The 57,671-nt window shown below is 42.8% G+C and carries 49 protein-coding genes and 1 tRNA gene (2 of these 50 running past the window's edge); 19 read left to right on the forward strand and 31 right to left on the reverse strand.

The window, feature by feature from the left end:
* Positions 1-407 carry the 5' end (the start) of a ribonucleoside-diphosphate reductase subunit alpha gene (locus tag ACMH5P_RS10795; protein WP_459494381.1) on the reverse strand. 2,047 nt of this gene lie to the left of the window's left edge, so only the first 407 of its 2,454 coding nucleotides appear in the window; the start codon lies at positions 405-407; its stop codon lies beyond the left edge, outside the window.
* 523 nt (positions 408-930) lie between these two features.
* On the opposite strand from ACMH5P_RS10795, the gene ACMH5P_RS10800 reads away from it, so the two are divergent.
* The 5 genes from ACMH5P_RS10800 to ACMH5P_RS10820 all read left to right on the forward strand — a co-directional run bounded on the left by ACMH5P_RS10800 (position 931) and on the right by ACMH5P_RS10820 (position 5,326).
* Entirely contained in the window at positions 931-1,173 is a 243-nt protein-coding gene (locus ACMH5P_RS10800; RefSeq protein ID WP_315576023.1) for a type B 50S ribosomal protein L31, read from the forward strand.
* A gap of 69 nt (positions 1,174-1,242) precedes the next feature.
* Positions 1,243-2,355 (forward strand): putative sugar nucleotidyl transferase, encoded by a 1,113-nt coding sequence (locus tag ACMH5P_RS10805; RefSeq protein ID WP_459494382.1) that lies wholly within the window; start codon positions 1,243-1,245, stop codon positions 2,353-2,355.
* A 25-nt stretch (positions 2,356-2,380) separates the two neighbouring features.
* Positions 2,381-3,508: a DNA polymerase III subunit gene (locus ACMH5P_RS10810; RefSeq protein ID WP_459494383.1), complete on the forward strand. Its 1,128-nt coding sequence runs from the start codon at positions 2,381-2,383 to the stop codon at positions 3,506-3,508.
* Positions 3,495-4,427, forward strand: coding sequence for a hydroxymethylbilane synthase (hemC, locus tag ACMH5P_RS10815; RefSeq protein ID WP_459494384.1), 933 nt, complete (start codon positions 3,495-3,497; stop codon positions 4,425-4,427). Before ACMH5P_RS10810 ends, hemC begins: the two co-directional genes overlap by 14 nt.
* Positions 4,424-5,326 (forward strand): SDR family oxidoreductase, encoded by a 903-nt coding sequence (locus ACMH5P_RS10820; RefSeq protein ID WP_459494385.1) that lies wholly within the window; start codon positions 4,424-4,426, stop codon positions 5,324-5,326. Before hemC ends, ACMH5P_RS10820 begins: the two co-directional genes overlap by 4 nt.
* 31 nt (positions 5,327-5,357) lie before the next feature.
* Here ACMH5P_RS10820 and obgE read toward each other — a convergent pair whose 3' ends face one another.
* Positions 5,358-6,440: a GTPase ObgE gene (gene obgE / locus ACMH5P_RS10825; RefSeq protein ID WP_459494594.1), complete on the reverse strand. Its 1,083-nt coding sequence runs from the start codon at positions 6,438-6,440 to the stop codon at positions 5,358-5,360.
* Positions 6,441-6,629: 189 nt separating this feature from the next.
* Positions 6,630-7,202, reverse strand: a complete 573-nt coding sequence (locus ACMH5P_RS10830) for an adenylate kinase (RefSeq protein ID WP_459494386.1) — start codon at positions 7,200-7,202, stop codon at positions 6,630-6,632.
* Positions 7,203-7,485: 283 nt separating this feature from the next.
* Between ACMH5P_RS10830 and ACMH5P_RS10835 the strand changes: the two genes are divergently transcribed.
* From ACMH5P_RS10835 to ACMH5P_RS10845, 3 genes are all read left to right on the forward strand, one after another.
* The gene (locus tag ACMH5P_RS10835; protein WP_459494387.1) at positions 7,486-10,695 is read left to right on the forward strand and encodes a SusC/RagA family TonB-linked outer membrane protein; all 3,210 of its coding nucleotides are present in this window, start codon (positions 7,486-7,488) and stop codon (positions 10,693-10,695) included.
* Positions 10,696-10,731: 36 nt separating this feature from the next.
* Positions 10,732-12,510: a RagB/SusD family nutrient uptake outer membrane protein gene (locus ACMH5P_RS10840; RefSeq protein WP_459494388.1), complete on the forward strand. Its 1,779-nt coding sequence runs from the start codon at positions 10,732-10,734 to the stop codon at positions 12,508-12,510.
* 101 nt (positions 12,511-12,611) lie between these two features.
* Positions 12,612-13,337, forward strand: a complete 726-nt coding sequence (locus tag ACMH5P_RS10845) for a nitroreductase family protein (RefSeq protein WP_459494389.1) — start codon at positions 12,612-12,614, stop codon at positions 13,335-13,337.
* Here ACMH5P_RS10845 and priA read toward each other — a convergent pair.
* The 12 genes from priA to sucD all read right to left on the reverse strand — a co-directional run bounded on the left by priA (position 13,334) and on the right by sucD (position 27,631).
* Positions 13,334-15,835 (reverse strand): replication restart helicase PriA, encoded by a 2,502-nt coding sequence (priA, locus tag ACMH5P_RS10850; RefSeq protein ID WP_459494390.1) that lies wholly within the window; start codon positions 15,833-15,835, stop codon positions 13,334-13,336. The two genes, ACMH5P_RS10845 and priA, sit on opposite strands and share 4 nt — an antisense overlap.
* Positions 15,836-15,880: 45 nt before the next feature.
* Positions 15,881-16,492: a gliding motility lipoprotein GldD gene (gene gldD, locus ACMH5P_RS10855; protein WP_459494391.1), complete on the reverse strand. Its 612-nt coding sequence runs from the start codon at positions 16,490-16,492 to the stop codon at positions 15,881-15,883.
* Between the two features lie 6 nt (positions 16,493-16,498).
* Entirely contained in the window at positions 16,499-17,269 is a 771-nt protein-coding gene (locus ACMH5P_RS10860; protein ID WP_459494392.1) for a lysophospholipid acyltransferase family protein, read from the reverse strand.
* Between the two features lie 16 nt (positions 17,270-17,285).
* On the reverse strand, positions 17,286-18,755 hold the full coding sequence (pyk, locus tag ACMH5P_RS10865; protein ID WP_459494393.1) for a pyruvate kinase: 1,470 nt from the start codon (positions 18,753-18,755) through the stop codon (positions 17,286-17,288).
* A 210-nt stretch (positions 18,756-18,965) separates the two neighbouring features.
* A complete protein-coding gene (gene porN, locus ACMH5P_RS10870) occupies positions 18,966-19,871 on the reverse strand; it encodes a type IX secretion system ring subunit PorN/GldN (RefSeq protein WP_459494394.1) in 906 nt (301 codons plus the stop codon).
* 10 nt (positions 19,872-19,881) lie between these two features.
* Positions 19,882-21,471: a type IX secretion system motor protein PorM/GldM gene (gene porM / locus ACMH5P_RS10875; protein ID WP_459494395.1), complete on the reverse strand. Its 1,590-nt coding sequence runs from the start codon at positions 21,469-21,471 to the stop codon at positions 19,882-19,884.
* A gap of 28 nt (positions 21,472-21,499) precedes the next feature.
* The gene (porL, locus tag ACMH5P_RS10880) at positions 21,500-22,261 is read right to left on the reverse strand and encodes a type IX secretion system motor protein PorL/GldL (protein ID WP_459494396.1); all 762 of its coding nucleotides are present in this window, start codon (positions 22,259-22,261) and stop codon (positions 21,500-21,502) included.
* A gap of 30 nt (positions 22,262-22,291) precedes the next feature.
* Positions 22,292-23,425, reverse strand: a complete 1,134-nt coding sequence (gene porK / locus ACMH5P_RS10885; RefSeq protein WP_459494397.1) for a T9SS ring complex lipoprotein PorK/GldK — start codon at positions 23,423-23,425, stop codon at positions 22,292-22,294.
* Positions 23,426-23,591: 166 nt separating this feature from the next.
* On the reverse strand, positions 23,592-24,572 hold the full coding sequence (locus ACMH5P_RS10890; protein ID WP_459494398.1) for a PorP/SprF family type IX secretion system membrane protein: 981 nt from the start codon (positions 24,570-24,572) through the stop codon (positions 23,592-23,594).
* Positions 24,573-24,667: 95 nt separating this feature from the next.
* Positions 24,668-25,462 (reverse strand): uroporphyrinogen-III synthase, encoded by a 795-nt coding sequence (locus ACMH5P_RS10895; protein WP_459494399.1) that lies wholly within the window; start codon positions 25,460-25,462, stop codon positions 24,668-24,670.
* A gap of 91 nt (positions 25,463-25,553) precedes the next feature.
* A complete protein-coding gene (locus ACMH5P_RS10900; protein ID WP_459494400.1) occupies positions 25,554-26,744 on the reverse strand; it encodes a hypothetical protein in 1,191 nt (396 codons plus the stop codon).
* 8 nt (positions 26,745-26,752) lie between these two features.
* A complete protein-coding gene (gene sucD, locus ACMH5P_RS10905) occupies positions 26,753-27,631 on the reverse strand; it encodes a succinate--CoA ligase subunit alpha (protein WP_459494401.1) in 879 nt (292 codons plus the stop codon).
* Positions 27,632-27,772: 141 nt separating this feature from the next.
* Between sucD and recN the strand changes: the two genes are divergently transcribed.
* Genes recN through ACMH5P_RS10925 form a run of 4 tightly spaced genes read left to right on the forward strand, consistent with a single transcriptional unit; the run spans position 27,773 to position 30,833 of the window.
* Complete coding sequence (gene recN, locus ACMH5P_RS10910) at positions 27,773-29,440, forward strand: DNA repair protein RecN (RefSeq protein WP_459494402.1); 1,668 nt, start codon at positions 27,773-27,775, stop codon at positions 29,438-29,440.
* Positions 29,430-29,825, forward strand: a complete 396-nt coding sequence (locus ACMH5P_RS10915) for a hypothetical protein (RefSeq protein ID WP_459494403.1) — start codon at positions 29,430-29,432, stop codon at positions 29,823-29,825. Before recN ends, ACMH5P_RS10915 begins: the two co-directional genes overlap by 11 nt.
* On the forward strand, positions 29,797-30,429 hold the full coding sequence (locus ACMH5P_RS10920; protein ID WP_459494404.1) for an SCO family protein: 633 nt from the start codon (positions 29,797-29,799) through the stop codon (positions 30,427-30,429). The genes ACMH5P_RS10915 and ACMH5P_RS10920 overlap by 29 nt, the downstream gene beginning before the upstream one ends.
* Entirely contained in the window at positions 30,426-30,833 is a 408-nt protein-coding gene (locus ACMH5P_RS10925; protein ID WP_459494405.1) for a c-type cytochrome, read from the forward strand. Before ACMH5P_RS10920 ends, ACMH5P_RS10925 begins: the two co-directional genes overlap by 4 nt.
* On the opposite strand, the gene lptC is transcribed toward ACMH5P_RS10925, so the two are convergent.
* A complete protein-coding gene (lptC, locus tag ACMH5P_RS10930) occupies positions 30,830-31,375 on the reverse strand; it encodes an LPS export ABC transporter periplasmic protein LptC (RefSeq protein ID WP_459494406.1) in 546 nt (181 codons plus the stop codon). The two genes, ACMH5P_RS10925 and lptC, sit on opposite strands and share 4 nt — an antisense overlap.
* Before the next feature lie 4 nt (positions 31,376-31,379).
* Entirely contained in the window at positions 31,380-32,753 is a 1,374-nt protein-coding gene (locus ACMH5P_RS10935; RefSeq protein WP_459494407.1) for a hypothetical protein, read from the reverse strand.
* Positions 32,754-32,803: 50 nt separating this feature from the next.
* Here ACMH5P_RS10935 and ACMH5P_RS10940 point away from each other — a divergent pair, with 50 nt between their 5' ends.
* On the forward strand, positions 32,804-33,877 hold the full coding sequence (locus ACMH5P_RS10940) for a mechanosensitive ion channel family protein (RefSeq protein ID WP_459494408.1): 1,074 nt from the start codon (positions 32,804-32,806) through the stop codon (positions 33,875-33,877).
* A complete protein-coding gene (locus tag ACMH5P_RS10945) occupies positions 33,874-35,337 on the forward strand; it encodes a hypothetical protein (RefSeq protein WP_459494409.1) in 1,464 nt (487 codons plus the stop codon). The genes ACMH5P_RS10940 and ACMH5P_RS10945 overlap by 4 nt, the downstream gene beginning before the upstream one ends.
* 5 nt (positions 35,338-35,342) lie before the next feature.
* Here the strand turns inward: ACMH5P_RS10945 and ACMH5P_RS10950 are convergent, their stop codons facing one another.
* The 12 genes from ACMH5P_RS10950 to lhgO form a co-directional block, all read right to left on the reverse strand.
* Positions 35,343-36,482, reverse strand: coding sequence for a 2-isopropylmalate synthase (locus ACMH5P_RS10950; protein WP_459494410.1), 1,140 nt, complete (start codon positions 36,480-36,482; stop codon positions 35,343-35,345).
* 220 nt (positions 36,483-36,702) lie between these two features.
* Complete coding sequence (locus ACMH5P_RS10955) at positions 36,703-37,068, reverse strand: SxtJ family membrane protein (RefSeq protein ID WP_459494411.1); 366 nt, start codon at positions 37,066-37,068, stop codon at positions 36,703-36,705.
* A gap of 3 nt (positions 37,069-37,071) precedes the next feature.
* Positions 37,072-37,221: a DUF5989 family protein gene (locus tag ACMH5P_RS10960; protein WP_459494412.1), complete on the reverse strand. Its 150-nt coding sequence runs from the start codon at positions 37,219-37,221 to the stop codon at positions 37,072-37,074.
* A gap of 11 nt (positions 37,222-37,232) precedes the next feature.
* Entirely contained in the window at positions 37,233-39,098 is a 1,866-nt protein-coding gene (locus ACMH5P_RS10965; protein WP_459494413.1) for a carbamoyltransferase family protein, read from the reverse strand.
* Positions 39,099-39,160: 62 nt separating this feature from the next.
* Positions 39,161-40,264: an SGNH/GDSL hydrolase family protein gene (locus ACMH5P_RS10970; RefSeq protein ID WP_459494414.1), complete on the reverse strand. Its 1,104-nt coding sequence runs from the start codon at positions 40,262-40,264 to the stop codon at positions 39,161-39,163.
* Positions 40,265-40,322: 58 nt separating this feature from the next.
* The gene (gene ilvA / locus ACMH5P_RS10975) at positions 40,323-41,321 is read right to left on the reverse strand and encodes a threonine ammonia-lyase IlvA (RefSeq protein ID WP_459494415.1); all 999 of its coding nucleotides are present in this window, start codon (positions 41,319-41,321) and stop codon (positions 40,323-40,325) included.
* Between the two features lie 90 nt (positions 41,322-41,411).
* Positions 41,412-42,455, reverse strand: coding sequence for a ketol-acid reductoisomerase (ilvC, locus tag ACMH5P_RS10980; protein WP_459494416.1), 1,044 nt, complete (start codon positions 42,453-42,455; stop codon positions 41,412-41,414).
* A gap of 37 nt (positions 42,456-42,492) precedes the next feature.
* On the reverse strand, positions 42,493-43,023 hold the full coding sequence (gene ilvN / locus ACMH5P_RS10985; protein WP_459494595.1) for an acetolactate synthase small subunit: 531 nt from the start codon (positions 43,021-43,023) through the stop codon (positions 42,493-42,495).
* A 7-nt stretch (positions 43,024-43,030) separates the two neighbouring features.
* The gene (gene ilvB, locus ACMH5P_RS10990) at positions 43,031-44,773 is read right to left on the reverse strand and encodes a biosynthetic-type acetolactate synthase large subunit (protein ID WP_459494417.1); all 1,743 of its coding nucleotides are present in this window, start codon (positions 44,771-44,773) and stop codon (positions 43,031-43,033) included.
* A gap of 84 nt (positions 44,774-44,857) precedes the next feature.
* Positions 44,858-46,534, reverse strand: a complete 1,677-nt coding sequence (ilvD, locus tag ACMH5P_RS10995; RefSeq protein ID WP_459494418.1) for a dihydroxy-acid dehydratase — start codon at positions 46,532-46,534, stop codon at positions 44,858-44,860.
* A gap of 99 nt (positions 46,535-46,633) precedes the next feature.
* Complete coding sequence (locus tag ACMH5P_RS11000; protein WP_459494419.1) at positions 46,634-48,382, reverse strand: ABC transporter ATP-binding protein; 1,749 nt, start codon at positions 48,380-48,382, stop codon at positions 46,634-46,636.
* Between the two features lie 242 nt (positions 48,383-48,624).
* Positions 48,625-49,827 (reverse strand): L-2-hydroxyglutarate oxidase, encoded by a 1,203-nt coding sequence (gene lhgO, locus ACMH5P_RS11005; protein WP_459494420.1) that lies wholly within the window; start codon positions 49,825-49,827, stop codon positions 48,625-48,627.
* Positions 49,828-49,979: 152 nt separating this feature from the next.
* On the opposite strand from lhgO, the gene ACMH5P_RS11010 reads away from it, so the two are divergent.
* The 5 genes from ACMH5P_RS11010 (at position 49,980) to ACMH5P_RS11030 (ending at position 55,304) form a co-directional block, all read left to right on the forward strand.
* The gene (locus ACMH5P_RS11010; protein WP_459494421.1) at positions 49,980-51,185 is read left to right on the forward strand and encodes an anhydro-N-acetylmuramic acid kinase; all 1,206 of its coding nucleotides are present in this window, start codon (positions 49,980-49,982) and stop codon (positions 51,183-51,185) included.
* Positions 51,186-51,307: 122 nt separating this feature from the next.
* On the forward strand, positions 51,308-52,024 hold the full coding sequence (locus tag ACMH5P_RS11015) for an RluA family pseudouridine synthase (protein ID WP_459494422.1): 717 nt from the start codon (positions 51,308-51,310) through the stop codon (positions 52,022-52,024).
* A gap of 6 nt (positions 52,025-52,030) precedes the next feature.
* A complete protein-coding gene (locus ACMH5P_RS11020) occupies positions 52,031-53,683 on the forward strand; it encodes a hypothetical protein (RefSeq protein WP_459494423.1) in 1,653 nt (550 codons plus the stop codon).
* 52 nt (positions 53,684-53,735) lie between these two features.
* Complete coding sequence (locus ACMH5P_RS11025) at positions 53,736-55,160, forward strand: FAD-dependent oxidoreductase (protein WP_459494424.1); 1,425 nt, start codon at positions 53,736-53,738, stop codon at positions 55,158-55,160.
* Positions 55,161-55,232: 72 nt separating this feature from the next.
* Positions 55,233-55,304, forward strand: a tRNA-Arg gene (locus ACMH5P_RS11030).
* A 198-nt stretch (positions 55,305-55,502) separates the two neighbouring features.
* On the opposite strand, the gene ACMH5P_RS11035 is transcribed toward ACMH5P_RS11030, so the two are convergent.
* Together ACMH5P_RS11035 and ACMH5P_RS11040 are read right to left on the reverse strand one after the other, a co-directional pair.
* Entirely contained in the window at positions 55,503-56,108 is a 606-nt protein-coding gene (locus ACMH5P_RS11035) for a DNA-binding response regulator (RefSeq protein ID WP_459494425.1), read from the reverse strand.
* Positions 56,109-56,113: 5 nt separating this feature from the next.
* A protein-coding gene (locus ACMH5P_RS11040) for a histidine kinase dimerization/phosphoacceptor domain -containing protein (RefSeq protein WP_459494426.1) crosses the window boundary here: on the reverse strand, positions 56,114-57,671 show its 3' portion. 359 nt of this gene lie beyond the right edge of the window; 1,558 of the gene's 1,917 nt are visible here — the last part of the coding sequence; its start codon lies off the right edge, out of view; it ends in the stop codon at positions 56,114-56,116.

Here is a 57,671-nt window from a genome sequence, read left to right on the forward strand (position 1 = left end):
ATAATCGCCTCATCCAACTCAACAGCATTCTTCTTGATGATGTCATAAACCTCCTTCGAAAGAAGGGCCGCATTCTGACCAGTCTTCGGATCGATGTACGTATAAAGACGCTTCATTGTCGCAGAAAACGACTTTAACGTGTTTTTATGCAGATTTGAAATCGCAATACGTGCAGCTAACGTAGCATAATCTGGGTGCTTTGTTGTCAAAGAAGCCGCCGTCTCCGCTGCTAAATTATCCAATTCAGTCGTCTTCACCCCATCATATAAACCCGAAATAACCTTTCTTGCCACCTCTAAAGGCTGAACAAAAAATGGATCCAGGCTGTAGCACAACTTTTCAATTCGAGCTGTGATTTTGTCAAACTTGACAGATTCGCGACGACCGTCTCTTTTAATTACGTACATGTGTTTCTTATAGAATATAAAATTAGAATAATCAATTTGTTGCACCCTGACCTAAAAGCATAAACACTCCCACCTAAGAATTTGTTTTTCTTATTTTTGATCGACCTTTTTATGGCTAAAATCAGTCGGTTGGCGGTTTTGTTTTTTGGCTTTTCGTATACCGGAAATTGAGGCACTTCCAGCGGCTTGGGCACTATGTAAAATTAGAAAAATTTGAGAGCCCGTGCAAACATTTTTCCAAGCTCAAACAGGTGAAAAATATTACATATTTAAAATACACTATGAGATAGCGCCTTAGGAAAATCCAATGGCCGTATACCTCTTGGAAAAGTACCATAAAATATTTTTTAAAAATTTTTTGATGGCTTTTAGGCTTTGATTTTATCAAAAAATATATACGCGTGTGATTTGTATTTATGTAGATAATAATTAATTTTGCAACCCGATTAAATGAAGTCTATTCCCAGAGATTTCTTCTACTATTTAAAACAGACGGCAGGGAATCGTCATTTTACAAAAAGCAATGAAAAAAGATATCCACCCAGAATACAAAGAAGTTGTATTTCATGATTTATCAGCGGATTACAAATTCTTAACTCGTTCTTGCGTTCAAACAACGGAAACGACTGAATTCGAAGGCGCAACTTACCCAGTATACAAGCTAGAGGTTTCATCTCAATCTCACCCTTTCTACACAGGTAAAAATGTATTGTTAGATACAACAGGTCGCGTAGACAAGTTCAACAAGCGTTACGCAAAGAACTAGTATTTGTTCAAGCATACAAAAAAAGCCTTCGCATGAAATCATGTGAAGGCTTTTTCGTTTATTTGTACTATGTGGAAGACGAGCCAACTTCTTAATGACCCCCAAATCGGCCTACAATTAAGGCCTTTGACCTATACCCGGCATCTTCGAGAGCTTTGGGTAGGCTTGTCTACCATCGAAGTAAAATGGACAGCCTACATCGATGAGCTTCCTACAGACATCTATCTATTGGGATCCTTAGTTCCTGACCCAAAGTTGATCAAGGAATTAAAGCAATTAGCATCTAACGAAGCCTTGTTTTGGGAAGACCAATGGATTGCGTATCGCAGCGATAACGAAGTAAGCATCCCAATAAATCGAAAAGTATTAGCAGATCGCCCCACTTATATTGCATACCCGGAAGATCTCATTTCAGTTAATAGCCAAGCGCTAGTGAACGAGATCCAAGCCAATGACGTTGATTTAGGCGATTTGACAAATAGAAGGAACACAATCATCCATCCTGAAAATTGTTACATCGATCCAAGTGCTGAAATTTCAGGTACTATCCTCGATGCGAGCCAAGGTCCTATTTACATCGGAGCAAATACCAAAATCCAGATCGGTACACTCATTCAAGGACCTGCCGCAATCCTCGATGGAGCGATCACGAATTTGGGCGCAAAGATTAGACCCAACACCACCATCGGCAAAGGCTGTAAAGTGGGTGGAGAAATCAGCGCAAGTCTCTTTTTCCCCTATTCAAATAAAGCCCACGAAGGATACCTCGGAAATTCCATCATAGGGTCATTTTGTAATCTTGGTGCGCTCACGACAGGTTCCAATGTTCGAAACGACCTGAAAAATGTTTATCTGTACGATTATCAAACCCAACAAGCTAGGGATACCGGACTTAAGTCTTTCGGTGTCCTCATGGGGGACTTTGTATGTACCGGAATTTTAACGAAGTTCAATACCGGTACGGTGATCGGCAATCATTGTAATATCAGCGGTAGTACTTTTTTACCCAAATTCATTCCATCGCTCACTTGGGGAGAATTCCCAAACGTCTCGGAGTACCTGCCCACCAAGGCCATCGAAAATGCAAAAGCGTGGATTCAAGCAAAAAATCAAGAAATCCCCGAAAATCTATTGAGCAAGCTCGAACAAATTTGGAAAGAGGAGGCAAATGCCCGAAATTAGCCTATTCATTTATTAGGGAAACCCAATGCGCTTTCAAGACATCCCCGGATTAGAGCAAACCAAAAAACAATTGAGCCAATCTGTTCTCAACGAACACATCGCACATGCTCAATTATTTCATGGTCCCACCGGTGGTGCCCAACTCGCCATGGCAATGGCCTTTACCTCCTTTTTGTTTTGTACGAACCGACAAGGCGATGATTCTTGCGGCACCTGCCCAAGTTGTCAAAAAGTTCACAAAGGAATACATCCAGACATCGTTTATTTATTCCCCTCTGTCACGACAAAAAAGGTTAAAGAGGCGGAATCTGATGCATTCCTACCCGAATGGAGATCATTTATCAGTACATCCTTATATAGAACATTACCCGAATGGCTAGGTGCCATGGGAGCTGAGGGAAACAAACAAGGGAATATTCCCGTAGAAGAAACCCGAAAACTTCTCGGAAAAATTAGTCTAAAACCCTTTGAGGCTCCATTTAAGGTTGTCATCATCTGGAACCCTGAATCCCTCAACCTTTCCTCCGGTAATGCGTTGCTAAAAACCTTGGAGGAACCCCCAAGTTCTACCCTATTTTTACTCGTCTGCTCAGATGCACAAAAACTTCTGACGACTATTTTGTCCCGAACTCAACGGATTGCTATTCAGACTGTGGATGAAGCTTCGCTATCCGAATATTTGGTCAAAGAAACAGGAACCAGCTTAGAAAATGCCCAAAATTTAGCCATCAGTTGCGAAGGAAATATCTCCTGGGCACTCGAAAAAGCGAAGTCGGAAAATCTGAGTACGTCGACCTGGTTTGCCGACTGGATGCGCGCCGTTTATCAAAAGAACTTAAGTAAATTAGTCGGCCTCTCAGAGCAATTTGACGGCCTAGCCAAAGAAGACCAAAAAAGCCTCCTGGAGTACGCATTGCATATTTTTCGCCAATGTGTCTACCAGATTTCCGACGCTCCAACCTTAATCAAAGCGCTCGAAAAGGAGAAACCATTTATCGCCAATTTTTCAAAGACATTGAATCGAAATGCGATTGAAAAAATAAGCGAAAAGGTTTCTACGGCACATTATCATCTGGAACGAAATGGCCGAGCTAAAATGATACATCTCGACTTATCTTTACAAATAATTCGCATCGCTAATGCCAACAAATAAATTCATCCGCATCGGTACAAGAAACTCCGCACTAGCCATGTGGCAGGCGCGCCATATTGCGGGTTTATTGGAAGCAGCTGGGTTGCTAACTGAGATCGTGGACATTGTAACGATTGGCGATAAAATACTAGATCGATCGCTCTCAAAAATCGGTTCAAAGGGTGTATTTACGGAAGAATTAGAGTCCATGTTAAGGAATGGGGAGATTGATATCGCCCAACATTCCGCAAAGGATCTCCCTTCAATACTTGCTACAGATTTACCACTGATTGCCTTTACAAAGCGCGAAGCTGCGCATGACGTGGTACTAAGTTTAAATCCGAAATTCCGTCTAGCCAATAAAGCCGCCGTTGTGGGAACATCCAGCACACGGAGACGGGCCATGTTGGCGAAAAACTTTCCTCAACATACCCTTGTGGAAATGCGTGGAAACCTACAAACTCGATTAGAAAAACTTAAAAATGGAGACTGCGAAGCGATGATTTTAGCCTATGCTGGTGTTCATCGCATGGGAATGGAATCCTATATTGTCGAACACTTGGATATCGACCGTTTCACGCCTGCCGTGGGACAAGGTTCGGTGGCTATCCAATGTTCTACGAGCTTGGATTCAGACCTACAACAACAAATTCGCCAAATTTGTAATGACCCTTCCACCGAAGCATGCTTGTTGGCAGAGCGACATCTATTAGCCCAGTTAGATGGCGGATGTAGCGTTCCTGTCTATGGGCATGCAAAACAGGGTGAACATGGGATGGAATTAATCGCCGGCGTGCTCGGATTGCGAGGAGAAATTGAATTAAAATCAAGAGCAATCGGAAATGACTCAATGAATCTCGGCACTCAAGTGGCCAATGAATTAATTGCACAAGGGGCTCAAGAATTATTGAAAGATATAAGGAAACAATTAGCATCATGAAAAAAACCATTCTCATCACGGGATCGAATGGCCTTTTGGGACAAAAGTTAGTGGACCTACTTTCTAAAGAAGAGAACATCCAACTAATCGCCACCGCTAAAGGAGAAAACCGATTACCTAACCTAGAAGGTTATGTTTATCAATCCCTTGATATCACGGACTCCCAACAGGTCAATGAGGTATTTGCTGCTTATAAACCTCAAATTGTTATTCATACGGCAGCGATGACGAATGTAGACACTTGCGAGAGTGATCTGGAAGGTTGCGAAAGTTTGAATGTCAAAGCCGTTGAATATTTAGTGAATGCCTGCGAAAAACAGGGAAGCTTTTTATGTCATTTATCGACCGACTTTATTTTTGATGGTGCAGATGGGCCTTATGATGAAGAGGCAACTCCAAATCCCATTTCCATTTATGGGGAAAGTAAATTAAAGGCAGAAAAAATCATCCAAGCATCTTCTATTCGTTGGGCGATTGCACGTACCGTGCTTGTTTTCGGAATTGTCCCAGATATGAGTCGGACGAATATTATCCTATGGGTAAAAAAATCCCTGGAGGAAGGCAAACAAATCAATGTAGTCACGGATCAATTTAGAACGCCTACCCTCGCAGAAGATCTGGCCATGGGTTGTTGGCTCATTGCACAAAAAAAAGCAGAGGGCATTTTCAACATTTCAGGAGAAGAATTATTAACCCCTTATGAAATGGCGATTCAAACGGCTGAATACTTTCATTTACCCAAAGAATTGATCAAGCCGGCGGATTCATCTACATTTACACAGCCGGCGAAACGTCCACCGAGAACGGGATTTATCTTGGATAAGGCAAAACGTGTTCTGGGGTATCAGCCTCGAAGCTTTAATGAAGGTATTGCCTTGTTAGCTAAACAAATTCAATAAAAAAGGTCGTCCATTCGGGCGACCTTTTTGTTTATTCAATTTCATCAATGAGTTGCTCGAAATCGTCTTGTGTTTGCAGGAGATTAATGGAACTTTCCACCTGCTTGGCGACCTCTTTGTTTTCCTCTTGTAAGGTTTCCCAAAGCAAGTCTTTCAACTCCTGAATGCCGGTATTTGTCACGGAAGAGATAAACACCAAGGGCAAATCTTTTGGTAGGCTTTCGCGCATCTCTTCTTCCATCTCTGGAATGGATAAATCCATTTTTGAAACGACCAATACACGGCGTTTATGCAATAATTCGGGGTTATATTTCTCTAATTCCCCGACTAAAATCTTGTATTCGTCTCCCCAGTTTTCGGCATCCGAAGGAATGAGAAAACACAGGATGGAGTTACGCTCAATGTGACGCAAAAAGCGTAAACCTAAGCCTTTTCCTTCAGCCGCGCCTTCGATAATTCCCGGAATATCAGCAACCACAAAAGATTTGTAATCACGGTAGGCAACTACTCCCAAATTAGGAACCAAAGTTGTAAAAGGATAATCGGCAATTTCGGGCTTAGCTGCAGAAAGAACGGATAAAAGCGTGGATTTACCGGCGTTTGGAAAACCAACTAAACCGACATCCGCTAAGACTTTTAATTCCATAATCACCCAACGTTCTAAGCCGGCTTCACCCGGTTGGGCATGACGCGGGGACTGATTCGTTGATGACTTAAAATGGGTATTTCCTAAACCGCCACGTCCGCCAGGTAACAAAAGGACTTTTTGGCCTTCCTCGGTAACTTCCGCTAGAAATTCGTTCGTCTCGGCATCTTTGACAATGGTACCTAAAGGTACTTCGATGAAGATATCTTCACCTTCCATACCGGACCGACGACCACCCTCTCCACCTTTGCCATTTTCTGCAATGATGTGCTTTTGGAATTTCAAATGCAGCAATGTCCAGTGTTGACTATTGCCGACGATGTACACATGACCTCCCCGACCGCCATCACCGCCATCCGGACCGCCTTTCGGGACGTGCTTTTCTCGTCTGAAGTGAGACGAGCCACTACCCCCACGTCCTGAACGCAAGTTGATTTTAACATAATCGATGAAATTTGAAGTCATAATTTGTTATTCGCTAGCACTAGTCGCTAGTCTGTTATTAAATGTAATTAGTCCGAAGTCCAACGTCCAACGTCCAAAGGCCGAGGTCCAACGTCCGAGGTCCGAGGTCCAACGTCCAAAGGCCGAGGTCCAACGTCCAACGTCCAAAGTCCAAAGGCCGAAGGCCGGAGGCCCCCTCTCACCTCTTACCTCTTAGTTCTTTTCGATGATCGAAACAATCTGTCCAAAAATAGCCTCAATCTCTCCTACCCCATTAATCCCGGTAAACTTCCCTTGATTGGCATAAAAATCAGCCACGGGAGCCGTTTTCTCGGTATATTCCTGAACACGCTTGCGAATTAAATCTTCATTTTGGTCATCGGGTCTGCCGGAAGTTTTTCCACGTTCTAAAAGACGTTGTGTTAATTCTTCTTGCTCAACTTCCAAGGCAATCATTTGAGAAATACCTACTCCGTGTTGGGTCAATAACGCATCCAGCGCAGCTGCTTGCGCAACGGTGCGAGGGAAGCCATCGAAGATAAATCCAGCAGCAGCCTTATTCTCATTTAACTTATTATCGATCATTCCGATAACCACGGCATCCGGAACCAAAATACCTTGATCCATCAATTTTTTAGCTTCCAAGCCCAAGGTAGTTCCTGCAGCAATTTCCGCACGCAATAAATCTCCCGTAGACAAGTGAATTAAGCCATATTTCTCAATCAATTTAGCCGACTGAGTTCCTTTACCGGCACCTGGAGGGCCAAACAAAACCAAGTTTAACATATTCTTTCTGTTATAATAAATGCAAAAGACAAAGGTAAGCAAAGCGAGCTGATTTACCTATGTCTTAAAGTCTAATTACCTGAATATTAAGGCTTCATGAACATTTAGTAAAATTTACAATTTATTCTAAAAATAATCACAAAAAAGTACATCATAGTTGAAAAAAATTTCTACATTGACCTCAATAAATGTTGGCGAATTGTGTTCGTCAGCTATCACTCAAAACTTATTTTTTATGAAAAACAATTTCTACGTAAGCAGAGTGGTCTTTCTAATGATATTCATGTTGTCACTATCATGGGTATCATTTGGACAAGACCGAAAAGTGACGGGTAGTATCTTAGACGCGACAGGCGGAGGTATTCCCGGTGTTTCTGTTGCCATTAAAGGTACCACAACCGGTACGACAACAGATGGAAATGGAGCTTTCTCCATTAATGTTAAATCGGGAAATGCCGAATTGGTCATTTCATCTGTGGGTTATGTTTCTCAAACAATCACGTTAGGTAATCGTTCATCGATTTCAGTTACCTTGAGTGAGGATGTTAGCCAACTGAGCGAGGTTGTCGTAACGGGTTACTCATCTCAACGAAAAAAAGACATCACAGGTGCCGTGGCAGTTGTAGGCGCGAAAGAATTGAATGCAGTTCCTTCAGCGTCGGTAACACAAATGTTACAAGGTCGTGCATCCGGTGTGACGGTTGGTAATGACAACTCACCCGGTGGTGGTACCATGGTTCGTATCCGTGGTTTCGGTTCGATCAACAACAACTCTCCACTTTATGTGATTGATGGTGTGCCAACTCAAGGTACATTGAACCAGATTAACCCGGCAGATATCGAGTCGATGCAGGTATTGAAGGATGCATCAGCGGCCTCTATTTACGGTGCACGTGCAGCGAACGGGGTTGTGATCATCACAACGAAGCGTGGTGGTGAAGGTGAGCCAAAGATTAATTTCGATATGTACACAGGTACTCAGAATGTTGGTAAAACCTTAGATCTATTGAATACCAAAGAATTAGGTCAATATTATTATGAGTCTGAAATTGGTGCAGGAAAACCAGCAGGTACTTCTCCATCCGCGCAGTATCGTTTTGGTGCTGACGGTTCTCAAACCATTGCAGATTATATTTATCCAAACGTATATGGTGCGCTTCCTGCAAACTACACGTACACAAACGATATTACAGATCCAAACTTAGGTAAGACCGCTTTCAACATTACGAAAGCCAACAAAGAAGGTACGGATTGGCAAAATGTTATTTTTGGGCCAGCGAAGATCTCCAACTACCAATTAGGAGCTACCGGTGGATCGAAAAATGGAAAATACGCGATTTCAGCAAGTTATTTTGATCAAGAGGGTATCTTGAAATATACAGGCTACAAGCGTTATTCAGTACGTGCCAATACGGAATTTAAAAAGGGTGCTATTACATTTGGAGAAAACTTCACAGTTTCCTACGATGAAAGAATTGGTGTTCCAGCAGGTAATAACAACGAATCCAACCCAATCATGTTTGCGATTCGTATCCAACCAATCATTCCGGTATTTGATATCACAGGAGGTCCAAAAGCGTTAGGGGGAACAAACTCATCTAATTTAAATGGTTTTGCGGGTTCAAGAGGCTCTAACCTGGGTAATGCACCTAATCCACTAGCCCGCCAATGGCGTGAGCGTGATAACCCTGTAAAGGCAACACATATTTTCGGAAACGTATTTACGGAAATTGAAATCATTAAGGATTTGAAGGCTCGTACAAGCTTAGGTTTTGAGTATAACAACTTTAATCAATCAGCTTATTTCAACCGGGATATCGAGGCGGCAGAAGCACGTAACGCAAACAGCTTAACAGTTTCGAATAGCTTTGACCGTGCGGTGACTTGGTACAATACCTTGAATTACAATAAAAAGATTGGTGACCATACAGTCAATGTATTAGTAGGTACGGAAGCCGTTTCAACCTATGCATTTGGATTTAACGCGGCTCGTTCAAACTTTGCTTTCGATGATTTATCTTACCGTTACTTGAACAATGGTTCCGCGGCAGGTCTATCTAATGCAGGTTCAGGAGCTACGATTACAGCTTTATTTTCACAATTCGGAAAAGTTAACTACTCATACAAGGATTTCTTGTTGGCAGACTTTACTTTACGTCGTGATGGTTCTTCTCGTTTTGCATCGACATACCGTTATGGTATTTTCCCTGCCTTCTCATTGGGAGCTCGTTTGACAGAATTAGCTTTTATGAAGGACTTAACCTTTATCAATGACTTGAAAATTCGTGGAGGTTGGGGTAAGACAGGTAACCAGTTGATTCCTAACGTATACAATGCATATACATTGTTTACACCAGATCCAAACAACAATGCCTATGACATTACGGGTTCTGGTAACTCAATCGCTACTGGTTTTGATATTGCTCAGTTTGGAAATACGTCTGGCCGTTGGGAAACAAATACATCGACCAACATCGGTTTTGATGCTAGCTTCTGGAACAACAAGTTGGATGTTAACTTAGACTGGTACACGCGTACAACTTCTGACATGTTAACTCAAGTACCTATTCCACGTACAGCGGGAACGGCAACAACTCCATTCGTTAACATTGGTGAAGTAAACAACACGGGTATCGACTTAAACGTTACTTATCGTGATCAAATCGGTGATTTCCGTTATGCCATTTCAGGTCAAATTTCTCAATACAAGAATGAGGTCGTGAAGTTGAATGATGATCCAAAGGCAACCGTTTTCGGATTCTCTACGCGTCTTCCAGCGATTTCAGTTACGAAAGCTGGTTTACCTATCGGTAGTTTCAATGGTTATGTGATTGATGGTATTTTCCAAAATCAAGCGGAAGCAGATGCATGGCCTAAATTTGGTTCATACAACAAAGCAGGTCGCTTTAAGTTCAAGGATGTCAATGGAGACGGAATTATCAATGCAAATGATAGAACCATCATTGGTAATCCTCACCCAGACTTCACTTACGGCTTAAATATTAACCTAGGATATAAAAACTGGGATTTAACCGTATTTGCGCAAGGAGTTCAAGGAAATGAAATCTTCAATTACTTGAAATACTGGACAGACTTTAACACCTTCCAAGGTAACCGTTCAAAAGACATGTTATATAATTCTTGGAAAAAAGAAGGAGATACCAAAGCCATTCTTCCAAAACTTGATTCTCAAGATGGAACGAGTCAGCAAATCTCAACTTACTTTGTGGAAGATGGATCATACATGCGTATTAAGAATATCCAGTTGACCTACAATGTACCTACAACATTCTTAAAGCGAATCAAGTTAAGCTCAATGCAGGTATATGTTCAAGGTCAAAACTTATTAACGCTAACAAAGTATAAGGGTCTAGATCCAGATATCAACTTAAGAAACTCAGGAGCAGACAATCAAGATACGCACATGGGTATCGATGAGGGTGCTTTCCCAGTTGCTAAATCATACAATGTTGGTTTAAGAGTAGGATTTTAATTAGTGATATCATTTGAAAATAAATCAGATATAAAAATGAAAAAGTTAATCATAATCGCATCATTAGTCGCGACAGTCGGTGTCAACTTTTCTTGTTCAGATAGTTTCTTCGAAATTGAGCCTCAGGGCGCTGCGTCGTTGACGTCATTAAGTAATAAGAATGGGGTGAATGCCTTATTAATTGGAGCTTACTCCCTATTGGATGGAGTAGGTGCTGGAAATACGGGACGGCAGTCCACGATTTCAAATTACGTATTTGGAGGAATCACATCCGGTGATGCTGTAAAAGGAACGGATATTGGTGATCAGCCAGAACAAGAATACATCGAGCAATTCTTGTGGCTTTCGGACAACACCTATTTCTTAGGAAAATGGCAACATACCTACGATGGTGTTGCTCGTGCCAACGAAGCAATCCTATTGGCGAAAAGTGCGGATGTAAAAGACATGACGGATGCTGAAAAGACACAGGTCGTAGCAGAAGCACGTTTCTTGCGTGGACACTATCATTTCGAGGGTAAGAAGATGTGGAATAATGTTCCTTACATTGACGAAACAGTCTACAAGCGCGATGATCCGAACTCAACCAAAGTTCCAAACGATAAGGATATTTGGTCGAATATTGAGGCTGATTTCAAATTTGCGGCGGATAATCTCCCAGCAACTCAGGCTCAAAAAGGACGTGCGACCAAATGGGCTGCGATGACCTATTTAGCGAAAGCTTATATTTTCCAAAAGAAATGGGCTGCTGCGAAGGCTTTGTTACTGGATGTCTATGCAAACTCAGGCAAGAGATTGGTAACAAATTACCATGACAACTATCGGAACACGACCAATAACAACATTGAGTCTATCTTCGAGGTTAACTTCTCTGTAAACGACGGTTCGACAGGTAATAACGGTAACGTGGGTGACAACTTGAACTGGCCTTACTCAGCTAACTCACCAGGACGTGGATGTTGCGGATTCTATTTACCCTCACAAAACTTAGTAAACTCATTCAAAACAACAGCGGATGGTTTACCAATGATTGGAGATAAAGCAGATGGTACAGCGGATACCTACAACCAAATCGACCTTCCAAATGACCAAGGTCTTAAGTCTGACCAAGCCTTCAATTTGGACAAGTCAATCCCAGTTGACCCTCGTTTGGATTGGACAGTAGGTCGTCGTGGTGTAAACTTCTTAGATTGGGGACAAATGCCAGGATTCTCTTGGATTCGTAACCAAAACTATTCAGGTCCATACATCGGTAAAAAATGGATGTATTACTTAGCAGATGAAGGTAGTTCAACACACTCAACAAGTAGACGTGCAACCAATAATAATTACCGTCTTTTAAAAATGTCATCCGTAATCCTTTGGTTGGCCGAATGTGAAGTTGAATTAGGTAACTTAGCTGAAGCAGAGAAATATGTTAACTTGATTCGTAACCGTGCTAAGACGGGAAGCGTACAAGATGCTTCTGTGAATTATGTGATCAATCCATATCCTGTGGGAACCTTTGCAGCGAAAGGCAAAGATTTTGCTCAAAATGCCGTTCGCATGGAAAGCCGCTTAGAATTCGCGATGGAAGGTCACCGCTTCTTCGATTTAGTTCGTTGGGGTATTGCTGAACCTTACATCAACAAATACTTGAAAGAGGAATCTGTTAATGGCAAGGACTTATCAGGAAGAACCTACAATAAGCGTGGATATTTAGTGGGTAAGTCATACAAGAAGGGATTAAATGAATACTTCCCTTTACCAAATGATGAAATCCTAAATTCACAAAAAGGTGGCGTACCTACCTTGAAGCAAAACCCAGGGTATTAATCTACCTCAGATTTTGTGAAAGAAAAGTCAGGGCTTCGGTCCTGACTTTTTTTATGCCTAGTCATTTTTAAATACCTATATTTGAAAAAAAAATACATCGCATGCTTTCAGAAAACTTTGAACAAATCATTCAAAAAAGAAGATCTAATCGTCGCTTTGATGAGAATACTCCCGTAGAAGATGGAGTCGTTGAACGAAGTCTTAAACGTGCGATTTTATCTCCCAATAGTAGCAATATGCAATTGTGGGAGTTTCATTGGATTCAAAACCCTGAAAAAAGAGCTGAATTTCATACACTCTGCTTAGGACAATCCGCCGCTAAAAATCCCCCCCACTTGGTCGTTTTTGTTACACGTCAAGACCTTTGGAAACAACGTGCTCAATGGAACCTCGATCGAATCAAAGAGGGGTTAAACGGGAAAGAACCCGGAAAATTAGAAAAACGTGGTTTACAATATTACGGCCAGTTGATGCCGCTATTGTACCGACAAGATATCTTTGGCATATTCACCCTTATTCGCAAAGGAATGTGTTTCTTTATGGGACTACGCAAACCCTTTATGCGATTTGGTGGTATGGCAGACCAACGTGTGATGGTTCACAAATCCTGTGCACTAGCCGCTCAAACGTTTATGCTATCGATTGCCGCTGAAGGATTCGATTCATGCCCCATGGAAGGCTTTGATGCAGTCCGTGTCAAGAAGGCGCTAAATCTCCCATCCGGTGCAGAAATTAATATGATCATTGCGGTAGGTAAAGGGACCGAAGAAGGAGTTTGGGGCCAACGATTCCGCGTGCCTTATGAAGACGTGGTCGTTAAATACTAAAGACAATCCACATCAGGTATTATCTGTACGCCTTTGAAAACAGGCTTACTGGGTAATTCGTCTAATAACAAGCGTAAATCTACTTTAAACTGAGCGAGCGATACTCCTTTCTCAAGTTTAATCAGAATTTCCATGACAAATTGATTTCGGATGCGCTCAATCAAAGGGCGCTCCGGACCCAATATACGTCCATGGCCATACTTGGATTTTAAAATAGTTCCCAGTTCCATAGCTGCCTTCTCCACTTGCTGGGATTCCATGTGACGAAGCGTCAATTTAATCAAGCGAACAAAGGGAGGATAATGATATCCTTCCCGCTCAACAATCTCATCGGCATACAAGGCTGCATAATCGGCTTCTTGAATAAACTGAAAGAGACGATGCGACGGTTGGTTCGTCTGAATATAAACCTGGCCTTGTTCATCTCGCCGACCGGCTCTTCCGGCTACCTGGGTGATCAACTGGAAAGCCCGCTCATGCGCACGAAAATCCGGAAAATTAATGATACGATCAGCATCAAAAATGGCTACCGTCGATAAACCTTCGAAGTCCAAGCCTTTGGCCACCATTTGAGTTCCTACTAAAATATCGATGTTACCAGATTGTATCTCCGCTAGTAAGCTATTGAAGGCCGTTTTGGAACGTGTGGTATCCAAATCCATCCGACCAATACGCGCATCAGGAATGAGCAATTGTAATTCCTCCTCAAGCTTTTCGGTCCCATAGCCCATCGTTTTCAAGTTGGTCCCCCCACATGCCCCACAACGTCGCAATAAAGCCTCCCGATAACCACAATAATGGCAACGCAGCTCCTGATCCTTCGCATGATAAGTTAGACTCACATCACATTGATTGCATTCCGCAATCCAATCACAATCCTGGCATTGAATATAAGGCGAATAGCCCCGACGGTTTTGAAACAATAAACTTTGCTTACCTTTTTGGAAATTCTCGTCCAACATGCTGATGAGATCGACCGAAAAACCACCTTTCATTTGTTTCATCTTGGTGGCATACTTCGTATCAATCAAATGCAATTGAGGCAGTTGGGCCTTACCGAAGCGCTCCATCAAACTCACTAAACCATACTTACCCTGTTTAGCTTGGTAATAGGATTCGATGGATGGTGTTGCTGAACCCAATAAGACCTTTGCTTTTTGTTGGCCCGCTAACACCATCGCCACATCTCTCGCATGATACCTCGGCGCCGGATCGACCTGTTTAAAGGACGATTCATGCTCCTCATCCACAATGATTAAGCCAAGGCGAGAAAAGGGCAGAAAAACCGAAGAACGTACCCCTACGACAAAAGGATACTTCCCTTCCACGATGGATTTCCAAACCTCCACCCGCTCGTTATCTGAAAACTTCGAATGATAGATTCCCACCTGCTCCCCAAAGATCTTCTTCAAGCGGGCTACAATCTGGGTCGTTAACGCAATTTCCGGCAATAAATACAATACCTGATCCCCATTAGCCAAAGCCTCTTGAATCAAACGGATGTAAATTTCCGTTTTCCCGCTGCCCGTAATTCCATGCAATAGAACGGTATCCTTCTCTTGAAACTGCTCTAAAATGGATTGATAGGCCTTTTCCTGTGCTTGATTTAGATCAAAGGAAGCAGGTATAAAATCGTCGGCATCTGAACCAAACCGAGACACGATCGTCTCGAAGGACTCGAAAACCCCATTTTTAATAAGCGTCTGTAATGCACTGTCAGAGAGTCCAGCCTGCGTAAAACTTGATTTCTCTAATCCGCGCGCATTCGAACCGGCATCCCGCATGACAGGGATAAACTGTAAATAATGGAGCAAGATGCTGATTTGTTTGGTTTTGGATTCCAATTGACCAATCAAATGAGTCAATGCTTCTTTAGTCGTATGGTCCGAAACTAAACGTATCCGGCGCTGAACTTTCGGGGTATATCGATCCTTTAATTCATCAAAAATCAAAATGGAACCCTTCCCTACCATGGACTTGATATGGTGATACGGGCTTTTCACCTCCGCAACGCGCGCAACCTCATCATAGGTTAATGCGCCTTTTTCTTCAATCGCTTGAAAGATTATGCTTTCCTTTTCCGACAATTCATCGAATGCCTGAAATTCGGGATGAATCTGCACCTTGGACTGACTCGAAATTTTCAATCCAGCCGGCAAGGCGACTTGAAAGACCTCCCCAGGATAACACATGTAATAATTAGCCACCCACTGAAATAAGGCTATCTGAGAGGCCGTTACTAAAGGGCTTTCATCGAGAATTTCGAGGATATATTTGGCTTGGTATTGCTTTGGGGGTTGGTGATGTACGCTTACAATCACCGCGGTGAGAACCTTGGTTGAGCCAAAAGGCACCACAATCCGTAAACCAGATTCAACAAGCGTCGCCCATTGACGCGGAACGCGGTAGGTAAAATAACGGGGTATGGGCAAAGGCAATAAGGCATCAACAAACACGGTTGATTCCTCAGATTCAAAAAGTACGGTTGATTGCCCCATAGATGCTACAAATAAACGGAAAGTTCAGGACTGGAACAAGTAAGCCTATTTCCAAGAAAGGGTTTCGATTAAATGTAAAGCATCCCCTTTGATGAAATGGATAATCGGAGCTAAGGAATCGTTTTTAGTGGCCGTTTTGACATAAACAGCCCCACGGAGGAAGTGCTTACTGCTATCTGTTGTAAAAAACTGCAAGGAGGTAGCCACTTCTCCATTTAATTCAATCAAGCCTGCCTTACGGCCATTTGTGGTGGTCATGACATAATCATGAATTCCGGCAGCCTTAGATTGATGCTTATAGGCTAGTGCAAACGCATCATTGATGAGCGCTTTTAATTTCTTTTTATCGCCACCCAAGGATTTATAGGTAATCTGAATAAATGCATCCCAGCGCGGATAATAGATGTAAATCCAATGCGGTTCTGCTTTATAGACTTCTTTCTTATTACCAATTGTGACGGTATCGGGAATCACTTTGGCATACGCTGAAATCTCAAATTGATACGGATGACCCGCTTCCAATGCGGTATATTTGACGGGTGGTAATTCGATGCGATTATAGCCTTTTGGACGAGGCAAATCAGTAGGTTGCTCCGTAGTGCTACTACATGCCGAAAGGCATAAGGTAATCCAACAAAATAGAGCAAATCCGCGCATAAGAGCTTATTGTGGCATATCGACACCGTGATAGTCCAAGATGGGTTGTTGGATGGTTTGGTAAACCTTCTCCCGCAAAACTGGTAAATCCTCTTGAGTCAAACCATTCGTATCCACAGGGGCATGAATCCGAACGCGAATTACCCCCGGTTTTAAGATAAAATGATCATCATCCAACAGTTGGAAATTATTCAAAAACGAAACCGGCAAGATCGGAACCTGCTGCTGAATTGCCATGGCAAATGCGCCATCTTTTAAAGGCGCCGACATGATTGGGAAATTCTTCGAGACAATCCCCCCTTCCGGAAATATGATGATACTACGATTAGCCTGAAGGGCGCGAATGGATTTCGCAAGGGTTGCTGACCGACTTTGGCGATCGCTCCGGTCGACTAAAATATTCAGACGGGCATATAGATACCCGAATAAAGGGACCTTTTTAATGGAACTTTTACCCACGAAAGAGAAATAATTGGGCAAAATCTTTACGAAGGCGGGTATGTCCAAATATGAAAAGTGATTTGCACAAAAGACATAGACCTGCTTCGGATCTAATTTTTGCTCAGAAATAACCTCAAAACGAAGAAATCCGAACGCAAAAAAGAGACGAGACCACACGCGAACTAATCGGTGCGCGTAGCGTTTGGTGTCCTTATGTTGGAGGAAAATTACCATGAAAGGATACAAGGCAAGAAACCATCCAATAAACCAAAAACCGGTCCATACAGAGTATAGACCGATTAGCGGATTGGTTAAATAAGGATTTTTTTTCTTCATGGGTAAACCCTGAAATTTATTCTACGATACCCAATTGAACCGTATTGGTTTTCTTGGTCGTATGTGCAGGGATAGATAGTGTTGTAACAAATACATCACCAACCTCCAGTAAGTCTTTTGATTTTAGTAAATCAACCATTCCTTGAACGGTTTTCTCAGCACTTTCGGAAGCGGCATCGTAATAAAATACCTTCACACCCCAAAGAAGTCCCATCGTAGACATCAATTGCTTATTGTTGGTAAATACATACAAATCAGCTTTTGGACGGTGCGCTGATAATTTAAACGCTGTTTGACCCGAGTTCGTGATGCAAAGAATCGCTTTGGCTTTCGAGTCACGTGCCAAACGGCATGCGCCAGAAATCAAACGATCCGTTAAAGTCACATTCGGTGTATTGGCTAACGCGTGATTCTTGAAATAAATAGCTGCCTCATCCCCTTTGATAATTTCAATCGCATTTTGTTGTTGCTCCACCACCTCATGGATGTGAGCCATCGTCTCAACTGCTTTAATCGGATACGCACCCGATGCAGACTCTCCAGACAACATCGTTGCGGACGCACCTTGTAATACCGCATTTGCAACGTCAGATGTTTCAGCACGGGTAGGTACTGGATTCGTAATCATTGACTCAAGCATCTGCGTCGCCACGATAACGGGTTTCCCAGCTGCTGTACACTTCTCAACCATCACTTTCTGCAAGTAAGGTACTACCGCTCCATCCATCTCTACACCTAGGTCACCACGAGCCACCATGATGGCATCCGTCGCCTCAATGATCTCATCTAAATTATCTATCGCCTCTGGCTTTTCAATTTTTGCAATCACCTTGGCTGTCTTACCATAGGCCTTGATTTTATCTTTGATGTCCCAGATATCCGATGCCTTGCGTACGAACGAAAGAGCAATCCAATCAACACCATGATCTAATCCAAAATACAAATCTGATGTATCTTTCTCAGTTAAGCAAGGTAATGAAACCTTCGTTCCTGGAAGGTTAATTCCCTTCTTCGACTTCAAGATTCCACCATAAACAACTTCTGTAATTACTTCTTTCTTAACCTTGTCGACAGCAAGAACCTTCACTTCAAGGTTACCATCATCCATTAAGATGCGTTCACCTACGTTCACATCGAGATACATCGAAGTATATGTGGTTCCTACTTTCTCAGAGGTCCCCAACAAATTCTCGTCCATCGCAAAGATTAATTGCTTCCCTGCCTCCAAAGGAACACCGTTGTTTTCAACCAATTGTGTTCGGATTTTCGGACCTTGCAAATCCTGCAAAACAGTTAAATTCAACCCTAATTCCTCACTGATGGAACGAATGGTTTGTAAGCGTGCTAAATGATCCTCATGGGTTCCATGGGAAAAATTCAAACGAAATATATTTACTCCTGCTTGTGCTAATTGAATTAATGCTTCTCTCGATTCTGAAGCTGGGCCTACTGTGGCAACAATTTTTGTTTTGCGTTGATACGACATAGATTAGTTTAGTCAAATTACTTTGCAATTTACATTTAAGTCGGCAAAAAATGGAATTAATTCAAGATAATAAACCCACATTTTTGTAAAAAATTAAGATTTGAGGAGCTCTTCATACCTACTATCTAACTTTTTATCCGATTTGTCCTATGTAGTCTGAGGACATAAAAAAAGGAGCTTCGAAAAGCTCCCTTTTAACGATAAACAAGATTAATTTTCCCACAAATCGTGTTCCATTTCCAATAATTTATATTCTAGAAGTTGGGACATCATCAAGCCCTCTTTTTCTCCACCATATAAATCAGTTAACAACTTATCTTCAACATTTCCTTTTTTGATGATACGAGCTTGGAATAAGCGTAAATCAAAAGCGTCTGCCATGTTCTTGTGCTGCATCTCGTTTTCTGAATTATACCAAATACAGTTCGGATTTGAGCGGAACAATTTGTATAAATCTTTGAAACGGAACGTAGCAACTTCCTTGTCAAATCCGGCCTTTGTCTTCGAGGCTGGGATAACAATTTTGATCGACTGAATATCAAAATATAAACGAGAACGCCGACGGTCAATCACGGCATCTTCGCGTATCTCTAGAATCGACAAGTCTTTCGCAAAATAGAATGCATCTTCTACGGGAGCTGCTTTTTGCTCAAAATCATCCTTAGCCGGAGCTCCTGCAGGTTTAGCACCTGAACCACCCCAACCGTCATCTGTGCCGGCTTTCGGAGCAGCCGAACCTTCAGCACCAAAGCCTGCAGCTTTTTCAGCATCTGATAAAGCAGCTTGATTTGATTGCTCCTCCATCTTTAAATTCTCCTCGAATTGAGCGTAAGTCAGTTTTGTCGTCAGTGAATCGTTTTTATACGGGGTTAAAACACCCGCTTTCACCCAGTCCAAAATGAATTTCGTGATCTCGTTGTTTTTGGAGAAAAATGGCTGATTAATCTTTTCATTCAAATCCATTCGACGCCACAAACGAGCCTTGTAATGAATACTTGATTCATCGATGGGACGCACCGAATTTTGATTAGGAGGCAAGGGTTTTTCCTGCGCATGAATGGATACACTCACAACCGAAAGAATACCTACCAACAAACTCTTATTTACTAATTTCATACAATTCATATTAATTCAAAGGAATGTTTTTAGCCATAGTAAATGGAATATTCTCAACAGATCCTTTAAAATTTTTGCGTTGAACTCCTTTAATTTCAATGTAATAGCGATCACCTGTCTGTGCTTGTGCCGCTAACTTTGAAATAGACCCCGACCCAGGCAAGGTGATGTCATCAATCTTACGTTGTCCACGAGCTAAAGCCACATATAATTCCGAAACACGGAAGTTAGCATCTTCTGGATTGGTCGACTTGAATGATTCATCAGCCAAAGCACGCGCATCAATGGAACGTAAGCCAGAGGCACTCGCACCCCGTTTCTCATCTAATTCAGCCCCATTTCCAAAGATTCGAACCTCGGGTCTTGGAACACGACGAACGCGGAATGTTTCTTTTCCTAAAAGCGTACCGCCATTGGTAATATTCAACGTAACATTTGAGGCAGTTGGCACAATCGTAACCTTACCACGATTTTGCCCCCCAATCGCCTCACCACCATCCGCAGAGAATGAAGGATTCCACAAGGCTCCAAGTCCGGGACTCGCCACACTTAAACGATTGGCACAACCCAAATAAAGCGCTGGCAAAGTAGCCGTCTCAATATTGTAGGTTGGCTTCAATACAAAATATTCCTTTTGAATAGTCTCCGTCTTAGGACCCGCTGGGCTCATGTAAGAAACAGATGCCGTGTAGGTCTTTTTAGATAAACCATTCGCATCAAATCCACCACCGGAAGTTTTGAATTTAATTTGACCACGGCCATCTACGACCGGAATCGAAGAACCATTAAAGCTCATACGTGGCGTAAATCCGCTCGATGTAGCCGCAATAAATACTTCTGCTTGGTATTCCATACCTGCTACGACAGTATTTGCATTCGCAGATACTTGGGCGAAAACCTTATCAAACTTAATTTCCTTTGCTCCAACCTTAGCCGCTAACTGAGCTAATACATCGCTTTCATAACGACGAACTTCTGCTTGCTTTTGCGAAATCGTAGCCATCGCCGCAGGCACAGGGGTTTGTGCAAAATTTAACTCCGCAAAATCCTTGTTTGCTTGATTGCCATCGCGACTCGCGATCGGATCCGATTTAGCATCATTGGCTAAAGAAGGAAACTTGGTACCCGGATCAGCTAATTTTTCCAAATCAGCCACATATTTCTCAAACATGGTTTGAAGTTTGTAGGCCTCGCCCGACTTATCCGCGCCCACCATAATGGTATACACCTTCTCTTCTTCTTTCGGATTTTTAATATTTCCTGTTTCTGGATCAATACCTCCTCCTGCTTCAATCATTTTCGATTTTAACGCATCTAAATGATTCACTAAAGCATCCGCCAATCGACGAACTTCATTGGCACGTTTAATGACGTCAGCATAAGCATCTGGATTAGGAAGATCTTTGATGCGCTCTTCGATACCTTGAACCATGCCTTTATTTTTGGATGCTGCCGATTGATTCGCAATTTCCAAACTAGAATTCAAAATGGTAAACTTCTGTAATAATGCATCCGACACCTGCAATGCAAGCAAAGCAGTCAGTACTAAATACATCATCCCGATCATTTTCTGCCGGGGTGTCTCTTTTAAACTAGCCATATTATCTAAGCTGTAATAAAATCAATAATTATCCTTTCATAGCAGTCAACATGCTGCCATACACTTGATTTAATGCCTGAATGTTGGCATTCAACTTAGCTAATTCTGCCTTGAACTGCTCCGCATCTTTCGATGTAGCGGCAATTTGCTCGACAGTTGCATTCACATTACCATAATAGCCATTGATCGCTTTCAAATGCTTACTTGATTCCTGAATTTCAGTTTCGTAAACAGCATTCAATGCCGCTAATTGATCCCCTGCCTTCGCATATTGTTGCGCATATTTAGCAGCCTCTGTAGAAGAAATTGAGATATTACCCAAAGAAGCCGTAGCATCGGAAACCGTCTTGTTCAATGAGCCCAACGATTGAGACGAGGCATTCAATGAATTCACAAATTCATTAGCAGCACCTGTTGCTTTCGTAATCTCTTGTAAACTATTGGCCGTTTCTGTTAATCCTTTCAAACTTTTTGTCAAGTTCTCAATCACATCCGCACCCAATCCTGGTTGATTAGCCAAATTAGCCAACCCATTTCCAGCAGCACGCGGTGAGGCAGGCTCTCCACCCACTAATTCAGGATAAACTTTCTCCCATTCGTAATCTTTCTCGGGCTTCGCTTTCATGTACAGCACACCAAACAAAATGAAGATAGCTGCTTCTGTAAACATACCGACCATCAGCATCTCATTGGCACCTTCCCAGTGCACAATTTTAAATAATGCTCCAATAATTACGACAGCAGCACCAAAACTCGCTACCACATTGATTGATTTTTCTAATCCGCTCATTTGAATATATTTGAATCTTTGATTGTTGAACTATTTCTTTAATGCAGGACGTCCCAAATATCGCATCATCGAACGAAACCCGATGTAAGAACGCTTCTTATTTTGCAACTCATATGCACGAGTACCCGTTTCAAGGTAGTATGCAATATCCTTCCATGAACCCCCACGAACCACCTTACGCGGCTCATCCGCATCAATATTAACCGTATTTAAATCCCAGGTAACCGCCGACGCATTCTCCGCAAAGGCATCTACGCACCACTCAGCTACGTTACCCGACATATTGTATAAACCAAAATCATTGGGATCAAATGCATTCGCTGGAGCTGTATATGCGTAACCATCTGCATCGTAATTTCCACGATGAGGCTTAAAGTTAGCCATCAAACAACCTTTAGCATTCGCTACATAAGGATTACCCCAAGGGTATTTCGCAGCTGCCCGTCCACCACGTGCCGCCCACTCCCACTCAGATTCCGATGGCAATTCAAAACGTGGCAAAATGTACTGACCCTGCTTTCTGCGATATTCATTCAACATCTTTGAACGCCATAAACAGAAATAGCGCGCGGCGTCCCAACTAACACCCACGACCGGATATTGATCAAATGCTGGACTCGAAAAATAATACTCTAACATCGGATCACCATTGTGGTAAGTAAAATCACTTTTCCAAACGGTCGTATCCGGATAATATTCCGTCATAATCTTATCCTCACCTAAGACAGAAACAGAGTCTCTCAACAAAGAATTGGTGAACTGACGATACTCATGATTCGTAATTTCTGTATCATCCATGTAAAAAGCAGCCACCGTTACACGCTTATTAAAGCTTATGCCCGAACGTGATGCATCTTCATCTGCCTGCCCCATCATATAGCTACCCGCAGGAACTAACACCATTCCATACGGCGTAGGCTGACTCCATCCCTTACGAGCGCTCGCCACAATTTCTCCGTTTTCAATCTCAGGCGCATTTTTAGCCGATTTACCAAACTTAAGACCTCCTTTTTTCGAAGATGACGAAGCCCCCTTTGAGCTACTCAAGGTCTTCTTAGAACTGCCTGCTCCTCCCTTTGAACCTCCACATCCATAAAGTACTGCAGATAAAACAAAGGCCGACAAAACAAATGCCAATGGCTTTCCAATAAATTTAAAATTCATAAAGACGAATTATTATACCTTTTTAAAAACGATATCAATCTTAAAAAATTGTGCACAAAATAAATATGTACACAGTATTAAATCAAATTCCTCAAAATTAACGGAATTTCTAATAATTCATTCACAAATTCCCATTTTTTTGCGCGAATTTCCTATTCAGTTCATGCTATTTAAATCGAGGTGTCTTCACCGGCACATAGCGTGACGAAGTCTGAAAACTCGGCAATATAAATTTGAACATAATCTCATGTGACAAATTGGACTTGACCGCAGCATTAATGACCGACAAATCCATCGCATAGGCTACATCCAATCGACTATTCAATAGTGACATCCCAAGCATTAAACTTGTTGCATCGTCCCAACGGTAGCCACCTCCCAGCCAAAACTTTTGCTGGTAAATCAACTTCGCCCCCACTTGTGGCAACAATCTAGCTTGATAATAAGTAAGTTGGGCAAATGGACTCAGCTCAAAACGATCCGACAGCCCTACAATACCTTTCGTATGTAAATTCGCAGCTAATTCATTTGTTAATTTTACACGACTTGTCCCAAAGTCGTAATTGGGTTGATTTATATGCCCAACACCCAAACCGAGCTCCCACAAATCTGTCGTATACATTGCACCTGCATTAAAATCAGGCAGAGACTGCGAAACTTGCTTACCCGATAATTCAATCGCCAATGGGTCATTGGGATCTCGCACTCGAAACACGCGCCCATCAAATGATTTGTTCTGCATACCAAATCCCGCCCCCAAAGAAATAACGGCACCGGAGGCCAACGTTTTGTGATAACCTAGCTGAAGTCGTACAACTTGCTGCCCCACCCCGGAAGGCGTTTTGTCATTCATCAGCACCAAGCCCATTCCTAACCCTTGAAAATTCAAAGGAATGGATAAACCAACAATCGTCGTCCCCAAATTTCCACTCCCATCTTGTGACGTTTCGTAGGCTGTCCATTGGTTACGGTAATGTGTTTGAACGTAGGCATCGCGACCTGCCCCGGCAGCAGCTGGATTAAAAAAAAGTGGATTTAGATGATATAAACTTAATGCCGGCGTTTGTTGTGCATGCAAGCTTAGACTGAATAGGAACAGTAGCAAGTACGTTAAACTATTTCCAAAGGCGTATTTCAATCCTTGCATCTTTCGTGGTCTGCCAAAATATGGGCTAAAATAAACAAAATAACGATAGCTAAATCCTGCCTTAATAAAAAAAGCTCCATTAAGGAGCTTTCTATTTATTTTGCGTTGGCTTGTTTAATGTAATGCTCTAATGCACCCGTCATGGAAGGTGCATTCGGCATGGGTGCCTGAATATCCAAAATTAATCCCGCATCATGTACTGCCTGGGCTGTCGTAGGACCAAAAGCCGCTAATCGCGTATTATTCTGCTTAAATTCTGGAAAGTTTTCAAACAAAGAGGTAATACCTGATGGGCTAAAAAAGGCAATCACATCATAAAATACATTTTCTAGATCCGACAAGTCAGCTGAAACCGTCTCATACATGACCGCTTCCGTCAACTGAAAATCATTCGTCCCCATATAATCCGGCAAGTCTTTTTGGCGCTTATTGGAGCATGGAAACAAAAACTTTTCTGTTTTATGTTTCTTGATAACCTCCAATAAATCCAAGGCTGTTTTTGTCCCCGTAAAAATCTTACGTTTACGAATAACGATGTATTTATGCAAATAATTAGCTGTCTGCTCGGTAATACAGAAGTATTTCATATCCGCAGGAACCTCAATCTTCGCTTCTTTGCAGATACGGAAGAAATGATCAATGGCGTTACGACTTGTAAATATGATCGCTGTATGCTCTAGAATATTGATTTTTTGCTTTCTGAAATCCTTAAATGAAATCCCCTTCACATCAATAAAGGAACGAAAATCAACCTTTACATTGTATTTACGCTCAATCTCAGAGTAAGGGACTTTAGCCGCCTCCGTAGGAAAAACTTGGGTAACAAGGATACTTTTAACTTTTTTCAACCGACTTGGATCTGGTTGAATAACATTAGCAACTCCACTCATAATTATTGATTCAATTTAATCAGCCTCAGTTTGCCTAAAACTGAAAATGCCTGCAAATATACGACAAAAAATATCAAAAAATTATCCGACCCTACATGTATTCCGGAAAAATCAATTCTCGCAATCCAAAAACCATGACCTGACCCTCCATTAAGATTAGGTAGGCCAACAAAGACAATTGATTAACCTGATATGTCCGCCGAAATACCTGAAAGAAATAGATCGCCCGAACAAAGAAGTAACCCGTAATCAGGTAGGAAATATAATTCAAATTAACCGCGTACATAGGGCCCATGTAAACGGAGAATAAACTTAGCAAACTAAACAAGACGATAAAAAATTGAAGGTTTGCCTGAATGGACTTAAAGTAATGCGCATCCGCAATATGAGGCAAACGAAACAAATTGGTAAATAATTTGTAAACGAAATACCTACTGACAAATAAGCCAAAACCTAGCAGCGTCTTGGAGAGCACGAAACCGATCGCCGGTACGAAACGTTGTAGATTTTCCTGCGATTCAAAAAACGAATCTTGCGATTGATTCAGCAAACCATTGTAAAAGGAAAAGCATGCCGTAATAAGACTCAATAAAAGGATGACTAATAGATTGGGGAAAGCAAAGGCATTTTTCAATAATACCTCTTCTTTAATTTCCCAGTGTATCCAATCCGTGAAGCGAAAATAGGCTGCAAAATAACGTGGGAAAGCAGCATATAAAACACCTAAAAAGAACAAAATCAACAAAAAGGAAGACCCAAAAAACTGATTAAATAGATAGGCATTTCGTTGGCGCAAATTCAACATATCTGAAAAAGCCGTATTATTCTCTTCAACCTTACGTTCAATGCTAACTCCCTGAGGGATACCTGCCATGTTAGCCCGGTAAAAACTAAAGTACAAAGGTCCATTAATTGGATATCGTGCTTGTAAACTATCCATCGACCACGAATAGACTTCCTCCTTTTTTAAATGACTATGAAATGCCCCTTGAACAAACAAGACATATTCCTCATCCATCGCCAAACGCAAATAGGTATTGGGATACTCCGCCAATGGAATCGCCAAAAACTTGGACTTGTAATTGTAATGTTTAGAGGAAATGTAGGGCAAAAAAGCCTTCATGTTGGCCTGATACACCAACCAAGACTTATCCAATGGTTGCACCTCTTGCCACTGCGTGGCCGCAATGTCTGATGTGATTAATAAAAAAAAGAATAAAAAAAATCTGCTAACCTTCCCGTTAAGGAACTGATTAGCAGATTTTTGTATAAAAGGAATCATCCTTGCTATTATTTTCCAGCTAACGCTTTAATCATCGTTTCACCGATATCTGCCGGAGAGTAAACGACATGAATACCACACTCTTGCATGATCTTCATTTTAGCTTCAGCCGTATCATCCGCGCCTCCAATAATGGCACCCGCATGTCCCATACGGCGTCCTTTCGGTGCCGTTTGACCTGCGATAAATCCTACCACTGGCTTACGATTTCCATCAGCCTTGATCCAACGAGCTGCTTCCGCTTCCATGCCTCCACCAATCTCACCAATCATCACAATACCTTCTGTTTCCGGATCATTCATTAACAACTCAACCGCTTCTTTCGTCGTTGTTCCAATAATTGGATCTCCTCCAATACCGATCGCCGTCGTTTGACCTAATCCTGCTTTGGTTAATTGGTCTACTGCCTCATACGTTAAAGTACCCGATTTAGATACGATACCCACACGACCCTTTTGGAAGATAAAGCCAGGCATGATACCTACCTTACACTCATCCGCGGTCATGACACCTGGACAGTTTGGCCCAATTAAACGGCAGTCATAATTTTGAATATATTCCTTTGCAACAATCATGTCCTTCGTCGGAATACCTTCTGTGATACAAATAATCACTTTGATACCTGCGTCCGCAGCTTCCATGATCGCATCCGCAGCAAATGCTGGCGGAACAAAAATAATCGATGTATCCGCACCTGTCTTCGCAACAGCGTCTGCCACTGTATTAAAAATAGGGCGGTCTAAGTGAGTTCCTCCTCCTTTTCCTGGGGTCACCCCTCCTACCACTTGGGTACCATAAGCAATCATCTGCTCTGCGTGAAAGGTACCTTCAGTTCCTGTAAAACCTTGTACTATAATTTTCGAATTCTTGTTAACTAAAACACTCATTTCGTAGGGGTTAAATAAACGTAGGCGTAAAATTTTTCCAAAGGTACAAATTATTGATAAAATTCATCAAAAACCTTTAATCGGATGAAATAAAAATTCGAACAGAAATTTTTATGTAAATTCGAATTCCAATTCACACGCATGCTCAAACAATTACACATACAGAATTATGCCCTCATTGACTCCGTCAATTTGAGCCTTTCTGATGGCTTGAGCGTCATTACCGGTGAAACAGGAGCCGGGAAATCCATCCTATTGGGAGCCATCGCTTTATTGATGGGCGCTAGAGCCGATAGTAAATCCCTCTATGACCCCAATAAAAAATGCATCATCGAGGGAACCTTCTCCCTAACCAATTACCCACACATCTCGCGCTTATTCGAAGAGGAGGGCTTGGATTTCGAAGAACCTTGTTTAATCCGCCGGGAAATCAATGCCCAGGGGAAATCACGTAGCTTCGTAAATGACAGCCCTGTGAATCTGGATTCCCTTCGAAAGATCGGACAAGAATTGATTGATATTCATTCCCAACAGGATACATGGTGGATGTCACATCCCGAATTTAGCTTGGAATTTGTCGACAGTTTCGCCCAAAACCAAGAGCTAAAAAATAGCTACCAGCACGCTTTTCAGGATTACTTAAATGCGCAAGAGCGTGTCAATACCGTTAGAAAGCAAGCGGCGGAAGGCCAACAAGGTCTTGACTTCAAGCAGTTCCAATTCCAAGAACTTGAAGCCGCTCAATTACGAGAAGACGAATACGAAGGACTTGAGATCGCCGTAGAAAAAGGAGAAAACGCCGAACAAATTCACGAGAAACTTGCATCCCTCGCCAACCTGCTAAGCGTAGATGAATTTTCGAGCATCCAACAAATGCGTTTGGCGCTCCAACAAGCCCAAGCCCTAAGTAAATGGGATCCAACCTATGAGGCATGGAAAACCCGACTCGAAAGCATATGGATTGAATTAAAAGATTTGGCAAGTGAAGTTGAAGGCGAAGCAGAAGATTTTCAAACAGATTCAGCTAGCTTACTGATCCAACAACAGCGATTGGATGTATTGAATCGCCTTCTACAAAAATACCAAGTAAAAGAGATTGCGACGCTCATCGAAATACGCAATGATTTAGATGATCAGATTGCTCAATACACCAATCTGGACCAAGCCTTAAGCGATGCCCTTGCCACTCTAGGTGAATCAGAAAAGCTAGCCTCGAAGGCAGCAAAATCCCTGAGTGAAAACAGAAAACAGGTCCTAGATTCCATCCTAAAGCAATTGACGGAGTCCCTCTCGGCTTTGGGAATCCCCAATGCCAGCTTGGCTTGGGAAATTGAGGAGCGTGAAATGCGGATTTCAGGAATTGATAAAATTCAATTGTTATTTTCCGCAAATAAAGGTTTGAGTCCCAAGCCCTTTAAGCAGGTTGCCTCCGGTGGTGAATTAAGCCGACTCATGCTTTCGATCAAGCATCTCTTAGCCCAAAAGCGTGCTTTGCCCACATTGATTCTTGATGAAATCGATACCGGCGTATCCGGAGAGATCGCCATCAAGATTGGCCAGATGTTGACCCAAATGAGTCAAGGCCACCAGCTCATTGCCATTACCCACCTTCCTCAAATCGCAGCGGCCGGAATTTCCCATTGGTATGTCTACAAAGACCACGCGGGGGAAAAAACCGTTTCTAGTTTACGCAAACTCGAAGGGGAAGAACGTGTGGATGAAATTGCCAAGATGATTGGGGGCCAACAAGGTTACCTCGACTTAAAAGATAATGTTCGAAAATTAATCCAATCCAACCATGCTAAATAAAATCTTGATTTGTTGTTTATTGATAACGGGTCTTTGGAGCTGTTCACAAGCCGAAGAAAAAATGAGTGAGGAATTACAAACCAAGGTATTGGGATTACATGACGAACTCATGCCAAAAACGGAGGAATTAATTTCCTTACAAAAACAATTAGACAGTTTGTCGAAGGGGAAAGACACCGTCCACGTGAATAAACTGAAGCGCGCACTTGCTAAATCCGATGAAGCCATGATGGACTGGATGCATCACTTTTCCGTAGATAGTCTATCCAAAATGGACATCAAATCTAAAATTGAATACCTAGGTAAGCAGTACAAGGATTTACAAGATTTACAAAAACTAACCGACTCCAGTCTTCATGCAGCCAAAGCTTACCTTCCTCAGTAGTATCTTATTTCTTGGACTGATTATCGTCGCTTGTCAAGAGAAAAAAGCCTTGCCCTATCTAGGTCCCAAAGAGACAAAAATTGTCAAGGGTAAGGTGGATACGGTTTACCACCAGATACCCGCTTTTCGCTTTTTGAATCAAGATTCTGTTTGGGTAAGCGAAAAAGATCTGGAGGGGAAAGTCTATGTGGCCGACTTTTTCTTTACCTCTTGCCCGACCATCTGTCCTAAGATGAAAACGCAATTATTGCGAATTTATGAACGCTACCTAAACAATGAGGAGGTTCGCATCGTTTCACATAGCATCGATCCGACATTCGATACCCCTTCCGTTTTACATAGCTATGCTGAGCGCCTGCAAGTCAAGGCTCCCAAATGGACGATGCTGACAGGAGATAAGGCAAAAATTTACCAATTAGGCGAAAAATCCTACATGGTAACCGCACAGGAAGATAAAAACGAGGCGGGCGGCTTTGTTCATAGCGGCGCCTTTATTTTGGTAGACAAACAACGGCATGTTCGGGGAATCTATGATGGAACCAAAGAAGAGGAAGTCAATCACTTGATCGAAGATCTTGAGATTTTATTAAACGAAAAACCATGAAATATACCCTGATACTTAGCTTATTGATTTTGCTGGCTTCTTGCCAAAGCAAAGAGGAAATTTTATACCAACAATATGTGGTAGAAGGCAGGGTTTTATATGAACAAAATTGCGCAAATTGTCACCAAAGCAACGGAAGTGGATTACGGGATTTATACCCCGCTTTAGCAAATACAGACCTTTGGAAAAGGGTAACGCAACAACAGCTTGTTTGCATCATCGAACAAGGACAGCGAGGGGAAATCAAGGTAAACGGGAAAGCTTACGCAGGGTACATGCCAGCCAATCCTAAATTAGAGGCAATTGACATCGCTGAGCTAGTTACTTTCATGCAGGACAGCTGGGGAAACAAGAAAATTTATTCGTTTGATGAAGCCAAAGCTGCCCTGAAAAACTGCCGTTAGTTGGTCGGCAATTCATCCACCGTCAGCACGGAATTACTCACGCGTCGTAATGAATAGGATGAGAAATCCTGAGCGGCATCAAAGCCCACCCCATGAACAATATCAGTCCTGGTTTTGATGGATACAGGTTTATCCGTAAAGATTCGCTTTTCATCCGGCAACCAAGTGAATTCATCCGTCTTCATTAATTCGCCCTTCAGAACGTTGTTGATCACCACATGCCCCATTAACTTATATGAATTAGTCGTTCGGAAAAAATGGGCGGAATCGCCACGAATTTCTGAGCTGACATTACCCAGTTTATCATAAAACCAGAGCTTCATCTCTTTGGGATAAATTCGATCTTCCGTGGGTGAGGTGATTTGCTTTTCTGTAATCATGTGTACGACCGTTCGACCCGAGTCGGAATAGACCATATCAATACCTTCTAATTCAGATTTCGGCCCGCGATAGACACGCTTATCTTTGGCCTGTTCACCTTGACAAGACCAAATGAGTAGAGAACTCACTACCGTCAGTAAGAATCTCACAGAATAAGGCATGAAGTTAGTCGATTTTAAGTTTACGGAACCAAACATCCCCTAAGGTAAGTCCGATCACAACTCGGTGGTATTGTTCTTCGAGTAAGTTATCCGCCAAGGTGCCCCGCTTACCGATTTGGTAGGAGACATTTACATAATTCAAGAAATTACGTAAAGGCAAAGCCATTCCTAACGAAAGACTCTGATCCTTGGCATAAATACCATTTCCCGCAAAATCATAAGGCGTCGTCGTTTGAGATACACCGATACGATACGTCACGCGTTTGAAATAATTTGAAATTGATTCAAAATCAGGTGTATATTCCGCCCCGATGGAAATTTGTTGGCTCACCGGCAATACTGTACTTCTGCCTAAATTATTATCCACTTTCGACCAATCGGTGCGCACATAATCTACCCCGACCATCCAATGTGCCAAACGCTCCACACTAATTCCCATTCGAGTCGACACGGGAAGTTGTTGGGTAATCGCAATAGCCGATTTAAGGGTATCCGAATTAATAATATTAAGTCCACCTAAATCATAAGTAACAAATCTTTTTACTCCCGTGGCATTGAGTTTTGCACTCAGATCCATGGTAGCGCCTACATTCAGTACGACATCATTTTTTAGGGTCTTGCGGTAAGCGGCACCTGCTTTAAAGGTGAAATCGCTGTAATTCGTTTGATTCTCCAATTGAATCTTATAGAACTGACCGTCGGAGAGGTTTTGGGTACCTACATTCCGATTAACTGCACCAAACAAGAAACCCGTTTCTAAGCCCAAATAAAAATCTTTACCGATTCGGACACCATTCGAAATCGTTAACTTACTTACGCCACCTTGGCCCTTGTAAGTGTATAATAAACTATCGACACCCAATACATTCAAACGACGATAAGAACGTGTCTCATAATTCACTGTCGAATAGGGTCTAACACCAAATGACATGGTCCAGCGCGTTGGAATCACGGGAACCGTTAAATTAAATGACTGGTAATTACCCCCAAAACTTTGTTGGCGCTGACGATAATCCTGCATATTCTTCAGCTCGGTATTTACCCCAACTTCAAACATGGTGTAGTGATTACGAGCAAGAAGCGCGGGATTTATCTGATTTGAGTAGATACCGTTCGAGTTCGAAACCCCAATTCCACCCATCATGGTGTTTGAAGGGGATTCAGGAGAATACAACTCCCCCATTCCGATGTAGGATAAAGGAGAATTAACAATCGTTTGTGCGTGCAAATTGGATAAAAATACGAGCGAAAAAACGAGGGATAGCCCTAGAAACGTAAAAACCTTTTTATTCAAATGAGTCAATTGATTGTAAATCATGCGATTAAAATTCCTCCCTTTTATATCTTTCAAGTCTGCAAAGGTCGTAATTTTTTTCATAATCGAGTAAGATATTAGCTATATTTGAAATCATATTTTGAGAATCCCGTATGGAGCGCTTAAGCAATTGGTACTTTTTGGAAAACTCGGCAATCGATTTCGTCTTATTCGGTTTCATACTTATTCTGGGGCTTCTTCTTCGGCGTTTATTCTCAAATACCTTTTCAAGACTTGTCCTTCGCTTCTTCCCAAAGGAATATATCACCTTGCAAGATTGCATCGTACTCATGCGAAATCCATTCGAATGGTTAACATTCTGGATTTTCTTGTACTTCGCTGCTCAGAATATTCACATCCCAGCGGCTTGGAACTGGGTATCCATTGAGAAGTTTGGCATTCGTTTTCTACTTTCCAAAGTATTTGAGACCATCCTGATCCTTAATGTTAGTTGGCTCATTATCCGCCTCGTCAAAGTAGGCATCTTCGTCGCGCAAGAAAAATGGAAGGGAGTTGACCAAAAATCCAAACAACAATTCATTCCTTTTCTGAACGACCTCTCCTTAGTGTTTATTATTGCCGGGGCGGGATTTGTTATTCTTGGCCGAATTTTCGAAGTGGATGTGGTTGCCCTAATCACCGGTTTAGGTATTGGGGGTTTGGCTTTAGCATTAGCGGCCCGCGAAACCTTGGAAAACTTATTTGCCTCGTTTACGATTTTCTTGGATCTACCCTTTGTCGTAGGTGACAATATTCAAGTTGGCGCGATCAGTGGCGACATCGAAAAAATTGGTTTTCGGAGCACACGTTTGCGAGGAGCGGATGGAAATGTGATTGTGATTCCGAACCGACTGCTTACTTCACAATCCCTTGAAAACATGAGTGAACGCGAATTTCGCCGAGCGAAATTCAACCTAACTTGTGCCTTAAACACGTCGCCCGAACAAATTAAGCAAGCGATCGAACGTATTACTGCCCGAATTAATCAGGAGAAGCTTTGCCGTAAAAAAGAGGCCAAAGTTGTTTTTGAAGGTTTTGGCCCCTATTCCTTGGATATTTCAGTCATGTTTTTTGTGGAGACTAAAGACCTAAGCATGTTCCAAACAACCAAACAAGAAATCAATATGGGGATTTTGGAAATCCTACACGACCAAAAAATCACCCTAGCGAGCAGCGTCAGCGCATGAAAAAATTAAGCCCATGGATTATCCTACTTGCTTGCAGCGGTTTCATAATTCTCCATTTTTATAATCTTTCGCATTACCTCATCAACTTCCCGACTTGGGGAGATGATGTTTTATTTTTGGCTTATTTCACCGATTTACCGCAGCTTCACGGACCTGATTTATGGAATCGAACCGTTGAATTTCACAGCTTCATTCATCGCTTTCCCGTGGCCAGAATATTGACGGCTTTTTACGCTCAATATAGCGACCTATTTAATTTTAAAGAATTAACAATACTGGCAAATTTGTGTTTGATTTCGGTCATTTACCCAATCTTTCAATTCCTAAAAAGAAATCGAGTAAACTACGGACACCTCGTAGCTTTGGTCGGCCTATTATTTGCGGCTAACGGCAATCTGGACAATTTCGCGTTGATTGGCGTGCTCCAACATACCACAGCGATTGTCTTTTTAATCTGGTTAGCCTACTGGATTAGCCATGAGAAAACACGTCAATGGGGAATCTGGCTTTCATTAGCCTACCCCCTTTTCAGCACGGAAGGTTTAGCCTTTTTCCCACTCGTATTTCTACTTTTACTTTATCTAAAAGACTCCAAATGGTGGCTATATGGATTATTGGCAGGCCTGGTTATCTATTTATATTTCTTGGGCTATGAAGCCCCAAGCACCATTTCAAGCTCAGGAAATTCATTAACCAAAATTTTATTAGCTGCTAAAGGGGCGATCTTATTTGCAGGAGGAGCAATCAAAAAGAATATGCTCGTGGCTAGCATCATGGGCATTCTATTTAGTGCGAATGTCCTCTGGGTTGCTTGGTGTTATCACCAAACTCAAAAGCCCGCCTTACTCTTTTCTGCCTTGATTTTCGTCCAATTGATGGCAGTAGGCGCCATGGTCGCGCTTGGCCGAGTAGGCGAATCTGGAGACCTCCTTGTGTTATTCTCGGAACGTTTTTCCACCTACGGAACGGTTTACCTAGTCATTAGCTATTTCACCCTTATTCAAGCTGACCTTTATCCGATCAAATGGAATCGTTCTTGGTTACTGTTACCGGCGATGCTGTGGATTGGGCTATCACATTATTACGCCGAAGCTAAGTTGGAGAACTTACATAATCGACTTATCGCAGATGCAAGCAATGCCTATCATTTTGACCTAAATACAAATTACCGCTTCGAAAAAAGGGAACAATTCTTATTTAAATCTGCCGGAACCTATCAATTTCCCACGGGATTGATGAATACCCAGCTCAAAGAAACCCCAAATATTCAATTAAAGCCGATGTCCGCCTACGAAAAAGGGATTCGGGAGTACTACACAGATCAAAAAGGGATTCTATTGGTCTTTCAGGCGAAGAAGCCTTCCTATTTTCTGGCGATTAACACGCTAAGCCATAGCGTCAAAATAAAAGAAGACGTCCCCTATGATGAGCGAACGTCTTCTTTTGCTTTGATTCGATGATTGAATTAGCCCACTAATTCCTTCAAATCCTCGTCGTGTATCATTTTACGTGCATCAGCCATCAGCAAGAAGCGCGTGTAAATCTTATCTAATTCCGGTTTCTCAAAATCAAAACCCAAGAGGCTCAAGCGGTGACGTAAAGCCGCCCGACCTGAACGAGAAGTCAATACAATCGCTGAAGAAGGAACTCCTACATCTTCAGGATTCATAATCTCATAATTCTGCGCATGCTTCAAGAAACCATCTTGGTGAATTCCCGAGGAATGGGCGAAGGCATTCGCCCCAACAACCGCTTTATTGGCTTGAACAGGCATGCCCATTAAATTAGAGACCAAACAGCTCGTTGGATACAAGTATTTTGGATTAATCCCTGTCGTAAATCCTAAATCCTTGTGTACGTTTAAAATCATAGCAATCTCTTCCAAGGAAGTATTTCCGGCACGCTCACCAATACCATTGATGGTAACCTCTACCTGACGAGCCCCTGCTTGAATACCTGCGATGGTATTCGCAGTTGCCAAGCCCAAATCATTGTGGTTGTGCATCGAAATCGTTGCTTGATGAATGTTATCCACATGCTCGTATAAATAGCTGATGCGATCATACATCTGATTCGGTAATAAATAGCCTGTTGTATCTGGCAAGTTAACAACCGTTGCACCCGCCTTAATGACTTCAGAAGTTAATTTGGCTAAGAAGGGTAAATCGGCCCGACCGGCATCTTCGGCAAAAAACTCGACGTCCTCTACAAATGATTTGGCATATTTGACAGCCCAAACACCTCGCTCGATAATCTCCTCACGCGTCGAATTAAACTTATGCTTAATGTGCACATCGGATGCCCCGATTCCCGTATGAATTCGAGGACGGCGCGCCGGCTTTAAGGCCTCGACCGCTGCATCGATATCCTCCTTCTTTGCACGTGTTAATGCACAAACCGTTGGCTCACTCACCGCCTCCGCGATAGCCTTTACCGAAGCAAAATCACCTGGAGATGAGATAGGAAAACCCGCTTCGATGATATCGACACCTAACTTTTCGAGCTCCTTGGCTACTTCAACTTTCTCCTCTCGGTTCAATTGACAACCCGGAACTTGCTCACCATCCCGTAATGTCGTATCAAAAATTTGTATGCGGTTACTCATAAGTTTTATTGGCTAAATCGAACGCAAAACTAAATTAATTCCCATTAGCAAACAACAAAATGAGGCTGTCGAAAAATATAAATTTAGACTAATAATCGAAAAAATAACACAAAAAAAGACCCATTTGGAAAATGAGTCTTTTAAAATACGAATAAATAGATTAATAATCTAAACTATCGAAATTAATAGAAATTGAGTTTTCTGAAAAAAATGAAAATATTTACCAAATATTCGACAAATCCTTCGCTTGATAGGTATGATTTCGCGTTTCATAGATCGAATCATTCGCTTGACGCTTTAATTTCAGATTATCTGCCTTTTGAATTAAGCGCATCAAAAGCGCAATAGGTGTCAGAAAAAGAAAGAAAATAATGGTCAATAAAATATACCCATTGACCCGCCCCAGTATCTCTGCTACTTTCAACCAGACCTTAGCTATTAATTGTGCGAAAGCATCTGAAAGTAAGGCCAACAGACCTAACCCGAAGGCAATCTGAGCCAATAATTCCAACCGAAAAAACAGACTGAAGGCGACGAGGCCAACGACAATCGCTAGAATGGTTTGAGCTGTATTTTGCGTCTTCATCAATTAAAATAAAGTATAGATAAAGGGAGCCAAAGCAGAACCACCTGCTACCACAATTAACAAACCAATTAGTAAAAGAACGATGATCACGGGGGTCAACCACCATTTTTTTCGTTCCATCATGAAATTCCACAAATCACTTAAAAAGTCCATATTGCTATTTTTTAATCTAAGACAAATTCTTTTTTCCAGTCGTCTGACTCCGCCCAAGGGGTCTGCGTTTTCTTATCGAAGATGTAGTTACCCACAACCAAGTAATCCATTTCCGTCCGCATCAAACAACGGTACGCATCAGCAGGCGTACACACAATCGGCTCGCCGCGCACATTAAAACTCGTATTAACTACTACCCCAACGCCTGTCTTGGCCTTGAAATCCGAAATCAATTGATGATAACGTGGATTCGTTTCCGCATGTACCGTCTGAATACGCGCTGAATAATCGATGTGCGTAATAGAAGGCAAATCTGAACGAAGGAAATACAATTTATCCATCATATCCAACTGTTCGTAATTCGCAGGCATCGCATTCCGGCGCGCAGGTTGCACCCCATGCACCAATAACATGTAAGGCGAAATCGTATCACACTCGAAATATTCTGACACATCTTCCGCTAAAACCGACGGCGCAAAGGGTCTAAATCCTTCGCGGTATTTAATCTTCAAATTCAATTTCTTCTGCATTTCCGGGTTACGTGGATCCCCCAAAATACTTCGTCCTCCCAATGCGCGAGGCCCAAACTCCATACGACCTTGGAACCAACCAATCACATTCCCCTCAGCAAGTAATTCCGCCGTCTTGGCCGACAACTCACTAAAATCCGCGTAATGGGTGAACACCGCTTGATTCTGTTTCGCCATCTGCTCAATTTCCTTGTCGGAGTACGATGGCCCTAAATACGAACCCGACATGCCATCCATGCGAGTCGTATCGACCACACGTTCTTGATCGAAATAGATGTAATGTGCCGCCAATGCCGCACCTAAGGCGCCACCCGCATCCCCAGCGGCCGGTTGAATGAAGATGGATTCAAAAATTCCTGCGTCCTTTAATTTGCCATTCGCCACACAATTCAAGGCCACTCCACCCGCTAATACACAGGCCTTCGAACCGGTTAATCGCTTAGCTTCTTGAGCCATCAGAATCACAATTTCTTCCGTTATTTCTTGAATAGCTAAGCCTAAATCACAATGTTTTTGTTCCAGAATTGACTCAGACTCACGGGTCGGGAAACCGAAAAGCTGTTCCCATTTGGCATCGTGTACCATGCGTAAACCCGTCGCGTAATTAAAATATTCTTGATTTAACCAGATGGATCCATCCGACTTAATGTCTACCAGAACCTCACGAATGAGCTTTTTGTAGTACTCTACTTCCGGAGAAGCATGGCGGCCGTAAGGCGCTAATCCCATGAGTTTATACTCCCCCGAATTCACTTTGAATCCTAGAAAGTACGTAAAAGCTGAATACAATAAACCCAAAGAATGTGGGAACTTCAGCTCTTTCAATATGCTTAATTTATTTCCTTGACCATGACCAATGGAGGCCGTCGCCCATTCTCCTACCCCATCCAAGGTCAAAATTGCCGCATCGTCATAAGGCGAAGGGTAAAATGCACTGGCTGCGTGCGAGAGGTGATGCTCAGGAAATAATAATTTAACTTTCTTTTTATCAAATTTGCCGATGGCAAAAAGCTCATCGTATAACATCCGCTTGAGAAACATTTTCTCCTTTAACCAAACCGGAATGGCTGTTAAAAAGGACAAAAGCCCTTTGGGAGAAAAGGCATAATAGGTCTCCAACAAGCGCTCCATTTTCAATAAAGGCTTATCATAAAAGACGATCGCATCCAAATCACTTAGTTGGACACCCGCCTCCGACAAACAATATTGAACAGAATGGCTAGGAAAACCGGGGTCATGCTTTTTCCGTGTGAAACGTTCCTCCTGTGCCGCGGCAATAATCACGCCATCCTCGATGTAAGCAGCAGCAGAATCATGATAATACGCGGAAATCCCTAAAATCTTCAAATCGTCAGGCGTTTAATGAAATCGAAAAGACAAAAATAGTTAAAATATTACTTAACGCTTCATTATTTTAGGAAACGGCGACTGGATTCCGCCAAAATTTGACCCACTCGTATGGAACCTGCATTCGTAAAATGCATCGGATCATAAAAATATTCAGAAGTCTTCGGCATTAAGGCAGCCAAATCAATCAATTCGACTTTCTCATCTTGACAGAGTTGGCGCATCACATCATTGTACAACTCCAACTTCGCCCAATACAAGGCACCATTGACCCCGTCCGAAACCTTAACTTTCGCTAAATCCGTTCCTGTGACCGGATCAATTCCTTTGCCCATCAATAAGGGCTGCGTGAGCATGACCGGCTTCACTCCTTGGGCCCGGCAAGCCTGAATCAATTTCATTAAACGACCCCGGTAAGCAGGTAAAAGCAATCGCTGTTTAGAAAGAATTTCGTTCTGCTTTTCGCTCGGAATACCAAGCGTATCTTTGGGATTTAGTGCAACAATTTTATCGACAAAAATAGCCTGATTGCGTGCCTTCATCGCCTTCGAGAGATTGTACACCAAATTGGCTACTTCGGAGTGATTCGTGAGGGTCAGAAAAGCATTCTTTAACCAACCATTTTGTTCCATTTGAACCGATTTCCCTAAGACCATCCGGTTATCAAATTGGTTTAAATCTTGTCGGTCCATATCATTCACCCCCACCAAAAAATACACATAATCCGGCTTTTGTTTCAGCACGACATCCTTCAAGAGCAAAAGATGTCCAAAACTGGAATGTCCATTCAAACCTGCATTATTCACCCAAGTCTTGGGTTTATTTTTACGCAGTTCCGTTTGCATCACCTGCGGCCATGCTTTATCGTCGGAAATAAAGAAACATTCCGTTGTACTTCCTCCGACCGTTATGATTTTGGTGTAGCCGGCCTCTTTGGGCATTTCCTCCCCGCGAAATCCTAAGGAATTCTTCTTATGTATAATGAGCGAATCGAAGCAAGGATATTGATTGACAAAGCTATACGATTGATTGATCGGTAAGCTGATTTTATCCCCCTTAATCCGAAAGGGAATTGGATTGTAAATCTGTAAAATAATCTCCAAGGCAATGACGATGAAAAATGTCAAATACAAGACGTAGAGAATGGATTTCCAAATTTTTGACATGCCCGCTAGTTAAAGCAACAAAGCTAGGGTGTCCTCGTTGAAAATCAAATTTTTAAACCTAATTCTGTGCGATCAACTTTATTTCGGGGAATCGCTTGGTATCAAAATTACCTCCCGAAATAACACAAACGACCGTTTTTCCCTTGATTTCCGTGCGCATTTGTTCTAGGGCAGCGACCGACAAGGCGCCCGCAGGTTCCACAATCATGCCATAGAATTCGTAGAGGTCTAACATGGTTTGGCATAGCACTTTCTTGTTGACTAAAACCATCCGACCAAGCTCAGCTTCACAAATAGCGAAATTCTTCGAACCGACCCGTTTAACGGAGGCCCCGTCTACAAACGAATCGATTTCGGGCAAGGTGACCACTTCCTGTGCGACTAAACTTGCCGACATTGAGGGTGCCAATTCAGGTTCTACTCCGATCAATTGTGTACTTGGGGATAATTCCTTTAAAACCAATGAAGCGCCAGCAGCTAAACCGCCGCCGCCGATGGCTAAGAATAGATAATCGGCCGGAAGAGGTAATTGATTGAGAATCTCCAAGGTGACGGTCGCCTGTCCAGCGATAATGTCATAATCATCAAAGGGTGGAATAAATATGGCCTTTGTCTCCTCACAAAAGGCTTGAGCTGCTGCATAGGCCTCATCGAAGGTGTTCCCCACAAGTTTGATGCGGACTTTTTCTTTGCCGTGAAAACGAACGGCCTCCACTTTTTGAAGCGGAGTTGTGATCGGCATAAAGATATAGGCTTGGATCGCTAACTTGGCACAGGAAAGCGCTACACCTTGCGCATGGTTTCCCGCAGAGGCGGCAACCACGCCCTGAGAACGCAACTCCTCGGGAATATTCATGATTTTATGATAGGCCCCTCGGATTTTGTAGGAACGAACTCCTTGAAGATCTTCCCGCTTTAAATAAATATTTGCGCCAAAGCTTTCAGATAATCGGGGTGCATACACAAGCGGGGACTTCAAGACGAGGTCCTCGATTTGTTTTGCGACTAGTTTGATTTGATGAAGGCTTGGAACGTCTTTTAATTTGTTGAATTCCATGCCCTGCAAATGTACAAAAAAGGCATTGCCGAACAATAAAAAAGTCGCCCGAGACTTACTCAGGCGACTTCGCTACTAAACTCAATTGAATTAACTATTCTCTGGACGTAAGCTACGTACCGCAGCTCCCGCTCTCCACATTTCCATATCTGCAATCTCCTTCAATTCAGCATCCAATTTTACACGATAATCCGGTTGTGAATTCAAGGTGATTGAACGCTCCGCTTCCGCTTGTGTCTTCACTGAATTATATAATTTCTCGAATACGGGCTTCGATGCATCACGGAAAGGCTTCCACCAATCCAAAGCACCACGTTGTGCCGTCGTAGAGCAGTTGGCATACATCCAATCCATTCCATTCTCAGCTACCAATGGCATCAACGATTGCGTCAATTCCTCCACAGTCTCATTGAATGCCTCTGATGGTGAGTGACCGTTCTCTCGCAATACTTCGTATTGAGCCGCGAAAATACCTTGGATCGCACCCATCAAGGTTCCACGCTCACCCGTTAAGTCAGACGTTACTTCTTTGTAGAAATCTGTTTCGAATAAGTATCCAGAACCTACACCGATTGCCATCGCAATACACTTCTCACGCGCTTTTCCTGTCGCATCTTGGTAAACAGCAAACGAAGAGTTCAATCCTTTACCTGCTACGAATAAACGACGTAATGAAGTACCTGATCCTTTCGGAGCAGCTAAGAATACGTCTACATCTGCTGGAGGAATGATACCTGTTTTCTCTTTGTAAGTGATTCCAAATCCGTGTGAGAAATACAAGGATTTACCTGGAGTCAAATATTTCTTCACTGTAGGCCACAATTCAATTTGAGCCGCATCTGATAATAAATAACAAATGATGGTACCTTTTTCCAAAGCCTCTTCGATTTCGAATAAAGTAACACCTGGAACCCAACCGTCAGCAACGGCTTTATCATACGTTTTACCTTTACGTTGACCAACAATCACATTCAGACCATTGTCTTTCATGTTCAATGCTTGTCCAGGACCTTGCACGCCGTAACCGATTACCGCGATGGTTTGATCAGCTAATACTTGTCTAGCTTTCTCTAATGGGAACTCTTCTCTTGTTACTACCTCTTCTACAACTCCTCCGAAATTAATCTGTGCCATGTTTTGTTGTTGTTTAATTAATTTATTTGCTTAACGATTATACGATTTCCCAATTACCTTCGGGAAGAAATTCAACCAAACCTTTTTCCGTCTTACCTACGGCAATACGTCCTGATTTGATGTACTCTAAAATTTCCCACTTCTTCAAGTAGGTATAAAATTCTGTTAATTCATCTTCGGTTCCGTTCTTCTCCACCACGACATATTCCAATCCCCAATGAACGACCTTGGCATTCCAATCCAAGTTGATGGTCTTCACATCAATCGGCTCGCCACCGAGGGGTGTTGCCAACTTAAACAAGGCTACCTCGTTGAAGATAATCTCATCATCCAAATAACCATATACCGCTAATACATCGGTCACCTTACGGATTTGGCGTACGAGCTTTTCGACCACATCGCGGTTTTCGCTTCGGATGACAATCGTAAAGCGTGAAACCCCACGACGCTCTGTTTCAGAAACCGTTAAACTCTCAATGTTCAAGCGACGACGCGTGAAGATGATCGTGATTCGATTTAATAAACCGACCGTGTTGGTGGTAAATACGGAAAGGGTGTAATTTGTCAACATAGTTTTACTCGAGCCTTACATTGGTTACTGTACCTCCTGCAGGCACCATAGGAAACACATTCCCTTCTTTTTCACAAACAATTTCTAATAAGTATGGAGTTTCTGAATTCAATAAAGTATCCAAAGACTCACTTAATAAATTCCGATCCGTTACCGTATGGCCTGGAATTCCAAAACCTTTCGCTATCGTAATAAAATCGGGATTTTCTAATTCCACAAATGAATAACGACGCTCATGGAAAAGCTCTTGCCACTGGCGAACCATGCCCAGGAAGTTGTTATTCAGAATGATAATTTTAACCGGTAATTTACTTTGCGCAATGGTACCAAGCTCCTGTAAAGTCATTTGGAAACCTCCATCACCGATTACCGCGACAACCTCACGCTCAGGAACGGCTACTTTCGCGCCAAATGCTGCCGGAAGCGCAAAGCCCATCGTACCCGCGCCACCCGAGGTAACAATCGAATTCTTTTTCTTGAAACGGTAATAGCGATTGGTCACCATCTGATGCTGACCCACATCGGTTACCACCACTGCCTCGCCTTTCGTCTTGTCGGACATCATCGCGATAGCCTCACCCATTTTAATCTGGTTTCCGTCATGGAAAACATCTTTCAAGGTGATCTTCTCGTATTCTTCTTTATCAAATTTATCGAATTCCGCACGCCACTCATCGTGTTTCGCTGGCTTAATCAAAGGCAATAAAGCCTTCAAGGCAGCCTTTGCATCCCCCACGACAGGAGCATCTGCTTTCACGTTTTTATCTACCTCCGCTGGATCGATTTCAATGTGAACGATTTTGGCTTGTTTTGCATAGGTCGACAAATCGCCTGTGATTCGATCATCGAAACGCATTCCGATGGCAATCAATACATCACACGAATTTGTCAAGACATTGGCTCCATAATTCCCATGCATTCCCGGCCAGCCCACATACATCGGGTGATCGGCATCCATGGATGACATACCCAATAAGGTCGTTGCCACGGGAATACCCGCTTTGTCGACCAACTCATTTAATTCTTTCTCCGCGCCGGAAATCAAAATTCCATGGCCCGCCAAAATGTAGGGTTTCTTCGCCTCGTTGATCAATTTAGCCGCTGCGGCTACATGATCAGGCTTCGGCTCAATCCGTGGCTTGTACGAGATAATCGATGTACAAGGTTTGTATTCAAACGGGATTGTCATCGTTTCCGACTGTGCCGTACGCGTAATATCAATCAATACCGGACCAGGTCTTCCTGTCTCGGCGATGTAAAATGCTTTTGCAATAATTTCGGGAATTTCATTGGCATCCATCACCTGATAATTCCATTTGGTTACCGGCATGGAGATTCCGATCAAATCACATTCTTGAAAGGCGTCTGTTCCTAATAAATTTCCCTTAACTTGACCCACGATACATACCAATGGCGTTGAATCCAACATCGCATCGGCAATGGGGGTAATCAAATTAGTCGCTCCTGGGCCCGAAGTAACCATACAAACCCCAGCCTTATTAAGCATGCGCGCATAACCTTGCGCCGCATGGCCAGCGCCTTGCTCGTGACGAACAAGGATGTGCTTTAGACGATCTTGATAGTCAAAGAGTGCATCGTAGGTAGGCATAATCGCCCCACCCGGATATCCAAAAATAGTTGTCACCCCTTGCTCCACCAAGGATTGCATAATCGCCTGGGCACCCGTTAAGAATTTAGTCTTCACAGGTTGTTCGGATTCAGCGGCTTGGGTTTGGGTCTGTCCCATGGTTTATTTACTATTTTGTCTCCAATCTAAAGCGAAGTCTAATTTAAGTCTTCCGGCCTTAGAAAAAAATTGAATTTGCAATTATTATAAGTCGGTCACACAACCTTGGCTGGCTGACGCAACATTTTTGATGTATTTACGCAACACCCCAGAAGTATGTGGAGAAGCACGAGGTTTCCAAGCCTTACGGCGTTCTGCCAACTCCTCATCCGATACGTGCAAGATGATTTTATTATCTACCGCATCAATCGTAATCTTATCACCATCCTTCACCAATCCGATGTTTCCACCTTCTTGCGCCTCTGGTGTCACGTGGCCTACGACGAATCCGTGTGTTCCACCTGAGAAACGACCATCTGTGATCATCGCTACCGAATTCCCTAAACCTGCTCCCATCAACGCGGACGTTGGCTTCAACATCTCCGGCATCCCGGGTCCACCTTTGGGACCTTCGTTGCGAATAACAACGACATGGCCTGCTTTAATCTCTCCTTTTGATAAGAACTCCATCACCTCTTCCTCCCGCTCACATACTTTTGCCACGCCTTCAAAACGCTCACCCTCTTTGCCCGTAATTTTCGCAATAGCTCCTTCTGTTGCTAAATTGCCATACAAAACTTGTAAGTGACCTGTCGCTTTCAAAGGCTTCGATATCGGGAAAATGATTTTCTGTGCATCAAAATCCAAATCCGGTGCATCCGCTAAGTTCTCTGCCATCGTCTTACCCGTTACGGTCAAACACTCGCCATGCAAATAACCTTCTTTCAATAAATATTTTAAAATCGCTGGCATTCCTCCGATCGCCAAAACGTCCTCCATGTAATATTTACCTGACGGCTTCAAATCCGCAATCAAAGGCGTACGATCTGAAATAGCTTGAATATCCTTCAAGGTAAAGGAAACGCCCGCCGAATGCGCAATCGCTAAATAATGTAATACTGCATTCGTACTTCCGCCCAGCGCCATCACTACCGTCATCGCATTTTCGAATGCATGACGCGTCATGATATCACGTGGACAAATGTTCTTCTCCAACAAAACCTTCATCGCCGCACCGATTGCCAAACACTCCTCTTTCTTCCCCTCGTGCGTCGCCGGATAAGACGATGAATTGGGTAGAACCAAACCCATAGCCTCCATCGATGAGGCCATCGTATTCGCCGTATACATACCTCCGCAAGCCCCAGGGCCCGGAATCGAATTCTGAATAACCCCCTCGTAATCCTCGTCGGAGATAGTACCCGCGTATTTTTTACCTAAGGCTTCAAAAGCCGACACGATATCTAATTTCTCTCCTTTGTAAGAACCTGAACGAATGGTTCCGCCGTAGACCAACATGCCCGGACGGTTCAAACGTGCCAAAGCCATCATCGCTCCTGGCATATTCTTATCACAACCAACCACCGCAATCACGCCATCATACCATTGCGCACCCACTACATTCTCGATCGAATCAGCAATAATATCACGCGAAGGCAAGGAATAACTCATTCCGTCGTTACCATTCGTCATACCATCCGAGACACCAATCGTGTGGAAAATCAATCCCACCATGCCATTTTCTTGGATACCCTTTTTCACATGGACCGACAAACCATTCAGGTGCATGTTACACGGATTCCCCTCATAACCTGTACTCGCGATACCGATCTGAGCCTTGTTCATATCCTCAGAAGTTAAACCAATGCCGTAAAGCATCGCTTTCGCCGCAGGATTAGTTACCTCTTGAGTTAATGTTCTCGAGAATTTGTTCAATGACATAATCTAAATTTTTACAAACAACAAATATACACAATCGAATTTGTTCAAGCCAACGTTTTGCCAAACAATCGTTGGCCAATCAAGGAATTACAAAATAAATTATTTGTTTTCCCCTACTTGTTGGCGCCACATCGCGTAATACAATCCCTTATCGGCCAACAAACTATCGTGATTTCCCGATTCAACAACCTTCCCCTTCTCCAAAACATAGATTCGAGTGGCGTGCATGATCGTCGACAAGCGGTGAGCAATCAAAATCGTCAAGTGTTCAGATGCTTGTGAGACCGCACGTATCGTTTCTGAAATCTCTTCTTCAGTCAAGGAATCCAATGCGGAAGTGGCCTCATCAAATACCAACAAGTTCGGATCGCGCAACAAGGCCCGCGCAATACTTAAACGCTGCTTCTCACCGCCAGATACTTTCACCCCACCTTCACCGATTAATGAATCTAAACCTTTGTCGGCCCGTGCCAATAGACTCTGACATGCCGCTTTCTCCAACACTTCTAAACATTGCGCGTCGGTCGCATTGGGATTAACGAACAATAAATTCTCGCGAATCGATCCCGAAAACAATTGCGTATCCTGCGTCACGAATCCGATTTTCTTGCGCAATTGGTCGAAATCGATCGCATCGCCCGACTCGCCGTTGTAGAAGACTTGTCCCTTTTTCGGTCGGTATAGACCCACCAATAGTTTCACCAAGGTCGACTTACCCGCCCCCGATGGCCCCACAAATGCGATGGTTTCGCCACCTTTTACCTGGAAGGATATGTCGGAAAGCGCTTCTTGCGTCGCCGACTGATGCTGAAAAGAAACATGATCAAAGGTCAACTCCTCGATGTGAGAGATGGCCTTGGGATTATCCGGCTTCTTCTCGCCTGGAATTGCCAAAATTTGTTCGAAGTTTTGAAGGGACACCTCCGCCTCACGGAATGTGTTGACCACGTTTCCAATTTCCTGTAAAGGGTTAAACAGGAAGAAGGAATAGATGTTCAAGGAATAGAATTGACCGATGGTGATTTGGCCTTTGTAGATTAAATAGATCAAAACGACCACCATCAACATGCGCAATAGGTTCACACAGGTTCCTTGAACGAAGGCCATGGAACGCACGTAGCGCACTTTCTTTAATTCTAATTTTAAGATTTTCTCGGTCGTTGCGTTCAAGTGAGCGATTTCCTGCTCGGCCAAACCCAAGGATTTCACCAATTCAATGTTCCGAAGTGATTCGGTGGTCGACCCAGCTAAGCCGGTCGATTCTTTCACAATCTCAATTTGAATGACCTTAATCTTTTTACTCAGTACCGATGAAACCCAGGCAATTAAAGGACCTGTAATCAAGAAAAGGGGCATGACCATCCAATGCACCGAAAAGGCATAGACGGAGATAAACACCAAGGCAATGACAGACTGAAAAAGGATGTTGATTCCAAGGGTAATCAACTTCTCCACATCCGTCCGAACTTTTTGAAGCTTCCCTAAGGTCTCACCTGATCGTTGATCCTCGAAGGTCTCATAAGGTAATTCCAAGGAGTGACGAATGCCATCCGAATACAAGTTGGCCCCCACTTTTTGGGTGACCGTGTTGATCATGTAGTCTTGGAAATTTTTGGCTACCCGACTCACAAATGCGACCCCCACGGATGCCAGAGCTAATGGCCAAATCGCATCGATGAATTGCGACATGGTATGTGTCTCAACACGGTAAACAGCAGCAACATCATCAATAATTTTCCGAAAGATGTAGGGATCCATCAAAGAGAAAATCTGATTCGTCGCGGCTAAACCGAGTGCCGCGATGACGCGCCAGCGGTATTGTTTGAGGTAGGCAAATAGTAATTTCATATCTCTAAATTCATGTAGAGACGCGATACTTCGCGTCTGGTTTTGCGATACGGCACGCATTTTGCGATATCACGTGTATTTCGCGACAGGTCGCGATTGAGTATTACGATATGTCGCGTATTTCGCGACAGGTCGCGGTGGGTTTATTTCACAAAGACACGAAAATTCGTATCCGATTTATTCAGACGCGAAGTATCGCGTCTCTACAATTTATTCAGACGCGAAGTATCGCGTCTCTACAATTAGTTAAATCGCGCCAAAGCCATTTCCGCCACGGTCTTTCCGATGGATAAAGACGAGGTAGCCGCAGGACTCGGAGCATTCAAAATATTGATAACCTTTTCATCTTCGACGATCGAGAAATCATCCAATAGGCCTCCGCTGCGATCACAGGCTTGAGCCCGAACACCAGCACCCCCCTCGACCAAATCACTTTCTTGGATATCCGGAATAAGTCCCTGAAGGGCCTTCGTAAAGGCAGCTTTCGAAAAGCTACGATATATTTCACCCAGACCCGTTTCCCAATATTTGGCCGCTACTTTTTGGAAGCCTGGCCACGTTAAGGTATCCCAAAGTTCTTTGGCATTGATACCTAATTTGGTATACCCTTCCTTCTTAAATGCCAATACGGCATTAGGCCCGGCCTCCACCCCACCGCGCATCATGCGCGTAAAGTGCACACCTAAGAAGGGGAAATTCGGATCAGGTACGGGGTAAATAAGGTTCTTTACCAAATATTCCTTGTCCTTGCGAAGCTTAAAATACTCGCCTCTAAAGGGTACAATTCGTACGTCCAAAGGTTCGCGCTGTGTCCATTGCGCCACTTGATCCGAATACAAACCTGCGCAATTAATGATCAGCTTTGTTTCATAGACGGCCTTTTCCGTTTCTACAATTGAATAACTCAAACCTTTGGTGATGTCGATAACTTTTTCACCCAAGTGAACTTCACAACCTTTGGCTTGAATCCCTTGGGCCAATTTAGCGGCAACCGCTCGGTAATCGACGATACCCGTTTGCGGCACCCACATCCCCTCCACCCCAATAACATGGGGTTCATGCTCGCGCATTTCCGACAAACTTAATTTCTTCAATCCTCCTAAACCATTTTCTTGACCGCGCTGGAATAAATTTTCCAACTGAGGTCGTTGCGCCTCCGTGCTGGCCACCACAATTTTACCGGTCAATTCGAAGGGAATCTCCTCCTTGGTACAATAATCGACCAATTGATGATAACCTTCAATGCAATTCTTCGCTTTTAATGATCCCGGTTTGTAGTATAAACCCGAATGAATCACCCCGGAATTATTCCCAGTCTGATGCATGGAAACCATCTTTTCTTTTTCGAAAAGGGCAATTTTTAATTTTGGATTTGCTTCCAATAAACGATGTGCGGTAGCGAGACCAACGATACCTCCGCCAACAATAACAATATCAAGTGCCATAAGACTTTTGATTCAAAAATTACAAGCTACAAAGATACGAAATCGATGCGTGGAATTATCAATTTATTATCAGCTACTTGATGATTTTTGAAATGTGCATGGGGGATTTTTTTGTAGCTTTGTAGACCTTACCTTTGGCAATCCTGATAGGTTTGCCAAAGGTCAAATCTAATAACCCATTGAATCCACAGATCGAACAATTATATCGCATCGCCCAAAAACCTAGTCGGATGATTTTGGGCTTAATGTCGGGCACCTCACTGGATGGGCTCGATTTAGCGCTTTGTCGGTTTAGTGGCCAAGGCTTAAACACCCAATGTGAAGTCGTTCATTTTGCCTCGGTGCCATTTGATGCAGCATTTAAGGAATCCATTCGAGACGTTTTCGCCAAAGACACCATTCACTTTCCAAGCTTAAGCACGCTAAACGCTCAAATAGCACGGATGCATGCGGCGATCATTTTAGATGTTTTGAAAGCATGGAAGGTTAAACCCAGCGAGGTCGATATATTGGCGTCGCATGGGCAGACGGTGATGCACCGACCGGTTCGTTCTGGGGAACTGCCGAATTCAACCTTGCAAATTGGAGATGGGGATCATTTGGCGCATTTGACTGGGATCATTACCGTATCCGATTTCCGACAAAAACATATCGCTGCCGGTGGAGAAGGTGCTCCGTTGGCAATGTTTGGGGATTATTTTTTGTTTACCAAAGAAGGGGAAGAACGGATTCTATTGAATATAGGGGGCATTGGTAATTTCACTTATTTACCGGCGAATCAAGACCCGAAGGGGATTTTGGTGACGGATACGGGTCCCGGAAATACCTTGATTGACGCATGGGTGAGAAGAAATTACCCCAAACTAAGCTATGATGAGGACGCCCAAATAGCGCGTTCCGGACACGTGCATCAGGGGCTATTGAGCGAATTATTAGCTAGTCCCTTTTTCTCCGAGTCTTTTCCAAAAAGTACAGGACCTGAATATTTCAATCTGGCATTGGTAGACGGAATGGTACCAAAAGAGTTAAGTACGGCGGATGTCATCGCGACCTTGACACGCTTCACGGCGGAAAGCATCGCTTTGGCCATTCAAGATTATACGGGTTTGCACCAAGGAAATATATATGCAAGTGGTGGGGGTGCGAGAAATCCTTTGTTGATGGAACATTTACGTGAATTACTCCCGGGATTTTCCATAGCGGATTCGCAGGAATTAGGCATCCATTCGGCGGCCAAAGAAGCGGTACTATTCGCCCTTTTGGCCAACGAAACATTGATGGATCCGAATCCGTCGAAAGACCGCAGATTAGGGGATTCGCCTTGGGTAACGATGGGAAAGATTTCTTTTTCGTGTTAGAAGTAAGAGATAAGAACTAAGAGGTAAGAACTAATTACTGCAGACTTCGGACTGAAACCCTTCGGACTTCGGACTTCGGTCTGAATACTGACCACTGACTACTGAATACTGATTACTGTTTTATGAAATACAAACTACAAGATTACATCCTTTTCGAAAACGAAGACTTCATCGTCATTAACAAGCCTTCAGGCATTGCGACCTTGGATGAGCGGAAAGATGATTATGCCCCGAGTATTTTGCGAATGGCCAAAGCCTATTCGGAAGACGCGCAGGTGGGACATCGATTGGATAAAGAAACAACGGGGGCTTTGGTGATTGCGAAAAATCCGGAGGCTTACCGACATATTTCCATGCAATTCGAACATCGGGAAACGGCAAAACGTTACCATGCGGTCGTAGAAGGGATGCATGACTGGGATGGCGTTTTGGTAAATTTACCCATCCTGCCATTAAAAGATGGGAAGGTGATTATTGCACGATCGAATGGCAAACACGCGGAAACTTGGTTCCAATCGTTGAAAGTATACAAAGGTTATACCCTCGTGGAGTGCATGCCGATTACCGGCCGAATGCACCAAATCCGCATCCATTTGACTTGTTTGCATGCTCCGATTGTAGCGGATGACATGTATGGGGGGAAGGATGTGTACCTCTCCGATCTAAAACGCAATTTTCATCTCAAAAAAGATACGGAAGAAATGCCCTTGATGCGACGAGTGGCCTTGCATGCGCATAGCCTAAGCTTTAAGTTGATGGATGGCAGCCCTATCACCGTAGAAGCGCCCTATCCGAAAGATTTCAATGTCTTGGTCAGACAACTCGAAAAATATTCCTAAGCGACCATGAACATAAGTGAATTCATAAAATCGTGGAAAGCCATTTTGGTGTTTGTCATCTTGGCATTTGGCATCGGATTGGGCATGCACACACACACGGATGAATTCATTTTATTTAGCAACTTGGAATATGAGCAACCCAATTTCTACCTCAATGAATTTACGAATGGCTACCAAGCATTCATCAAGATCTTTCCAGGGAATTTCCAAGTTCATTTACCCTTCAACTATTTAGGTAATATTCAGGGGATTTTGTTTTATCCCTTTTACAAATTACTACCGATTGAGATTGCCAAATTTTGCTATTCATTTCTATCGCTCATTAGCTTATTCCTACTACTCATTCAAGGCTTTAAACTTAAGGGGGAAAAATTATGGATTCTTCTACTTTTTATCCCGCTGTACATCACAATCCTGCATGACAGCGGGCCGGTCAATTTGGCCTTAATGAGTTACCTGATTTCCAAAATTTTGGTTGAAAAATACTTCTTATCTGAAAAATGGCCCCAAAGGATTTTAGTATTAGCCGGCCTCGGATTGACATGGATTATTGGGTTCTACGATAAACAATTTTACCTCTATCTATTTCCGAGTATTCTATTGTTTTCCGTGGCGAACGTCGAATTCAACAGATTACGCACGCTAAAAACGCTGGGCTTACTTGCTTCCGTGACTTTATTTTTCGGTTTTGTTCTCATGTACCTTTGGACGGATACGCAAATCCAAATCTACCACCTCGAGGAGAGTTTCCCATTCCGATTACAAACCCAAAAAATACTTGGGGGAACGACGGACATGCAAGCCTTAATTGATATCATTCGATATTTCCCAAACCAGATACAGGATTGGCCCCAAACACATGCATTCTTCGAGGACCGATTGTTTGCGATAGGTCGGTGGATGAATAATTTCAATTTCAGTTTTTATTTGGAGCGCAATTTAGATTACACCTATTTCATCAACCCCAAATTGGGATCCCGTTTACCCATTAGCTTCTTCTTGTTTTTGTTTTTCTTGGGCAGCTTAAGTTTTCAATATCTCCGAAAGCTTATCGCAAGGGGAATAAACCAAAGCGAACTCAAGCCTATCCTTTACTTTCTTTCCTTCCTGGTTTTATCGCTGACTTTTTTTGTCTTGGGAAAAGTACGCGCGCCACATCACTTTATCTTTTTGTGGATTCCTTTACTAGGATTCCTATTGGACAATGACTTTCAAATCCAACGGAAGAAAACCTTTCTTTCGTTCTTTGGAGTAAGTATGGGATTATGTCTTTTGAATGGGCTCATTGGCAAACCCAATGCCTTGATTCGAGATGATTACGAAACGGTGGCAGGGTTAACCCAACGGGAAAACAAGGAACTACGAATCATCAATTTTGATGGCTGGAATCATAGCATCACGCGAAAATTAGACAACCCAAATCACCACCTTGTCACCTTGGTTGACCCACGAAATACGGCTCAATTCATGCGTTTGGTGCGATTAGCTAAGAAACTACAAATTCCGATCATCGAAGTATCCAATGAAGTGGATTGGGGCTACCCGGATCCGATGACACCGGAGAAAAAAATGGATCTATTTCGGGCGCAGGGATTTAAGGTAAAACCCTTGAATCATTCGAAGTCTATCCCTGTCTATCTGCTTACGTTAGATAAATAAAGGTCCTATTTCTCCGCATTTCTTAATATCTTTAACGGTATTTTATTACGCTATGAATCGAATTGTCATTTTAGGAGCCGGGCCGGCTGGCTTAACCGCAGCATATGAATTATCAAAATCCCAAAAACACCAGGTTGATGTGATTGAGATTTCGGGCCATGTAGGTGGAATGGCACGCTCCTTTAAATTATTTAATCAAACAGTCGATGTGGGTCCCCACCGATTTTTTTCGAGCGACGCGCGTATCAATAAGTTATGGCTTGAGGTGGTAGAGAAGGAATACAAGATGGTCAATCGGACCACCCGGATTTATTACAAAAATAAATTTTTCAATTACCCTTTAAAGGCATTCAATGCGCTTATTAACCTAGGGATTTTTGAAACTATATTGTGTGTATTTAGCTACTTTTTAGCCAAAGTTAGTCCGCCAAAGAAGATTAATAATTTTGAAACGTGGGTTGTGAGCCGATTTGGTTACCGACTATTTTCGATCTTTTTCAAGGATTACACGGAAAAGCTTTGGGGAATTTCCTGCAAGGAATTAGGCACTGAATTTGCAGAGCAACGAATAAAGAAATTCTCATTAGGAGAGGCTATACTTTCTTTGCTTCCCTTAAAAAAGAATAATCACAAAACCTTGGTGGATCAATTTGCCTATCCACTGGGAGGCAATGGGGAGGTTTATTTGAAGATGGCCGATAAGTTTCAAGCGAATGGTGGTAGAATTCATTTCAACAAGGCAGCTGAGAAAATTGAATTCAATGAAAATACGGGGTATCGAATAACCTTGACAGATGGCGAGGTCATCGAAAGCAAGGACTTGATCAGTACCATGCCGATCAATAACCTAATCGATATCTTCGAACCGGCAACAGCAGAAATTTCGCAAAGCGCCAAGGCATTAAAGTTCCGAAACACGATTATTTTGTACGTAAATATCAGCAAGGAAAATCTGTTTAAGGATCAATGGTTGTATATCCAAGATAATTCAGCCGTATGTGGTCGGATTACGAATTTTAACAACTGGGTACCTGAGATTCGGGAAGGAAATGAAGGCAATACAGTCTTGGCCTTGGAATATTGGTGTTTTGAGAATGATGCCATCTGGTCGATGGATGAAGCGGCACTTCGCGAGATTGCATTAAAAGATTTGTTGACCTGTAAATTCATTGACTCCGAAAGCGAGGCCATTGGATTTCATCCACTGCGTGTTCCTAAATGCTACCCCATTTATTTCGGGGATTATAAGTTTCACTTGGATCGCATCTCCACATTTTTTGATGGCTTCCAGGGGCTGCAATTGATTGGACGCTATGGTTCCTTTAAGTACAACAACCAAGATCACTCCATTTTGATGGGACATTTGGCCGCGGAGAATATCTTGGCGAATAAAAAGAATAATTTGTGGGAGATTAACACGGATTACGAATACCAAGAGTCGAGCACCATTACGGCGACAGGTCTGGCAGTAGGTTAATCGAGAAAGCTTACGATTCTTTCTCGGCACTTTGATAGCCCATTCCTAAAGTTTTCGTAAATTTGCAATCCTGGCTCCGTAGTTCAATGGATAGAATGTAGGTTTCCGGTACCTAAGATGCAGGTTCGATTCCTGCCGGGGCTACAACAAATCGGACAAAAGAAAAGGACATTTCGAGAGAGATGTCCTTTTTTAATGAATTCATAAATAAAGCCCCCACTATCCCTAGCAGAGGCTTCGCATAAAATTTAAGTATTAGGGTTAGGTATTCGTGTAGTGTTTAAGAACTAGGATTTAATACCCTACAAAGGAACAAGCCCAAGACCACTTCCACAATGAGGCCTAGGCCTCATTTTTATACCCAAAATGACTAAGTGCAAAGGCGAGTAAGCTATTGTTCTCATTAGAGAGATTCAATTTCTTACTGATGTGATAACGATGATTCTTCACCGTTTTCTCCGAGATAAATAAGATTTCAGCGATTTCCTTGCTCTTTTTATTTTGCGCAATCAGCTCCAGAATCTTCCATTCCGCATGCGTGAGATCCTCCAACTTGTGGTCGGCCCATACCCTCGATTCCATCTGATCAAAAGCTAATTCCACCGACACCCGAATCTGATGATCGCTCCAAGGCTTTAGGATGTAATTTACCGGATGTGTTTTGCCCGCCACCTCCACAATGGACCGATCGCTAAATGCCGTCAAATAAATCACCGCCAGTCGGGGTGAATTCAACTGCGCATGCTTCACAAAATCTATCCCGGTTGGACCATCCCCGATATTCACATCGCATATCGCTAAATGTGGCTTAAATGTAATAATCCCATCCAGTGCTGCGGCATAATCATGAAAAACCTGACACATATAGCCCAAATTTTCCAATATTTCCTTAATGTCCAAAGCCACAATAACCTCATCCTCCAAAATTAAAATCCGCTTATTTTCCATATGATTTAGACATGAAAGTTGATTAAATGTTTGATTCCACTACTTTGCTGCATCACATATCGCGCGCCCATTTGCTCACTTAAAATCACAATGAGTCGCATCCCTAAATTCGAATTCCGCTGTATTTCCTCCACTTCACCTGGGCCATTATCCTCGATTTCAATGGTCACCTCGCTCTCGACCTGTTGGACATCGATCCGTAACACCCCAGCACGTCCTTCTACAAATGCATACTTAAAGGCATTTGAAATGATCTCGTTAATAATCAATCCCAAGGTTCCAATCCGCTCGAATCGCAGATAGATGTTGGGATCCATCCCGAATTGAATTTCTATCTCCTGCTTCTCATCCATCACATACATTTGCTGCAAATGCTTCACCAAGGTCCTTAGGTAAGGATCCAATTGAACAAACTCCATCTCATCCGATTGAAACAAATTATTATGCACCAAAGCAATGGTTTGAATCCGATTTTGAAGAGACAAAATCAAATCGATCGACTCCTTGTTCTTACTGCGCCGCTTTTGAAGATTCAATAAGCTGTAGATGACTTGCAGGTTATTCTTGACACGATGGTGTAATTCCTTGAGTAGAATGGCATTGCGTTCATATTCTAAATCAAGCTGGATTTGGTTTTGGGTCAACAAGCCTTTTTGTCGGAAATTGATGAATAAAAGCACCGACCCAAAAAGTATTGTACCCAAGAGAATACTTAAAATCTTGATTCGAAAATCCTGCAATTCCGCCTCCTCCGAATAGGCCTCCACTTGCGATTTCGTTTTCAAGGCATCCTCTCGGTGTTTGGCTAGTTCCAATTGGCCCAATAATAAAATCGATTTATTCCGATTAATGTGTGTATTGGCCGTGTCCTGCGCGGCCTGAAATGCCTTGCTGTAGTAATATGCTGAATCGTATCGTTTTTGGGATTGAAAATAATCCGCATAAGACTCCAGCATCATCATCTTGCTCGGCGGAACCACTTTTTGACCCATGAGCGAACGGGCCCGATCGAGCTGTACTTTCGCTGCATTCCACTGCTTAAAATGCAAATAAGCCTTAGCTAATAGAATCAACTTCGCAATTTGATTATCAGGATTATCGCCACTCAAACGAATATCAAATGCTAATTTAGGAATGACCTGATCGTAATCCCCTTGCAACATCTGAATATTGGCCATTTGGCCGGTAAACAAACCCTCCCAATAGGTCAATTCCCTGGGCAAAAACATCCCCTTTTTCGCGGCAGCGCGCACCGCTGCTACCTCCCGATAGCCCTGCGCATAGGTCTCATAGGCCTTGGGATAATTTTTGACATCGGTATACAACCAACCCAAGCGCAACAAATAAAACAGGCGCCCATAATCGCCCGGAGGTGGGACAGGCTGAAACTGACGAAAATCGCGTAAGGCATCCTCGAAAAGCCCACACTCTCGGTAAATCTCCCAGAAGGTTTTCACATAGCCCGACTCTATTCGCAATTGACGAATGGGTATCGCCTTTTCGATGTCATTCTTCCCGCGGTATTCCTCCTCTAATTTGATCAGAATATGCCGCCAATAGTAG

Source organism: Aquirufa sp. 5-AUSEE-100C1 (genome assembly GCF_054558655.1).

Excerpts from the sequence above, each read along its gene's own strand:
- ACMH5P_RS10915 (WP_459494403.1), top strand. The coding sequence starts at position 29,430 with ATGCTAAATAAAATCTTGATTTGTTGTTTATTGATAACGGGTCTTTGG.
- ACMH5P_RS10890 (WP_459494398.1), bottom strand. The coding sequence starts at position 24,572 with ATGCAAGGATTGAAATACGCCTTTGGAAATAGTTTAACGTACTTGCTA.
- ACMH5P_RS10900 (WP_459494400.1), bottom strand. The coding sequence starts at position 26,744 with ATGATTCCTTTTATACAAAAATCTGCTAATCAGTTCCTTAACGGGAAG.
- ACMH5P_RS10805 (WP_459494382.1), top strand. The coding sequence starts at position 1,243 with ATGTGGAAGACGAGCCAACTTCTTAATGACCCCCAAATCGGCCTACAA.
- ACMH5P_RS10955 (WP_459494411.1), bottom strand. The coding sequence starts at position 37,068 with ATGAAGACGCAAAATACAGCTCAAACCATTCTAGCGATTGTCGTTGGC.
- ACMH5P_RS10820 (WP_459494385.1), top strand. The coding sequence starts at position 4,424 with ATGAAAAAAACCATTCTCATCACGGGATCGAATGGCCTTTTGGGACAA.
- ACMH5P_RS10810 (WP_459494383.1), top strand. The coding sequence starts at position 2,381 with ATGCGCTTTCAAGACATCCCCGGATTAGAGCAAACCAAAAAACAATTG.
- ACMH5P_RS11000 (WP_459494419.1), bottom strand. The coding sequence starts at position 48,382 with ATGAAATTACTATTTGCCTACCTCAAACAATACCGCTGGCGCGTCATC.
- ACMH5P_RS10925 (WP_459494405.1), top strand. The coding sequence starts at position 30,426 with ATGAAATATACCCTGATACTTAGCTTATTGATTTTGCTGGCTTCTTGC.
- ACMH5P_RS10950 (WP_459494410.1), bottom strand. The coding sequence starts at position 36,482 with ATGAGTAACCGCATACAAATTTTTGATACGACATTACGGGATGGTGAG.
- recN (WP_459494402.1), top strand. The coding sequence starts at position 27,773 with ATGCTCAAACAATTACACATACAGAATTATGCCCTCATTGACTCCGTC.
- ilvD (WP_459494418.1), bottom strand. The coding sequence starts at position 46,534 with ATGTCATTGAACAAATTCTCGAGAACATTAACTCAAGAGGTAACTAAT.
- gldD (WP_459494391.1), bottom strand. The coding sequence starts at position 16,492 with ATGCGCGGATTTGCTCTATTTTGTTGGATTACCTTATGCCTTTCGGCA.
- porK (WP_459494397.1), bottom strand. The coding sequence starts at position 23,425 with ATGAATTTTAAATTTATTGGAAAGCCATTGGCATTTGTTTTGTCGGCC.
- ACMH5P_RS10800 (WP_315576023.1), top strand. The coding sequence starts at position 931 with ATGAAAAAAGATATCCACCCAGAATACAAAGAAGTTGTATTTCATGAT.
- ACMH5P_RS10845 (WP_459494389.1), top strand. The coding sequence starts at position 12,612 with ATGCTTTCAGAAAACTTTGAACAAATCATTCAAAAAAGAAGATCTAAT.
- pyk (WP_459494393.1), bottom strand. The coding sequence starts at position 18,755 with ATGTCGTATCAACGCAAAACAAAAATTGTTGCCACAGTAGGCCCAGCT.
- ACMH5P_RS11035 (WP_459494425.1), bottom strand. The coding sequence starts at position 56,108 with ATGGAAAATAAGCGGATTTTAATTTTGGAGGATGAGGTTATTGTGGCT.
- ACMH5P_RS11025 (WP_459494424.1), top strand. The coding sequence starts at position 53,736 with ATGAATCGAATTGTCATTTTAGGAGCCGGGCCGGCTGGCTTAACCGCA.
- ACMH5P_RS10835 (WP_459494387.1), top strand. The coding sequence starts at position 7,486 with ATGTTGTCACTATCATGGGTATCATTTGGACAAGACCGAAAAGTGACG.
- sucD (WP_459494401.1), bottom strand. The coding sequence starts at position 27,631 with ATGAGTGTTTTAGTTAACAAGAATTCGAAAATTATAGTACAAGGTTTT.
- ACMH5P_RS10840 (WP_459494388.1), top strand. The coding sequence starts at position 10,732 with ATGAAAAAGTTAATCATAATCGCATCATTAGTCGCGACAGTCGGTGTC.
- ilvC (WP_459494416.1), bottom strand. The coding sequence starts at position 42,455 with ATGGCACAGATTAATTTCGGAGGAGTTGTAGAAGAGGTAGTAACAAGA.
- ACMH5P_RS10860 (WP_459494392.1), bottom strand. The coding sequence starts at position 17,269 with ATGAAGAAAAAAAATCCTTATTTAACCAATCCGCTAATCGGTCTATAC.
- ACMH5P_RS10935 (WP_459494407.1), bottom strand. The coding sequence starts at position 32,753 with ATGAAAAAAATTACGACCTTTGCAGACTTGAAAGATATAAAAGGGAGG.
- hemC (WP_459494384.1), top strand. The coding sequence starts at position 3,495 with ATGCCAACAAATAAATTCATCCGCATCGGTACAAGAAACTCCGCACTA.
- ACMH5P_RS10940 (WP_459494408.1), top strand. The coding sequence starts at position 32,804 with ATGGAGCGCTTAAGCAATTGGTACTTTTTGGAAAACTCGGCAATCGAT.
- ACMH5P_RS10920 (WP_459494404.1), top strand. The coding sequence starts at position 29,797 with ATGCAGCCAAAGCTTACCTTCCTCAGTAGTATCTTATTTCTTGGACTG.
- ACMH5P_RS10960 (WP_459494412.1), bottom strand. The coding sequence starts at position 37,221 with ATGGACTTTTTAAGTGATTTGTGGAATTTCATGATGGAACGAAAAAAA.
- ACMH5P_RS10945 (WP_459494409.1), top strand. The coding sequence starts at position 33,874 with ATGAAAAAATTAAGCCCATGGATTATCCTACTTGCTTGCAGCGGTTTC.
- porN (WP_459494394.1), bottom strand. The coding sequence starts at position 19,871 with ATGAAATTAGTAAATAAGAGTTTGTTGGTAGGTATTCTTTCGGTTGTG.
- ACMH5P_RS10970 (WP_459494414.1), bottom strand. The coding sequence starts at position 40,264 with ATGTCAAAAATTTGGAAATCCATTCTCTACGTCTTGTATTTGACATTT.
- porM (WP_459494395.1), bottom strand. The coding sequence starts at position 21,471 with ATGGCTAGTTTAAAAGAGACACCCCGGCAGAAAATGATCGGGATGATG.
- ACMH5P_RS11020 (WP_459494423.1), top strand. The coding sequence starts at position 52,031 with ATGAACATAAGTGAATTCATAAAATCGTGGAAAGCCATTTTGGTGTTT.
- ACMH5P_RS10895 (WP_459494399.1), bottom strand. The coding sequence starts at position 25,462 with ATGAGTGGAGTTGCTAATGTTATTCAACCAGATCCAAGTCGGTTGAAA.
- ACMH5P_RS11015 (WP_459494422.1), top strand. The coding sequence starts at position 51,308 with ATGAAATACAAACTACAAGATTACATCCTTTTCGAAAACGAAGACTTC.
- ilvB (WP_459494417.1), bottom strand. The coding sequence starts at position 44,773 with ATGGGACAGACCCAAACCCAAGCCGCTGAATCCGAACAACCTGTGAAG.
- lptC (WP_459494406.1), bottom strand. The coding sequence starts at position 31,375 with ATGCCTTATTCTGTGAGATTCTTACTGACGGTAGTGAGTTCTCTACTC.
- lhgO (WP_459494420.1), bottom strand. The coding sequence starts at position 49,827 with ATGGCACTTGATATTGTTATTGTTGGCGGAGGTATCGTTGGTCTCGCT.
- ilvA (WP_459494415.1), bottom strand. The coding sequence starts at position 41,321 with ATGGAATTCAACAAATTAAAAGACGTTCCAAGCCTTCATCAAATCAAA.
- priA (WP_459494390.1), bottom strand. The coding sequence starts at position 15,835 with ATGGGGCAATCAACCGTACTTTTTGAATCTGAGGAATCAACCGTGTTT.
- ACMH5P_RS10830 (WP_459494386.1), bottom strand. The coding sequence starts at position 7,202 with ATGTTAAACTTGGTTTTGTTTGGCCCTCCAGGTGCCGGTAAAGGAACT.
- porL (WP_459494396.1), bottom strand. The coding sequence starts at position 22,261 with ATGAGCGGATTAGAAAAATCAATCAATGTGGTAGCGAGTTTTGGTGCT.